We start from the raw sequence: 57,110 nt of genomic DNA, 5'->3' as shown, positions 1-57,110 counted from the left end.
GCCCGGGTAATGCGCTGTACGCCATCAACCCGAGCACCCTGGTGCAGTATCCGCTGAATGATGTCGCCGTGCAGGAAGTGAAGGCCGGTAAGACTACCGCACAGCCGATTTCCATCATTCAGGCTGACGATCCGCAGCATCCGGGGCAAAAAATGAGCCTGGCGCCATTTATCGAACGAGCGCAAAAGCTTTGTTGATAATGACCTATATCACTTTGTTTTAAAGGTAAAAAACCGCCGACGTTTGGTAAGAGAACGCGGCGGTTTTTTGTTATTTGTCAGCAATTTTTCAACCACTTTTGTCGCGGACTGGAAAACCTGTCACAGTCATCTATTCTTATAAGGCAAGGCGACTTAGCCTGCATTAATGCCAACTTTTAGCGCACGGCTCTCTCCCAAGAGCCATTTCCCTGGACCGAATACAGGAATCGTGTTCGGTCTCTTTTTATCTGTTATTCAGCGAGTTACACACATCCCGCTGAGAGTACTCAAACGGCCGAATGCTGAACTTTCTACCTTATATCACAACCAAAACCAGCTTAACATTATTTTTACATAAAAATTGCCGTCCTGCCGTTACGGCAACTCCGATACCCAAAATGCGGCTTTAGTGAAATGGCGCAACTTTGATGTGTGAAGGATCAAAGAGAGGGACAACTCCCTTTTTATACGGCCAACTTTGTCTCATGCGTTTTAACAGAATGTCTTTTTATATAGTATTTAAACACTTTCATCGCGGGTAATTCTATGAGTCGATATGATAAATAAGAGAAGACGAAAGTCAGGCTGAGTATAGCCGCGACTTTTATAACCCCTGGGATATCACTCCAAATCCAGTTGGTATGAATTCTGATGTACTGGTTAATTGCATAATGAATCAGATACATCGAATATGAAATATTGCCCAGAAAATGCAGGAACTTATTTTTGAACATTGCATTCCCGGCTTCAAAGTATAATGCTGTGAAGAATATTAAAAATGCCCCGTAAAAAATACCAGCCTTGAATAGTAAGCCATGACCACCATTGACATATAACATCGTCAAATATATTATTGATAATATAATTAAGGCTTGTTCAACGAGTTTGCTTCTATATTTTACAAGCCATCCTCTCAGTTCGAAAAGAGCCATCCCAGCAATGAATTCCCATGTGATTGTGGTACTAATAATTTTGAGTGGAACCTGATACCAATGTTGTACTAATATATTCGCAGACACATATCGGTTGAACTCAAAAGTGCCATTATATGTGATTTGAGATATGACTGTTAATGCTATTAAGAACAGGGAACATAGCACGGATCTGTATTTATGCGATACTTTCATAGCTACTGAAAATACAATATAAAAATAAATTTCATAGGTTAACGTCCATGGAGTCCCCATCAGGTTAAAGTCATACGCAGGAGCGGGGGCGGAGTAATTTTTATGAAACAGAAGTAATGATTTAATCATGGTCGATAGGTTAGCGTCGCGAAAAACGGTAACGCAATAGAATACCCAAACAATAAAAAGGCAAGGGTAAATTCGAACAAGTCTTTTCCCCAGGAATAAAGCCGTATTTTCATTACCATGTCTTGTAGCATAGGCAATAATAAACCCACTAATTATAAAAAATATATCCACACCAATCCTTCCGGCATCGAATAAATGCCCCCATTCATCACCCATATACCAGGAAATGTGAAGTAGTACGACTAATAATGCTGCTATGCCGCGAAGATAATGTATTGATAATATTTCTTGCTTGCTGTTCATTTAATCAACAACCTGAGGGGGGATTTCCGCAGATGTTACCACTTACAATGCGGGCTCTCAGCATAAATAAGAGGGGGTGGTGATCTACAAGTATTAGCAATTATTGCGCTCTGTTTTTATTTTTCATTATTATCAATTGGTTATGGATTTTTTGTTTTAGATGTTCATTTTTTTTGTTACTTTTTCAGAAAATATTTAATATAAATCGATGCGGTGTTTTAGCTCTTTATATATTGTTCCTGTATGGGTTGTTTGTTGGTATTTGAGGTGTGAATGATTTATTGACGGATTTAGAGATTAAATTAGCTATAACGCTCATATTTATATGCCAACCTAAACGTCAGGTTAACTTGCAGCCACCGATCATCAGATGTCAGTTATCCCGATATGGCGGCCAGATCATATCAGCTCCTCTACCCCGGTGGAGCATGGGGTAAAAGGTTGCTAAAAGTGTGTTACATCGTAGCTCTATCGCATGGAGACCGTTGAGAACGCAGCCAATCTACAGGTTGCAATTCACGGTATTGCTAGCGTGTTGCTGTAAAAAGGCTGAGGGTGTGTAAAAACACAACAGAAAGAAGACACCTGCACACAACCAGACCCATAGTGCAGGTGAAAGATGGGTCTACATCGGAAGTCAGTAGTATACCTATTTGTATGATAAATTAAATGAGGCAATGATGTAATGTTATGCAATTAATGCGGTTCTTAGAGGGGCGAAGAGGTTTTGCCGCTAATTGATAAAGATAGAAATAAATCCATGGACGGTCAGCATGTTGGCATTTATTCCGGGGCGATTAACGTAGGATAGAGTAAGGTTTCCAGATAGCTGACCAATACCCATATCTCGTCACTGAAAATAAACCACAGCGCGCTAACTAAAATAAGCAGGATAACCAGCAGCAGGAAAATCTCAGTTTTACTCATAGGTCAATGGCCAACTTAAACCAATTATCAACAGGCCACGATATTAACCAAAGAATGTACAAATGAAAACGCCGTTATTAAAAACGGCGAATCTTTTTCGTAATAAGACGTGAATATTTATTTTACACTTAGCAGATTAGCCACCTGTACGGCCATCTCATCCATGAACTGGAAACGGCGGCGATATTCGGAGCGCTTTTTACTGGCGATACTCTCCAGCGATTTTCTTTCCAGCTTCAGCGGTAGGCGCCAGCGATAACTATCGTGACGCACGCCTTCAATTGATTGCCAGAACTCATCGTAGCTGGCGTGGAAGTGCCGGCCTTTACTTAAACGATAGCGCAGCGCGCGAAACACATGACCATTATCGCTGACGCCGTAAATAGCCTGAATATTGCTTCGGGCGGCCAGCAGCCAGATGAACTCCAACAGCAGGCGTTTGGGAAACAGACCGTAGCAGGCGCGGGTTGCGTGTTTAATGACGTCATGGGAAACATGCCGACGCGGCCCCTGCAGGCCGCCGATGACCAGTTGCCACTGTCCTTGGTGGCGGACTACGCTAAACGTGGCGCTGGCCAACAACTGGTGATGGTTATCGCGAAGCCAAAGGGTGGTTTCACCTTCCCGCTCTGCTTTCCCGGCCGACGAGGCAAAGAGCGTAAAGGCCGCATCGTCTTTACCAGACAGCGTCAGTAGAGGTCGTTCTGATGGCGATATCATAGCCGCCGCCAGCCGGTTTTCACCCAGCGAGTCGACGTACTGATAATGGCTGATGATGGCCTGGGAACGCTGACGCGCGTTTAGATCGCGCACTAAATACTGACGATGTACTTTACCTGGAAGTGTAGCCTGCGCAGCCAGCAGTTGGCGGAAATCACTACGAGCCGAAAGGGTGTCCAGCATTTCGCGGGTTGGCTGGTAAAACAGCGCCGTACGCAGCAAGAATTTGAGCCGATAATTGCGTTTTTGCCAGATTGGCGCAGGCGTGATACGCCCCATTACGAGATCGGCAATCAAATTTGAGCGTTGCTGAAGTGTGCATGATGAATGCAGGCTATTGTCCGTCACGATGTCATACCTCGTCATTATTTTATTTTTATTTTACGGATCTCGCGGGACAAGCTTAATGCTTCGCCAGACTATATTTACGCCTTGTTTAACGTTGATTGACGTATGTATTTCTAACCACGCCTTCAGTCATATTTTGTATAATTAACTGAGGGGGTGGAAATATGTATCAGCGCGTAGAAGGTAGCGCCTGGCGTAATATCTGGCTGGTGGGCGATCTACATGGTTGTTTTGATTTATTAATATCCCAGCTGCGGCAGCGTAAATTTGATCCCTGGCAGGATCTTCTGATCTCTGTTGGCGATCTGATTGACCGTGGGCCGCAAAGCGTGGAATGTCTGGGCTTGCTGCATTGCCGGTGGTTCAGAGCGGTGCGCGGCAATCATGAGCAAATGGCGCTGGATGCGCTGGCGAGCGGGGAAATGGCGCTGTGGACGATGAACGGCGGCGGCTGGTATCCAACCGCCTCACAGGAACAGAAACGGTTAGCTGATTTGCTGTTTAACCGCTGCCGGGATGTGCCGTTAATCATTGAACTCCGCTGCCAGGATACCACCCACGTGATTGCCCATGCCGACTATCCCGCCAGCGTTTATCGTTGGCAGTTGCCCGTGGACGAGCATCAGGTGCTCTGGGGCCGCCAGCGTTTAACCGATCATCTGGCGGGGCGGCACGGAGAGATAGCCGGGGCGGATCACTTTTGGTTTGGCCATACGCCGCTTAAACGCCGTTACGATAGCGATAACCAACACTACATTGATACCGGCGCGGTGTTTGGCGGAGAGCTAACGCTGGTGCGGCTGCAGTCGGCTGTTTAAAAGTCGCTATATTCCGTCGCCGGACGCCAGAAGCCGTCGATAAAATCTTCTACCGGGAAACAGCCTCCCTGGCGAATTCGTTGGTCGTCCATAGCGACGAGGCATTGTCGTTCGCTATCATAGACATCCACTACGATGTCTTCGCACCCGCCGTCCAGATAGCAAATGAATAATACTAAGGCAAACATCCCGCCCTCATTAGCGAATGAACATAAGGTAAGTGTAGGGGAAGTTAGCGCAGCGGGGGAGGGATATAAATAACCCGTCTCAGGCGACGGGTTCATTTGAGTCAGGCAAGACGCATGACCCAGGCATCGGATTGGCGGTCGTAGTGTTTACGGTAAAGCACAGAATGTTCGCCATTAAGAATGGCGGGAACGCTGGTTTCGGCATCCCAGGCGTCTAATTGCATGCATAAGTCAGGATCGGATTTGCAAGGAATGCTTAACGTTCGCTCACCCTGTGACTCGCCATGCAGCTCGGCGTCGTCGATTTCAAACGCGCCGATTCGTACGTTAGTTTTACTCATCATTCACCCCGTTTGTCTGCTGAGTTGTGGTACGACCAGTTAGGCCGTCATTTTTCAGCGTAGACAACGGGGAGTATATCGCCAGTCAAAAAGTGCGCTTTTTGGCGCACGGTCACGACTTTCCGGCGAAAAGTTTGCCGTCGCGCACCAGTTCGCGAGGGTAACTGTTTTTCAACCGCGATCCCACGCGCTTGGCGAGTCCTAATGGCGCGCCCTGGAAAGTGACAATCACTTCATCCTGCCGCGGCGGCGCCTCGGGATAGACATCGCGCCCACGATACCACTCTTCCGCTTCCGCTAAGGTGAGCTCAAACGCCTCCTCTGGCGCAGCAAGCGCGATCGCTGCTTCATGCTGCCAGCGGTAGCCTTTGTTATGCGTTTCAGCGAGGCGAATTCCGATGCGCGAAAAACGAACCCTGCCGATTAACGCTTCCAGTTCTTGCGGGAACAGCCAGATTTCTTTATCGCGTTGCCATAAACGAAGATGCTCTGCCCATTGCAGGCCAACGGCGTTGGCGGCTGCGGTGACAGCCGCTGCCTCACGTCCTTTCATCGGTGTGAAAGGGAACTTGCCCACTTTATAACCTGGCGCAGGTAGGGGATCGATAGAGGTGGTTTTACGCAGGCGGGCAACGAAAAAACCCTCACAATCAAAAATCTGCGGGAACACGTGCAGGAAACCTTCGTCGGTGAGCGCTTCGTGAGCCTGCGGGAAGAGTGAATCCAGGGTCATGACTTCAACCGCCTGCGGGTAGGTTTGCAGCAGCCAGTTAACCACTTCCTCGTTTTCTTCACGGTTCAGCGTACAGGTGGAGTAGACGAGGGTACCGCCAGGACGCAGAGCGTGAAATGCGCTGTCAATGAGTTCTCTTTGCGTGCCGGCAATCTCCTGATTACTTTCTGGAGACCAGTTTTTTAGCGCGTCGGGATCTTTACGCACTACTCCTTCGCCCGAGCAGGGGGCATCGAGCAAAATCGCGTCGAAGCACTCAGGCAGAGCGGCGCCGAAGACGCGCCCATCGAAGTGGGTGAGGGCAACGTTATTAATGCCGCAGCGGCTGATATTGGCGTGCAGCACTTTCACCCGGCTGGCGGAGAATTCGTTTGCCAGGATCCCGCCGCGATTGCCCATCCGGGCGGCGATTTGCGTCGTTTTGGAACCTGGCGCGGCGGCGACATCCATCACTCGCTCCGGCATTTCGCCATCGGCGAACAGCGCCGCTACCGGCAGCATCGAGCTCGCTTCCTGAATATAAAATAGCCCGCTCAGATGCTCGGCGGTGCTGCCCAGCGGGAGTACATCGTCATCATCGCGCTCGATCCAGAAACCCTCTGCGCACCACGGGACCGGCGTTAACTGCCAGCCGTAAGGGGCGACCAGTTGCAGAAAATCAGCGACCGTAATCTTCAACGTATTGACGCGAATACTGCGGCGCAGCGGGCGCTGGCAGGCGGCGATGAAGTCATCGAACGAAAGATGCGTTGGCATTGCCGCACGCATTTGAGCGAGGAAGAGTTCCGGGAGAAAGACAGCGTTTTGAGCCACGAGCAGCGCACCACAAGCAAAAAGGGGGCGCAGTTTACCATAAACGCCCCGGAGCGGGACACCGGGGCGTTCAGGCATTGGAGAGAATTAATTAGGCAGCGCCGTTCCCCAATCGCGCCACTCTTTTGGCTCGCTTTCCAGCAGCAAGAAGTGTTTGCCATCCTGCGCTTTCGGCGCCAGCGGCGTTCCCGGCGGGGTGGCAAAGGCGATACCGCCGCGGATAAACTGGTTGAAGGTACCTGTTTTCACCACGCCACCAATCAGACCGAAGTCGAGGCTATAGCCGGAAGCCAGCCAGAACACCGAGTTATTGCGCACTAAGTACTGATAACGCTTACTGATACGCAGCTTAACCATAACGCGGTCGGACATCGAGCCCAGCGTCAGCCCGGTCACGGTACCCACTTCCAGGCCGCGGAACAGCACCGGCGTACCAATATCGAGCGAACCGGCTTCCGGCACTTCGACGATAATGCTCAGGCCGTCGATGTAGCGCGAATCGGTGATGGTGGTGTCCTGAATCTCGAAGTCGCGGCGCGGCGAACCACGGCCAGGTTCAACATTGATATACGACTGGAAGATCGTGTCCAGATGTTCAACGCCGGCGGCAGAGATCTGCGGCGTAATCACCGAGAAGCGGGTACCGGCACGGGCAAAGGTGCCGACATATTCCGGATAAAGCACCGCTTTCGCCTGAACTTCATTTTTTGCCGTAATCAACTCCAGCGACTGGATCTGGCCGATGTCGATACCGAGATAGCGAATCGGCATGCCCGCCGCCATTTTACCCGCATCGAAAGCGTGCAGCGTAATCTGGCCGCCCACCGCGCGGGCGGCGGTTTCGGAGGCGTACAAGATACGCTTATTGTTCAAGCGCGCGTTGGCGCTGCTGCCGTTGAGGTTATCAAAGCTGATGGCGCCTTTTAGGGCGCGAGCCAGCGGCGACGCCTGCACGGTTAGCCCATTACCGTCGAGTTTTACCTTCGCGCCGCCTTCCGCCCAGAAAACGCTGTTATTGGTCAACAAATGGCGATATTCCGGTTTGATATGCAGATCGATATCGAAAGCGTTGCTGCGCGGTTTCACCGAGATGATCTCGCCGACGGCGAATTTGCGATACAACACTACCGAGCCTGCCTGCACATCGGGCAGCGTTTCCGCGGAAAGACTCAGCGTGGTGGTCGGGATTTCACTGAGGCTATTTTCCTGCGCTTTTTCCAGGTTGGCATACAGCGGATAGCTGTTGTGCATTTCCCCTTTTTCACCGGGGATGATGCGGATCCCGCCATCAACCCATTCGCTGGCGCTGGCGCCGAGTACCTGCACGCCATCCAGCCCAACTTTCACATCAAGGCGGCTGTTGACGACAAATTTGCTATCGGCGCGTACCAGATTGCGATACTCCGGCGAAATGGCGACCTGGAAAGTGACCCCCTCTGCGGTGAGCTTGCGTTCCAGCACCTGGCCGACCTTAACGCCGTGTAGCATCAGCGGCTGGCCGGCAGAAATGCCATAGCTTTCCGGCGCCGATAGCGTTACGGTGGCGACGTTCGGCTCTTCCAGTAGCGCTTTATCGGCTGGCATAACCATAAAGTGATTTCGCGGTTTGCCGTCACCAGGGACCAGCTCGAAGGTGTTGCCGGTGAGTAGAGCGCTAACGCTTGGGTTATCCAGAGAGATTTTCGGCTTCTTCATTTGAATCAGCGTCTTATCCCGAAGCAGGGTGACCACGCTCGGGTCGACGGTCATCTCACCGGTAACTTTACCGCCGGGATTGAGATTGAGTTTGGTTAACTGACCTACTTCCAGCCCCTGGTACATCAGCGGCGTAGAGCCCGCCTTCAACCCATCGCCGTCGGGTAGCTCCAGCGTCACCAGCACCCCGCGCTGGCTGTGCGCCAGATCCTCATACAGGTTGTACTCGTCGTTTTGCGCCGCCGCTTTGGAGTCGTCAGGCGAGTCAAAGGCAATGGCGCCGTTAACTAACGCGGAGAGGTTTTCCAACTGGACTTTGGCGCCGCTCAGGCTGACGTCGGCTTTAATCCCGGAGACGTTCCAGAACCGACTGCCTTTTTTAACAAGATTGGTGAAGCGACGCTCGATTAATACATCAATCGTCACCCCCTGATTGTTGGCGTTGAGCGTGTAGTCATACACCCGGCCAACCGGAATTTTACGGAAATAGACCAGCGAGCCGCTGTTCAGCGAACCGAGATCCGGCGCCTGCAGATGAATCATCAGTTCGCCGTTGTTGATGCGATATTTTGGCTGAGTATCCAGGGCGACGAAGTGATCTTCCGGTTCGCCTTTACCTGGCATCATGCCGATATAGTTACCGCCGACCAGCGCATCCAGCCCGGAAACGCCGGCCAGTGAAGCCTTTGGCGTCACCAGCCAGAACTGTGTGTCTTTGCGCAGCGCGTCTTTCATATCACTCTTCACGCTGGCGGAAACTTCGATCTTGCTGAGGTCCTTACTCAAAGAGATATCCTGTACCGTACCAACCTCTACCCCTTGATAGCGGATAGGCGTACGCCCCGGAACAATCCCGTTTGCGGACTGGAAATCGATGGTAATCGTCGTTCCCCGGCCTTCAAAGCTGGTCCAGATAAGCCATCCGGCAATCATCAGCGCGATGACCGGCAACAACCAGAATGGCGAGATACGACGTTTGGTTTTTATTTTGGCTTCAGTCGGCGAAGCGGGCGTTTCCTGACTCATGAGCGTCCCAAAGTAAGCGGCTGTCCAGCCATTCAACTGCAAGGATAGTTAAAATCACCGCGCCGCCGAAGTACACCGCCGCCGGCCCCATGGTAAAAGCCAGGAGCTGATCGCGGTTTATCAACGACATGGTTAATGAGATAACAAACAGATCCAACATCGACCAGCGGCCGATCCAGGTAATCAGCCGCAGCAGCAGGATACGCGTACGTAGCCCCTGTTCGCACTTGAATTGTATGCTGACCAGCAGGGTAAATAACACTATAACTTTGGTGAATGGTACCAAAATACTGGCGATGAACACTACGCCGGCGATTGCGATGTTGCTGTTGGCGAGTGAAATGATCCCCGAAAGAATCGTATCTTCCTGGCGCGCGCCATTGACGTAGATTATCGAAATCGGTAGCAGGTTGGCCGGCAGCAGGAAAACCAGCGACGCAATCAGGGCCGCCCAGCTACGCTGTAGGCTTTGCGGCCGGCGATGATGCAGCGAGGTATGGCACCGGCGGCAGCGGCCGCGGGAGTCGCGATAACCGGTATAGTGACAGCCGGTGCAAACCTGAAGATTGGTGTCGTAGCGCATGGCCGGGCGTTCGGGATAAAAACGCTCCCACAACTCTTCCACGTTCATGTGGATGAGCGTCAGGATGCTGAGTAGGGTCAGTGCGATAAAGGCGATCAAGCCGATGCCGGGCTGCAGGAAGGCATAGTCCTGGACTTTTATGGAGGCGACGCCGATACCGACCAGATAAATGTCCAGCATCACCCACTCTTTCAGTTTGCCGAGCATCAGCAGCACCGGCCGCAGGTTCATCCCCAGCACGTTGCCAAGCCAAAGGTAGGCGATGGAAACTACCAGCAGGACGGGCGCAACCACCGCGCAGAAGAGCACCATCGCGGCGGTAATGGGATCGCCCTGGTTGGTCATCTGCCAGATCCCCTGCAAAACGTTGGCGTCAATACGCACGCCGAGCAGATGCAAACGCAGCAGCGGCTCGCTCCAGGCGAACGGCATCAGCAACATCATCGTAAACGCCATACTGGCGAGCCGGGAGAGGGACCAATCGCGGCCGTCACGGACCTTCGCGTTGCACCGCGGGCACCAGGCGCATTGATTTCTTTTCACAACCGGTATGCGGAACAGCATGTCGCACTGCGTACAGCGCTGATAGTGCGCATGCGGCGTTGGCGAACTGACCGAATGAACGGTAATCTTCTTCGTCGGCGTGATTGAGGGTGTTTTTATCAGCATTTATTACGTTCGGGAATGAATGTATCCCACTATATTAACCCAGGAATGAATTCATCTTGAGCCCGAAGGCATTTAATGCTTATTTTAGTAGGCATCTGCAGATGAGATAGTAAGACAACTAAGTGATTAAAAAATGAACAAAACAGAATTCTACGCGGATCTGAACCGCGATTTTCAGGCGCTTATGGCAGGCGAAACCAGTTTTTTGGCAATGATCTCAAATACCAGCGCGTTGTTGTTTGAACGGCTGGAAGAGGTCAACTGGGCCGGGTTTTATCTCCTGGAAGGCGACACGCTGGTGCTGGGGCCGTTCCAGGGTAAGCTGGCCTGTGTACGTATTCCGGTCGGTCGCGGCGTTTGTGGTTCCGCCGTGGCGCAGAACCGCGTCCAGCGCGTGGAAGATGTCCATGCGTTTGACGGCCATATTGCCTGTGACGCCGCCAGCAATTCGGAAATCGTCTTTCCGTTGCAGGTAAACAATCAGATTATTGGCGTACTGGATATCGATAGCACGGCGTATTCCCGCTTCACCGCAGAAGACGAACAGGGGCTTGCAGAGCTGGTCTCGCGCCTTGAAACGCTGATTGCGGCGACCGATTATCAAAAAATCTTTGCCCACGTCGCAGGATAATCAACGGATAACGTAGCATTTAGCGATGACGTCATTATAATGACGCCTGTTCATGCCTGCGGCTTGTTGGCTACGTCCGTTGTAATCAGGAAATTTCATGGAAAATCAACCTAAGTTGAATAGCAGTAAAGAAGTAATCGCGTTTCTGGCCGAACGTTTTCCTCAGTGTTTCAGTGCTGAAGGCGAAGCGCGCCCCCTGAAAATCGGTATTTTTCAGGATCTTGTAGAGCGAGTTGGCGGAGAGATGAATCTCAGCAAAACCCAACTGCGCGCTGCCTTACGTCTTTATACTTCGAGCTGGCGTTATCTGTACGGCGTGAAAGCGGGAGCGATTCGCGTCGATCTCGACGGCAACCCGTGCGGCGAACTGGAAGAGCAACACGTTGCTCACGCCCGTCAGCAGCTCGAAGAAGCCAAAGCTCGCGTTCAGGCGCAGCGCGCTAGCCAGCAGGCTAAGAAGCGCGAAGCCGCTGCCGCGGCAGGCCAGCAGGAAGAAGGGGCACGTCGCGAGCGTAAACCGCGTCCTCAGCCGCAGGCTCGCCGTAAAGAGGGTAGTGAACAGCGTAAGCCGCGTCCTGCAGCTGCCAAAGTACCGCGTGAAGAGCAACGCCTTACCCCGGTGTCTGACGTCTCTGTATTAAGCGTCGGTCAGGCTCTGAAGGTGAAAGCAGGTAACAACGCAATGGACGCCACCGTTGTGGAAATCACCAAAGATGGCGTTCGTGTACAGCTGACTTCTGGTATGTCAATGATTGTACGCGCAGAACACCTGGTGTTCTGAAACGGAGGCCGGGCCAGGCATGAACAAACTTTTTAAGCTCACCGCGCTTGCGGGCCTGCTAGCAATAGCAGGCCATGCCTTCGCCGTGGACGATATCACCCGAGTCGATCAAATTCCCGTGCTGAAAGAAGAGCCGCAGCACGCGACGGTGAGTGAGCGCGTTACCTCGCGCTTTACTCGCTCCCATTATCGGCAGTTTGATCTCGACAACGCCTTTTCGGCAAAAATTTTCGACCGCTATCTGAATCTGCTGGATTACAGCCATAACGTGCTGCTGGCCAGCGATGTTTCTCAGTTTGCGGCGCAAAAAAATAAAATCGGCGACGAACTGCGCAGCGGTAAACTGGACGTTTTCTACGACCTGTATAACCTCGCGCAGAAGCGTCGCTTTGAGCGTTACCAGTACGCTTTAAAGGTACTGGATCGTCCGATGAATTTTACCGGCAACGACAACTTCAACCTCGATCGCAGCAAAGCGCCGTGGCCGAAGGATGAAGCCGAGCTTAACGCGCTGTGGGACGCCAAGGTGAAGTTCGATGAACTGAGCCTGAAGCTGGCGGGTAAAGACGATAAAGAAATTCGTGAAACCCTGACCAGGCGTTACAAGTTTGCGATTCGTCGCCTGGCCCAAACCAACAGCGAAGACGTCTTCTCGCTGGCGATGACCGCTTTCGCGCGCGAAATCGACCCGCATACCAACTATCTCTCCCCGCGTAACACCGAACAGTTCAATACTGAAATGAGCCTGTCTCTGGAAGGTATTGGCGCGGTGCTGCAGATGGACGACGACTACACGGTGATCAATTCACTGGTTGCCGGCGGCCCGGCGGCGAAGAGCAAAGCGATTAGCGTTGGCGACCGTATCGTCGGCGTCGGTCAGCCGGGTAAGAGCATGGTTGATGTTATCGGCTGGCGGCTGGACGATGTTGTCGCGCTGATCAAAGGACCGAAGGGCAGCAAAGTTCGCCTGGAAGTTCTGCCGGCTGGCAAAGGGGCAAAAACCCGTATTGTTACTCTGACCCGCGAGCGTATTCGTCTTGAAGACCGCGCGGTTAAGATGTCGGTTAAAACCGTCGGTAAAGAAAAAGTCGGCGTGCTGGATATCCCGGGGTTCTACGTTGGTCTGACTGATGATGTCAAAGTGCAACTGCAGAAGCTGGAAAAACAGAATGTCAGCAGTATCGTCATCGATCTGCGCAGTAACGGCGGTGGGGCGCTGACGGAGGCGGTTTCGCTCTCCGGTCTGTTTATCCCATCCGGCCCGGTAGTGCAGGTGCGTGATAACAACGGTAAGGTCCGCGAAGATAGCGATACCGACGGTGTGGTTTACTATAAAGGCCCGCTGGTGGTCTTAGTCGATCGCTTCAGCGCCTCGGCATCGGAAATTTTTGCCGCCGCGATGCAGGACTATGGCCGTGCGCTGATCGTCGGCGAGCAGACCTTTGGTAAAGGTACCGTTCAGCAGTATCGTTCGCTAAACCGTATCTACGATCAAATGCTGCGCCCGGAATGGCCGGCGTTAGGTTCCGTGCAGTACACCATCCAGAAGTTCTACCGCATTAACGGCGGCAGCACTCAGCGTAAAGGTGTTACTCCGGACATCATGATGCCAACCGGTAAAGAAGATCGCGATACCGGCGAGCAGTATGAAGATAACGCGCTGCCGTGGGATAGTATCGATCCGGCGACCTACGTGAAGTCGGGCGATATGAAACCGTTCGAACCAGAACTGCTTAAGCGCCATGAAGACCGTATCGCGAAAGATCCGGAATTCCAGTACATCATTAAGGATATTGCACGCTTTAACGCCATGAAAGACAAGCGCAATATCGTTTCTCTGAACTACGCACAGCGTGAGAAAGAGAATGAAGAAGATGATGCAATTCGTCTGGCGCGGGTGAACGATCGCCTGAAACGCGAAGGCAAGCCGCTGCTCAAAAAGATTGACGATCTGCCGAAGGATTATCAGGAACCGGATCCATATCTTGATGAGACCGTGCATATTGCGATTGACCTGGCGCAACAGGAAAAAGCTCAGCCTCCGGTAGAGCCGCCGGTAAGCAAATAACTCCTCAACGGGCACAAGTGATTGTGCCCGTTTCTTTTTCTCTCTTCATCTGCCCTTCGACTTTATTCAACAAAAATGTCAACACTCTCATAGGGTGTCAGCGATATGCTACAAAATGTAAAGTTGTGTCTTTCTCGTGACTTAGCAGGGCATGATAGTTGAAAATTAGCATCTGACCCATACGATATGGGTATCGCATAGTGCGTTTTGTTAAATCGAGGTAAAAAGAATATTATGATGCGAATCGCGCTTTTCCTGCTGACTAACCTGGCAGTCATGGTGGTGTTTGGCCTGGTGCTTAGCCTGACGGGGATCCAGTCGAGCAGCATGACCGGCCTGCTGATCATGGCGCTGCTGTTTGGTTTCGGCGGCTCGATCGTTTCGCTGCTGATGTCGAAATGGATGGCGCTGAAGTCGGTTGGTGGGGAAGTTATCGAACAGCCGCGTAACGAAACTGAACGTTGGCTGATGAGTACCGTCGCGCAGCAGGCGCAGCAGGCGGGCATCGGCATGCCGCAGGTGGCGATTTATCACGCCCCGGACATTAACGCCTTCGCCACCGGCGCGCGCCGCGACGCTTCTCTGGTCGCCGTGAGCACCGGCTTGCTTCAGAATATGAGCCGTGACGAAGCGGAAGCCGTTATCGCGCACGAAATCAGCCATATTGCCAATGGCGACATGGTCACCATGACGCTGATTCAGGGGGTAGTGAACACCTTCGTTATCTTTATCTCCCGCGTTATCGCGCAGATTGCGGCTGGTTTCCTCGGCGGTAATCGTGAAGATGAAGGCGAAAGCAGCAATGGTAACCCGCTTATCTACTTTGCGGTCGCAACCGTACTGGAACTGGTGTTCGGTATTCTCGCCAGCATCATTACCATGTGGTTCTCGCGCTACCGTGAATTCCACGCCGATGCTGGTTCCGCCAAATTGGTCGGTCGTGAGAAAATGATTGCTGCCTTGCAGCGCTTGAAAACCAGCTATGAACCGCAGGAAGCCAGCAGCATGATGGCGTTCTGTATCAACGGTAAAGCGAAGTCGATGAGCGAACTGTTCATGACCCATCCGCCGTTGGACAAACGCATTGAAGCGCTGCGTAGCGGAGAATATCTGAAATAATCTGGCGTACAAACGCTGAAAATAAAAATCCGCAGCTTTCGGGCTGCGGATTTTTTTTGGCCGCGCGCTATCAGGCGGCGCGCGGTTGAGTTACGCGTAGCCCGCTGATGGCGGCGGCAATGACCGCCAGGGAGCCGGCCAGCAGAAGCGCGGTGTGGGTGCCGCTATCGCCTGCCAGGTTAAACAGCAGGGCGACCAGCGCGGCGCCGCTACTTTGTCCCAGTAACCGTGCGGTCCCCAACATGCCGCTGGCGCCGCCGCTGCGATGGCCTGGCGCGGAGGAGACAATGGTATGGTTGTTTGGTGACTGAAACAGCCCGAAGCCTGCGCCGCACAGCGCCATCCGCCAGATAATATCGAGGTCGGAAGGGGAAGAGGGTAATAGCGCAAGACCAAACAGGCCACAGGCCATGATCAGCAGCCCCATTGCCCCCAGTAGCCCGGCATGAACTTTCTCTATCAAGTAACCCGCCAGAGGGGCCATCACCATGGTCGCCAATGGCCACGGCGTTAACAGCAGCCCGGTCTCTACTTCACTGCGTCCGATAACGGTTTGCAGGAAAAAAGGCAGGGAGACCATCGCCAGCATCTGAGCGCAAAAAGAACAGATCGAGGTACAGATAGAGAGCGAAAAGATCGGAATTCGCAGTAAATCAACCGGTAACAGTGGTACCGGCATGCGCAACTGCCGGCGCACAAAGAAGAAGCCGATAATCAGCATGGCGATGACTTCCGCGAGCACCAGATAACCGGATTGCCCCTGGGCAAAGCCGCCGAGCGCCGTGATGAGCAGCCCGAAGGTGAGGGCGTTCATTATCGCGCTCGGCAGATCGAAACGGGTAATTTTGCTGGCAGTGCTGTTGGGTGGCAAAAAACGCATGGCGAGGAAGATAGAAATAATCCCCAGCGGTACGTTGATTAAAAACAGCCATTGCCAGGAAGCAAGCGAAAGAATAGCGGCGGCAATGGTTGGCCCCGCGGCGGAGGAGACGGCAACGACGAAAGAGTTGATGCCCATTCCGCGACCTAGTTGTCTCTTCGGATAGATAAGGCGAATCAGCGCCGTGTTGACGCTCATCAGCGCCGCGCCGCCTAAACCTTGAGCCACTCGCGCCAGCGTCAACATTTCAAGGCTTCGGGAGAGTGCGCAAATCAGCGAGGTGATAGTGAATACCACCAGACCGATTTTATAGATGCGCCGATAGCCAACCATATCGCCAAGAAACGATAGTGGTAGCAGGGCGATGACGATGGCTATTTGGTAAGCGTTGACTATCCAGATTGACGATGCCGGCGAGGCATTGAGGTCGGTGGCAATCGTCGGTAGGGCGACGTTGGCGATAGCGCCGTCGAGTACGGCCATTGTCAGGCCTAACACAATCGTCAGAATGGCGCCGTAGCGCTGCGGTACCGGCAGGCCATCCAAAATTTTTTTATCCATGTGAAGTTTAAGTCTTAGAGGAAACTATTTTCTGATTAATGATTTTAGCATTGATTATTCAACCATAAGTCGCAGATTTGTAACCAACTCGCAGAACAACGATTGCGACGGTCATAATGTGAATTTATAATAAAAAACAGTTCTGAATTTTATAAAACAGTTACGATGAGGTGAACAATGGCAGCTGCTGATATGGATAAACAGCCAGATTCTGTCTCTTCAGTATTAAAAGTTTTTGGCATCCTGCAGGCTTTGGGCGAAGAGCGTGAGATTGGTATCACCGAATTGTCACAGCGTGTGATGATGTCTAAAAGCACGGTGTATCGTTTTTTACAGACGATGAAGTCACTGGGCTATGTTGCACAGGAAGGCGAGTCTGAGAAATATTCTTTAACGTTGAAGTTATTCGAGCTTGGCGCGCGGGCGTTGCAGAACGTTGACCTGATCCGCAGCGCGGATATCCAGATGCGTGAAATTTCTCGCCTGACCAAAGAGACGATTCACCTCGGCGCGCTGGATGAAGACAGCATCGTTTATATCCACAAAATTGATTCCATGTATAACCTGCGGATGTATTCGCGTATCGGCCGACGTAATCCGCTGTATAGCACCGCCATTGGCAAAGTGCTGCTGGCGTGGCGCGATCGGGCGGAAGTCGAGCAAATCATGGAAGGAGTGGAGTACAAACGTAGCACCGAGCGCACCATTACTGATACCAGCGAGCTATTGAAAGTGCTGGACCAGGTGCGCGAACAGGGCTATGGCGAAGACAATGAGGAGCAGGAAGAAGGATTACGCTGTATTGCGGTGCCGGTCTTCGACCGCTTCGGCGTGGTAATTGCCGGCTTGAGTATTTCCTTCCCGACGCTACGCTTCTCTGAAGAACGTTTGCACGAGTATGTGGCGATGCTGCATGCCGCCGCGCGTAAGATTTCCGAGCAGATGGGTTTTAACAATTATCCGTTCTGATAGTCAGAAAGAGCTACAGCGCGATGCTGTAGCTCCAGTTGTTTTAACCCTGATCGATAACCTTGACGCTTTTACGCAGAATCGGGCAGTTGGTAATACCGATAATACCGCTATCAGAGTGAACATATTGTGCGGTGGTGATGCCTTGCGCCGTCAGGTATTTGCACTGTAGTCCCAACCCGCCAGCATTCTGATTGCTGCCAATTAACACGCCATAACCGCTTAATAATACGCCAATCCAGACGATTGCTAGTATGACAATAGAGCGAATGATCAATCGCATTGTTGCCTCGTTATTTGTATGATCCTGACGTTTATTCTGGCATGAACATTATTTGATACAAGTCTATGATTCCTAAACTCGCCTTTCGTATTACAGTTAGCCGCGGTTTAAGAAGGCCATGTTATCCTGGCCACATCTGATTATGGTACGGAGAGTGGAGTGAAAAAATTACGCTGGGTTTTGCTGATCGTTGTCATAGCGGGTTGTTTACTGCTGTGGACTCAGATGCTTAACGTAATGTGCGATCAGGATGTACAATTTTTCAGCGGTATTTGCGCTATTAACAAGTTCATCCCCTGGTAAGACATTTTTGTGCCGACGGATTTTCTTCTGCCGCGTGGGTGGTAGAATGAACGCCTTCTCTTTGAGGTGGTGAAATGAGTGAGTTACTGAATCCTGGGATTGTAAGTCTGGCGTCTCTGGCGCTTTCCGTTGTACTGCTGCTTGTAGGGCTGCTGCTGTGGTTCTTTGTGAATCGTGCCAGTTCACGTAGCAATGAGCAAATTGAACTGCTGCAGTCGCTGCTTGATCAACAAAAGCGGCAGAACGCGCTGCTGCGCCGTCTCTGTGAAGCCAATGAGCCGGAGAAAGAAGAGGTTGTTGAACCTTCAGCGGCTGAGAAGGAGAAAAACGACGACGATTTCATTCGTCTCGTTGCTGAACGTTAAGTTGATGAACAGGTGTGCACATCCTGTGCGCGCCTGTGAGTGTCATAAAATTTTGCTATAACTTATTCTTATGTAATCTCTTATTCCACGCCAAACCGTTTCCGTTTAATAGATTAAACACCTACGCTCTATTTCACATATTGAATAATCTTTTGAGCTAATCAAAAAAAGTAATAACGAAACGTTTCTATTGCCTGATGGCAATACTTTGTCATTAATGTTTCATTATTAACGTCTATTTTAGCGAATATTTGTGTCGTCATGAGTTAGCGCTTTAATTAACACTATGACAGAGACAGTTAAGGCGATTTCCTCTTGTTCTTCAGACTCATTTACGCATCATTATGCACATTACGCCGCAACGCCCCCTTAAATATGGCAGTTCGTATACGTACGTACCTGGACGAACAGAAGTTGTTGAGCTATGGTAAAAAAGTTGCATTTATCAGGCATACGTTATTGTTTGTTTTGTGACAATGCAAAGATAAGCCAGGCGCGGCAAAGACGCATAAATGTGCAGGCGATCAAATGATTTCCTGATAATTTGTGCGAACGATCGTGACACGTTTAAAAATGGCTTGCCATTATTTACGTTGTGTGTGATAACACGTTTCGGGTTAAACGAGGTACAGTTCTGTTTATGTGTGGCATTTTCAGTAAAGAAGTCCTGAGTAAACACGTTGTCGTTGAATACCGCTTCTCTGCCGAACCTTATATTAGTGCCTCATGCAGTTATGTGTCAGTTTTATCTATGTAAGCACCTGCGGGTGAAGAAAACAGTTTAAGGAATTTTGCAAATGGCAAAGATTAAAGGTCAAGTTAAGTGGTTCAACGAGTCTAAAGGTTTTGGCTTCATTACTCCGGCTGATGGCAGCAAAGACGTGTTCGTACACTTCTCTGCAATCCAGGGTAACGGCTTCAAAACTCTGGCTGAAGGCCAGAACGTTGAGTTCGAAATTCAGGACGGCCAGAAAGGTCCGGCTGCAGTTAACGTAACTGCTATCTGATTCAAGACCACTCATCTTGTAAGAAAGCCTCGCTATAGCGGGGCTTTTTAGCATCTGTTGCAAAGTATTTCCAATTTTTCCCCTCCGACGCGCTTTGTTGCAAAACATCACCCTTATTAGCACTGTTTAGCAGTCTGTTTTGCCAATTTTCTGTTAAATCAGGTGGTTGCAAAATAATGCTGGAGCTACGGTGCAAAAGAATAAAAGTAAGTCGGTCACAAATTTTCTCCCTATCCGTTTTGGGTTGCTGTGTGTGGCGATTTTGGGATGTCTTGGATTTCTGCTGGCGAGGGTAGGTTGGCTGCAAATCGTCTCTCCGGATAATCTGGTTAAACAAGAGGATATGCGTTCGCTGCGTGAAGAACCCATCGCCGTGATGCGCGGAACTATTAGCGATCGTGAAGGACGCCCGCTGGCGGTGAGCGTGCCGGTAAGCGCTATCTGGATAGATCCGCAGACCATGCTGGAAAAGGGCGGCGTCGGCTATGGTCCGCGCTGGCAGGCAATGGCGGAAGCGTTGCATATCGATCTTATTGAACTCTCTCATCGGGTGCAGTCGCATCCGCACGCTCGCTTTCTTTATCTGGCGCGCCAGGTGAATCCGGAACAGGCCGACTGGATCGATAAATTGCACCTGCCGGGCGTTTATTTGCGCGATGAGTCCCGCCGTTTCTATCCCGCCGGGCACGTCGCGGCGAACCTGCTGGGCTTTACCAATGTAGATAATCAGGGCATCGAAGGGGTTGAGAAAAGCTTTAACAAACAGCTAATGGGAACGCCCGGGCGCCGGCTGGTGCGTAAAGACCGTCACGGCCATGTGATCGAGAATATCACCGAGCAGGCCGCCGTTCCGGCGCATAATCTGCAGCTTAGTATTGACGAGCGCCTGCAAACGGTCACGGAGGATGCGCTGGATAATGCCGTGCGTTGGAACAAGGCGGAATCAGGCGCGGCGGTGTTGATCAAGATTGATACTGGCGAAATCCTGTCGATGGCCAGCTACCCGGATTTTAACCCTAATAACCGCGACAGCGCCCAGCTCGATGATTTTCGAAATCGCGCTATCAGCGATACCTTTGAGCCGGGTTCAACGGTTAAACCGCTGGTGATTATGACCGCGTTACAGCAGGGGATTGTGCAGCCGGATAGCGTGGTTGATACCCATCCCTTTACGCTTGATGGCCATCGCATTCGCGACGTGGGTTATTATCCCGAGCTGACGCTCACCGGTATTCTGCAAAAGTCGAGCGATACCGGGGTTTCGCACCTCTCGCTGGCGATGCCGGTGCAGCATCTTATTGATACTTACAAGGCCTTTGGCTTTGGCGACCCGACCGGGCTTGGCTTGACCGGTGAAAGCTCCGGGCTGATGCCGCATCGCCGCTATTGGGGCGAGCTGGATCGCGCCACCTTCGCCTTTGGCTATGGACTGATGGTTACGCCGCTACAGCTGGCGCATGTCTATGCGACGATCGGCGGTTACGGTATTGAGCGCCCGCTGTCGATAACCCGTATCGATCCGCCGGTTATCGGGACGCGAGTTATGCCGCAAGAGATCGTCCATGAGGTTGAACATATGATGGAGAGCGTGGCGTTACCGGGGGGCGGCGGGACAAAAGCGGCGGTACGTGATTATCGTATCGCGGTAAAAACGGGTACGGCGAAGAAAATTGGCCCTGACGGTAAATACATCGATAAATACGTCGCCTATACCGCCGGCGTGGCGCCGGCCAGTCAGCCGAAGTATGCCTTGGTGGTGGTGATAAACGATCCCAGTAACGGCAAATACTACGGCGGGGCGGTATCTGCCCCGGTATTCAGTCAGATTATGGGCGACGTACTGCGTCTGGAAAACGTGATGCCCGACGGTATGCCGCAAGGCTCTGAGAATCTTATCGTCATGCATAACCGCGAGGATCTGCCTCCCGCGTTGTAACAGTGGTCTGCGAGGGCGAATAGCGCTACACTTTCGCCCTTTCAGCGCCACCGGAGTTATCATGTCTTACACCTGCCCACTATGCCACGCGCCGCTTAGCCGCAGCGCAAATAGCTATATTTGCCCGCAGCGGCACCAGTTCGATCTGGCAAAGGAAGGGTATGTCAATTTACTGCCGGTGCAGTTCAAACGTTCACGCGATCCGGGCGATAGCGCTGAGATGATGCAGGCGCGCCGCGCCTTCCTCGATGGCGGATATTATCAACCGCTGCGCGAGGCGATTTGTGGCTATCTGCGGACTTTCGCCCCGGGCGAGCTGCTGGATATCGGCTGCGGAGAGGGATACTACACGCATGCTTTCGCCGCCATTGCCGCACGCAGTTTCGGCCTCGATGTCTCAAAATCGGCGATCCGCGCCGCCGCTAAACGTTACCCACAGGTCGAATTCTGCGTGGCTTCCAGCCAACGGTTGCCTTTTGCCGATCAATCTCTGGATGCCGTCGTGCGTATTTATGCGCCCTGTAACGCCGATGAACTGGCGCGTGTAGTAAAGGCAGGCGGTTGGGTGATTACCGCCACCCCTGGGCCGCGTCATCTGATGGAACTGAAAGGGCTAATCTACGATGAAGTTCGTCTGCATGAACAGAACCGGGAAGCGATGCCGGGCTTTACGCTGCGTCATGAGCAGCAGTTAGCTTATCCGATGCAGTTGAGCGGCGCGCAGGCGGAAGCATTACTACAGATGACGCCGTTTGCATGGCGAGCGAAACCGGAAGTCAGGGAGTCGTTACGCCAGCAGGAAATCTTTGGCTGCCAGACCGATTTCATGATTCATTGCTGGCAGCGCGAGGGGTAAGGGCTACGGCGCGAAATGGCCCCACAGAATCTGCGCGCCGATACCGATTAGCACGATACCGCCAAGAATTTCGGCCCGTTTGCCGAGCAGCGGGCCGATAAAGCGGCCAACCATAATTCCCAGCGTTGACATGGTAAAGGTGGCGCAGCCGATAGCCAGCGCGGTGGCGATAATATTGACCTGCAGGAAAGCAAGCCCCACGCCAACGGCCATCGCGTCAAGACTGGTAGCGAATGCGGTGGTCACCAGCAGCCAGAAGCCGTGGCGACGCGGCGCTTCACATTCATCGTCATCGCCGCCGCGAAAACCTTCAATGACCATACGCCCGCCGAGAAACACCAGCAGCACGAACGCGATCCAGTGGTTCCACTCCAGCACAAACTGGCTGGCCAACATGCCCAGGCCCCAGCCGACCAGCGGCGTCAGGGTTTCGATCGCGCCGAATATAAGACCGGTGCGTAGCGCTTCGGAGAACTTAGGTTTATGCAGGGTGGCGCCTTTACCGATAGAAGCGGCAAACGCGTCCATCGACATACCAAAGGCAAGAAGGATAGTGGCAGAAATATTCATGAGCGTGTCCTGACCGGGGAATATCCATATGACACATCGCTGCCCCCAGTAAATATACGCGGAGCTTGAGCATAACGTACAGCAGTGATGTATCTATGGTCTCGCCTGATTGAACGACCGCTCAACCCGTACGTGCCACGTTTTGCAACGAGTATGTTGACACGTACATTTTCCACTTGCGGAAAATCGGCTACTCCCCAACGACGGGCGCAACCTTAACATATTTTTAGAAGATAAAACAATCACAGAAAAATAATATTAGCAACAATAAATGATAACGATTTTCATTTAAAATATTAAGTGAAGGATTGGTTAAATAATATAACGGAGTGAGGGGAGTAAATATAGCCATGGCTATATATTCCGACAGCGATGAATGGCGGAAATATAGCGCAGGCTATATCTATAACTCATTGACTAGTAACGAGTAGTTTGTATATTTTTTCCAAATCGTCGATATTTCGTACGCGGATAAGCAGGCGCCGCTGCTCTAATTGCATCACCAGTACGCCGTCTTCCGACAAATTCATTGCTTTAATGCGCGGATATTCAATCCACACGTTGGCAAAGAAAAAACCGCTCTTTTTGAACAGAATTCGCGGCGTACGGATCCAGAACAGATATAACCCCATTAATGCCAGCGCAGATAATAACCAGGTGGTGATTATTTCGCCGTGGTTGGCAATATTGTTGTAGATGAGAATCGCCGTCAGGCCGACGAAAATCATCCCGTCGACGCGTCCACGACGCAGCAGGGGGATTGACAGCAGGGTGGGGCCATTGCGGCGCGGCATGATGAATTGGTCGTAGATAGCGAAAGCCACCAGGGCGACGATAAACAGAATGAGCACCAGCTCCGTGATTGCCATTGATCCTCCAGGCAGCGTGGACCTGCGTACAGGTACACGTTTTTACGCTAAAAAAAAGCCGGGGACAAAGCTGCCCCCGGCCTACTACGTGACGATTATTGACCCAGCAGGCCGACCGCATAGCCGGCGATACCGATGACGAAGAAGCCAACGATGATCCACAGCGGATTGACTTTCTTACGCAGCAGCCACATACAGGCGAAGGTCAGCAGCAGCGGCACCAGTCCCGGCATCAGCTGGTCAAGGATGGTCTGCACGGTGGTCACACGAGTCTGACCATCCTGACCGGTGATCGTGGAAACCACCAGGGGAATATTGACATGCGTCCATTTGTTAACCAGAGCCCCCATGACAAACAGGCCGAGGATTGATGCCCCCTCGGTCAGTTTCTGCAGGAAGCCGCCGCCCATATCCTTAACGATGTCCACGCCTTTCCGATAGCCGTATGCTACGCCGTAGTAGCGGGTCAGCAGACGCACGGCATTGAACAGGATGAAGAACAGTAGCGGACCAAGCAGGCTACCGCTCATCGCGATACCGGCGCCGAGCGCGGCGAATACCGGACGCACGGTACCCCAGAAGATCGGGTCGCCAACGCCTGCCAGCGGCCCCATCAAACCGACTTTGATACCGTTGATTGCGCCATCGTCGATTTCCGCGCCGTTAGCACGCTGTTCTTCCATCGCCAGCGTTACGCCGAGTACCGGCGCCGCGACGTATGGATGGGTGTTGAAGAACTCAAGGTGACGCTTAATAGCCTGCTTACGCGCATCGTTGTTCTCCGGGTACAGGCGACGGATTGCCGGAACCATAGAGAAGCAGAAGCCCAGCGCCTGCATACGTTCGAAGTTCCATGAACCCTGGAACAGGTTAGAACGAATGAACACGCCACGAATATCACTCTGAGTGAGTTTTTTCTCGGTGGTATTTTTAGTCATATCAACCATTTCGCTCACCTGTTAGTCCAGTTCGTTATCGAGATCGTTGTTACCAGCCGCCTGAGCCGGGGCACCCGCTACGCGGTTATATTTCGGGCTCAGCTGAATGTAGAGAATGGCCATGACGGCACCAATCACACCCAGCGCAACCAGGTTGAAATTGGTGAAGGCCGCGGTGACGAAACCGAGATAGAAGAACGGCATCAGGTAGCCCGCGCGCATCATGTTGATGACCATCGCGTAACCGACGACGACGATCATGCCGCCTGCGATATTCAGACCGCCAGTCACCACTTCCGGAATGGCGTTCAGCAGACCCTGAACTTCGCTGGTGCCGACAGAGATGGCTACGATAACCGCCGGGATGGCGATACGCATCGCCTGCAGGAACAGCGAGGAAACGTGCAGCCAGGAGATGGCCGTCAGGTTACCGTTTTCAGCGGCTTTATCCGCCGCGTGCTGGAAGGCAACGGTAATGGTACGAACGATAATGGTCAGAACCTGGCCTGCCGCCGCCAGCGGGATAGCCAGCGCGATACCGGCGCCAATGCTTTGGTGGCCAGCGATAACCAGTACGGTAGAAATAATGGATGCCAGCGCGGCATCAGGCGCAACCGCCGCACCGATGTTCATCCAGCCGAGGGCGATCATTTCCAGCGTACCGCCGATGATGATACCGGTTTTCATGTCACCGAGAACGGCGCCGATTAACGTACAGGCGACCAGAGGACGGTGGAACTGAAATTCATCAAGTACCGACTCCATACCCGCAATACACGCGACGATGAACACCAGCACAATCTGAAGAAGGGTAATCTCCATTGTACTTCTCCTGTTGATAAAGTCTTAAAGTGAAAATTGGCTCACGAGCGCCGGGTTATTTATCCACCTTGGCGATCAAATCCATCATTTTCAGTTTCTGGTCGGTGGAAACTTTGCGCGCTTCCAGTTCAATACCGCGGGCATTCAGTTTTTTGAATGCTTCGATATCGGTTTCATCGACCGAAATCGCGTTATTCACCTGCGTTTTACCCTGACGGAAAGCCATACCGCCAATGTTGACGCTGGTAATTTTCACGCCGCCTTCAACAATACGTTCAACGTCCGTTGGGTTAGTGAACAGCAGCATGACGCGCTCGCCGGCGTATTTCGGGTTGTTGTAGACGCGAATCATTTTCGCGACATCAACAACGTGAGCGGTCACGCCCGGAGGAGCCACCTGGGTCAGCAGCGTTTTACGCACCGTATCGGCGGCAACTTCATCACTGACCACGATAATGCGGGTGACGTTGGTCTCTTTGGTCCAGCGGGTCGCAACCTGGCCGTGGATAAGACGGTCATCGATACGCGCCAGGCCAATCACCATGTAATCATTTGGCCCCATCGGTTTAGCGGGTGCCGCCGCTTTCGGCGCTGCGGCCTGTACCGGCGCCGCTTTTTCAACCGGTTTGGCTTTCAGCGCTTTCACGCCTTCGCTACCGGTTTCCACCGCCAGCGCCACCAGCTCATCAAACGACGGATCGTCATCGCGGGCCATGAAGGTTTCAACCAGCATCGGGACGTTGACGCCAGCGATCACTTCATAGTTTTCTTTATCAACAACAATGCGGCTTGCCGCGTTGAATGGACTACCGCCCCACGTATCGACGAGGAACAGCACGCCTTTTGTGGTATCCAGTTTTGCCAGCTGTGCATTGTACTTTTCGATTAGCGTTTCGGCATTTTCGCCGGGAACGAAATCGATCCAGCCAACGTTTTCCTGCTCGCCCAACAGCATTTCTGCGGTTTTCAGCAGTTGTTCTGCAGCCCAACCATGTGTGCCTATTACAATAGCAATCGTCACTTGCTACCTCCGTTATTATGGTGAATGCATCATCTGGTCTGATACATCCTGAATCACTCTTGTGGAAAAATCGATTCAGTAAGGGTGTAAGATCTAAATTAATTACTACCGCGAATTATTTTAGATAGTGAAAAAATAATTAATGTGATGGAGCTCCGTAAATTACGCTTCAATAATCAATAATTTCGCAGCGCAAAAAATAGCCTTAGCTATTGCAAAGACAGGTAAATTTTTGCCAATTCTGCGCTATATTTTGCTATGTTTAGTTTCCGTTTAATTACTCAGGAGTATAGGGCATAGCCCGCCGTATGGACCGTCATCGACGTCTTTTCACCCTCAGGCACTCGTCTGCCGCCTCAACCACACACGCTTTTTTACCAGCAACTATTGTTTCGCCGGTGCATGACATCGCGATGACTACCGCTGTCGTTAACGGGAGCCGCTCATGGAATTCTTAATGGATCCCACCATCTGGGCTGGCCTGCTGACGTTGGTAGTCCTCGAAATTGTTCTGGGTATCGATAACCTGGTCTTTATCGCCATCCTTGCCGATAAACTGCCGCCAAAACAGCGTGATAAGGCTCGTATCATCGGCCTGTCGCTGGCGCTGATTATGCGCCTGGGACTGCTCTCGGTTATCTCGTGGATGGTCACGTTGACCAAGCCTTTGATAAGCATAGGCGATTTTTCGTTCTCCGGGCGCGATCTGATCATGCTGGTCGGCGGTATCTTTCTGCTATTCAAGGCGACGACAGAACTTCATGAACGACTGGAAAACCGCCAGCATGATGCCGGTCACGGCAAAGGCTATGCCAGCTTCTGGGTGGTAGTGCTACAAATTGTGGTGCTGGATGCCGTCTTCTCGCTTGATGCGGTGATTACCGCCGTCGGCATGGTGAACCATTTGCCGGTGATGATGGCTGCGGTCGTTATTGCGATGATCCTGATGCTGCTGGCCTCGAAGCCGTTAACCCGCTTCGTGAACCAACATCCGACGGTTGTGGTGCTGTGTCTGAGCTTCCTGCTGATGATTGGTCTGAGTCTGGTGGCTGAAGGCTTTGGCTTCCATATTCCGAAGGGCTACCTGTACGCGGCGATCGGCTTCTCGATTACCATTGAATTCTTTAACCAGGTGGCGCGGCGTAACTTTATCCGCCACCAGTCGACGTTGCCGCTGCGTGCGCGTACCGCTGATGCGATTCTGCGCCTGATGGGCGGTCGCAAACAGGCGGCTGTCGCGCACGATAGCGATAGCCCGGCGGCAGTGCCGGTGCCGGAAGGCGCGTTTGCTGAAGAAGAACGCTATATGATTAACGGCGTGCTGACCCTGGCGCAGCGCTCATTGCGCAGCATCATGACCCCGCGAGGCGAAATTAGCTGGGTGGATGCTGAGCAGAGCGAAGAAGAAATTCGTCGCCAGCTGCTTTCGTCTCCGCACAGCATGTTCCCAGTTTGCCGCGGCGAGCTTGATGAAATCATCGGTATCGTACGCGCCAAAGAGATGCTGGTGGCGCTGGAAGCGGGCGAGAACGTTGCCGCAATGGCTTCCGCTTCTCCGGCGATTGTGGTGCCGGAAACGCTGGACCCGATCAACCTGCTGGGCGTGCTGCGCCGGGCGCGCGGTAGCTTTGTCATCGTCACCAACGAATTTGGCGTGGTGCAGGGGCTGGTGACGCCGCTGGACGTCCTGGAAGCGATCGCCGGTGAGTTCCCGGATGCCGACGAAACGCCGGAAATTGTGCTGGATGGCGAGGGTTGGCTCATCAAAGGTTCAACCGACCTCCATGCGCTACAGCAGGCGCTGGGGCTGGACGACCTGGTCAACGAAGACGATGATATCGCGACCGTTGCCGGGTTGGTTATCTCCGCGAACGGTCATATCCCGCGGGTAGGCGATGTTGTCGAACTGCCGCCGCTGCAGTTCACCATCGTTGAAGCGAATGATTACCGCGTCGATCTGGTACGGGTTATTAAAACCGTCCACGATAACGACGAAGAAGAGTAATGCCGAACCCGCCGGGCTAAACCTGGCCGGCGGGTTGTTTTTTACTCCCAGTCGCCGCCAGACGGTGCTTCTCTTCCGCCAGCCAGCGCGGAAAATCCTCTACCGGTAACGGGCGGGCATAATAATATCCCTGTAGTAAATCCACGCCGTGGCTGCGCATGTAAATCTTCTGCTCCTGAGTTTCCACCCCTTCGGCAATGGTGACGATTTTGAGCCGGTGCGCCAGGGCGATAATCATATCGGTCACCGTCGCGTTGACGCCGTCAATACCAATGGCGCCGGTATAAGATTTATCAATTTTCAGTACATCCGGGCGGAGTTTTTCCAGCCAGGACAAAGAACTGTTGCCGGTGCCGAAGTCATCAATGGCCAGCTGGACGCCTTTAAAATGCAGGTGCTCCGCCATGTGATGATCGCCCTCACGCAGGACATCGCGTTCAGTCAGCTCGACCACCAACTGCTGTACCGGATTAGCGCTGAACCAATAGGTGTGCAGATCGCGCAGCAGCTCGCCGTTGCTGAAATGACGCGCCGCCACGTTAATACCAATATGAAAATTGGCATCCTGCGGGAAATAATGCAGCCGACGGGCGGTTTCAGCGATGACGTAGCGGGTGAGGGGGACTATCAGGTTGTAGCCTTCAGCAATAGGGATAAAAACATCCGGCGAGATATTTCCGCGGCGCGGATTGTTCCAGCGCAGCAAAATTTCCACGCCGCAACATTCCTGAGTACGTAAATCCTGCAGCGGCTGGCACCATACCTCGAACTCGTGGGCGGCGATACCCAGGGTAATTTCGCGCGAGAAAGTCATTCGTCCTGCGGTCGTCAGCCAGGCGATACCGGTCATCAACAGGCTGAACATCAGCGCCAGCGGTAATTCAGCGGGCAGCTCTTCTAAGGCCACCGCGGAGGCTCCTGGGCCGCTGATGTTGATGGTAAAGGGGAACTGGCTGGAACTTTGCCGGTAAATTATCGGCAGACCCGGCAACTGATGACTTTCGACGACGCCGACATCGCTGAGAAAACTCTTGTTGCCGACCGTGAGGCTGATGTCGCTTATGAGCGATGATTTTTCTTTGAGAATCAATTCGCCAAGCAGCTCGATATTGATAATTAACAACGCGCCGTCGGCGCCGCTCACGGTGGAGGGATACCACTGGATCAGTACCGGCGTGCCTTTGAGCAGCGAGTTATCGGTTGAAAAGGCCAGCAGCGGCTTTACCGTCGGCAGCGTGGGCTGTAGCTGATGAATGGCCACATGGCGCGGGCCAAAAATGCTGGAGCAGTAGGCCATCCCGGACTGAACAAGGATGATTGAGCGTACGGTCTGCAGAGTGGCCGCGGTTTTACGCAGCTCAAGATGCACATCCTGACAGGGTTTGCCGACCATACTCAGCAGGGTAGCGTGTTTTGCCGCCAGCGGCTGCAGGATATTGTCCATCGCGATCACCATATTGCGGGTCACCGTCTGGATGCGCTGTTGATTTTGGCTACGCTGTGAAATAAATCGGATTGTCAGGGTGACGGCAAGCGTCAGAAATGCAACGGCCAGGCACACCAGAATGCGCTTGCGGCGGTACGTCGAAATGACCTTCTGTGCATTTTGCATGCGAGGCGCCCTGTCGGCTAAATAGAGGAATAAGAGTAACAGCCGGCTTAAAGCAAGTGTAGTGGGTAAGATAAGTTGGTGGGAGAAAAAGAAAAATGCGCCCGGAAAGGGCGCATTTCACAGACGTGTTTTAGTCACACTGGACTTTGATCGCCAGGCCGCCGCGAGAGGTTTCGCGATATTTGGCGTTCATGTCTTTACCCGTTTCGTACATGGTCTCGATAACTTTATCGAGAGAGACGCGCGGTTCGCTGGTGCGGCGCATCGCCATACGCGCGGCATTAATCGCCTTCACGGAGGCGATAGCGTTTCGCTCGATGCACGGCACCTGAACCTGGCCGGCGACCGGGTCGCAGGTCAGGCCGAGGTTATGTTCCATGCCGATCTCCGCCGCCACGCAAACCTGCTCCGGGCTGGCGCCGAGCAGTTCAGCCAGCCCCGCCGCCGCCATTGAACAGGCCACGCCGACTTCGCCCTGACAGCCGACTTCGGCGCCGGAAATGGACGCGTTCATCTTGTACAGCGCGCCAATCGCGCCGGAGGCCATAAAGTAGCGAATATAGATATCCGGGCTGACGGATTCGATAAAGTGATCGTAGTAGGCGAGCACTGCCGGAACGATACCACAGGCGCCGTTGGTCGGCGCGGTAACGACGCGGCCGCCTGCGGCGTTCTCTTCATTGACCGCCAGCGCGAACATGTTCACCCAGTCGACAACATTCATCGGGTCGTTAGACAGTTTATCGCTGGCGACCAGCAGACGACGCAGCGCCGAAGCGCGTCGCGGCACGCGCAGCGGCCCCGGCAGCACGCCTTCGGTGTTCATGCCGCGATCGATACAGGCGCGCATGGTTTGCCAGACGTTTTCGAAATAGGCTTCGATCTCTTGCTTGCTGTGCAGCGCCAGTTCGTTTTGCATCACCATGCCGGAGAGCGACAGACCGGTTTCTTTGCAGTAGCCCAGCATTTCCTGCGCCGATTTAAACGGATACGGAACCTGCAGTTCGCTCGCGTCTTCTTTGCCGAAATGCTCTTCGTCGACGATAAAACCGCCGCCGATTGAATAGTAAGTCTTGCTGTAAATTTCTTTCTCGCCGGCCCACGCATGGATAGTCATGCCGTTTTCGTGCAGCGGCAGGTTGTCGCTACGAAAACGCATGCCGTCATCCGCCGGGAAGTCGACTTCGTGTTGCCCGTTTGCCAGCAGCAGACGGCCGCGGGTTTCAACGTCGCGGATAAATGCCGGGATCGCGTCAATATCGACCGTCGCAGGCAGATTGCCCGCCAGTCCCATGATAATGGCGATGTCCGTATGGTGGCCTTTGCCGGTTAATGAAAGCGACCCATAGACGTCAACGGCGACGCGCGTCACTTCATTAAGCAATCCCTTTTCGACCAGGTCATCGACGAACTGTTTACCGGCCTTCATCGGCCCTACAGTATGGGAAGATGAGGGACCAATCCCCACCTTGAACATGTCGAATATACTAATCACGATAACACTCCTGACAGGGTTACCGCGGTTGCGGTAACGATGTAATAACTGCGCATAGTGTAAGAGGGAACCGGGTTGTCAGCTTAACTATTCACATGAATTAAACTAATGGATAACCTTGGTTTTACTAATAGTGCGCGCGGCTTCTCATTACTTATTATAGCTAAGGACGGGTGCCGATTTGCAGCGCAAGCTCGCGAATAATGCCGGCGGTCATTCCCCAGACAAAATAATGTTGGTACCACGATAGCCAGACGCGATGTGAATTACCGCGCCGATGGATGTCCAACGGGTGGTAGCGACCCAGGCGCAGCGCTTCTTCAAGCGGCATTTCAAACACCGCAGACACCTCGTCCTGACTGGCATGATAGTGCAGGTTCGGGGGGATTATGCCGACAACCGGCGTCACCTGAAAGCCGGTGACGCTGTCGACCGGCGGCAGCACGCCGATCACTTCAACGGCTTCCGGCGGGATCGCCACTTCTTCCTGCGCCTCGCGCAGCGCGGCGGCGATTAACGTTGTGTCGGTGTTATCAACTGCGCCGCCGGGGAAGGCGACCTGGCCCGCGTGCTTGCGCAGCAGCGGCGAACGCTGGGTCAGCAACAGTCCCGGCTGCGGGCGACGGACAATCGGCACCAGTACCGCCGCCTGGCGCTGGTTCAGCGACTGCGGCGAGGGCTGCGGGCGCAGCAGCTGAAAACGGGAAAGAAAGTCGTCCAGGTCGAGGGCGTTAGCCGCCATGTTCTAGCTCTCCAGTTGATGCAGAATACGGTTAACTTTATCAAAAGTTTCCTGATATTCCGCTGCCTCTTCGCTGTCCGCCACGATACCGCCGCCCGCGGAACAGTACAGCTGACCCTGCCAGGCGGTGATCGTACGGATAGTAATACTGGTATCCATATTGCCGCACAGGCTGAGATAACCAATGCTGCCGCACCATGCGTTGCGTCGCTGCGGTTCAAGTTCATCGATAATCTCCATAGCGCGAACTTTTGGCGCGCCGGTAATAGAGCCGCCAGGGAAGGCCGCGCGCAGCAGATCGCTGGCATCAAGCGTAGCAGGCAATCGTGCGGTGATGGTGCTCACCAGGTGATGCACCGCCGGGAAAGGTTCAACCACAAACAGTTCCGGTACGCGAACGCTGCCCGGCACGGCGACGCGGCCGATATCATTGCGCATCAGATCGACAATCATCAGGTTTTCTGCGCGATCTTTCGGTGAGTGGGCAAGCGTTACCGCCTGGCGCGCATCTTCTTGCGGAGAGTCGAGTCGCGGCAGCGTGCCTTTAATGGGGCGCGTCTGGATGTCGCCCTGATGCAATTGAATAAATCGCTCCGGAGACAGGCTTAAAATCGCCCCTTCCGCCAGGCGAATGAAGGCGCTGAACGGCGCGCGGTTAACGGCATTAAGCTTACAAAATGCCTGCCATTCGTCGCCGCGATAGCGGGCCTGGAAACGCTGCGCCAGGTTGACCTGATAACAGTCGCCGCTGCGCAGATACGCCTGCACCTGGCGGAATTTTTCGCCGTACTGCTGGCGGCTCATATTTGATTGCCAACTGGAGGTCAGGGAGAAAGATTCAGCCGGCTGGCGCGTTTGCGATTCCAGCCACTGCAGGCGCTGTTGCGGATCGTCGTAGCTCAGTAGCGATACCTGCTGGCGTTGATGATCGACGATCAGCGCCCAGTCATAAATGCCGACCGCCATCTCCGGCAGGGCTATATCAGCCTGCGCTTGCGCGGGAAGACGTTCAAAGCGGCGGCCAAGATCGTAGCCGAATAACCCCAACGCGCCGCCGAGAAACGGCAGGTTTTCATCGGCCTGCGGCGTTAACTGACAGCGATCCAACTGCTGTTGCAGCAGCTGCAGCGGATCGTCCTGCGAGACAAATTCGCCTTCACCGTCGTTGACCCAGGTTTGCTCGCCGCGGGTAACCAGCGTCGCGCGCGGTTCGGCGACGATAATATCGAAACGGCTATACGGATGATCGGCAAAGCCGGAGTGCAGCAGCATCGCCCACGGCATCGCGCTTAACGGCGCGAAATAGCGTTCGGCGGCATCCGCACGCCAGGGCAGGGTAATAATAGCGGGGGACAACATTAACCTCGATCCTAATGTGCCGCCCACTGGCGAAATGGCGGACGGCGTGAAATAATTACGCCCCACAATGTAGCAGGAGTGAGTGATGTTTGCAGGTTTACCTTCGCTGAGCCATGAGCAACAGCAAAAAGCGGTCGAACGTATTCAGGAATTGATGGCGCAGGGGATGAGCAGCGGCCAGGCAATCGCCCTGGTGGCCGATGAACTGCGCGCCACGCATACCGGCGACCGGATAGTAGCGCGCTTCGAAGATGACGAAGAAGACGAGTAACTACGCCGCGGCGATGATTTTAATCTCAACTTTATACTGCGGCTTCATCAGGGTCGCCTGTACGGTACAGCGCACCGGCGCGTGACCGGCAACCACCCAGGCGTCCCAGGCTTTATTCATCGCCGCAAAATCATCTTTATTGGCCAGGAAAATGGTGGCATCAAGAATACGTGACTTATTGCTGCCCTGTTTTTCCAGCACCGCGTCAATTTGCGCCAGGGTGTTGGCGGTCTGTTCAAACGCGTCGGCGTCGAGGTTTTCCGGCACCCCGGTGTAGTAAATGGTTTGGTTGTGAATGACCACATCAGACCAGCGGGCTTCGGCATCAATACGCGTAATTGTCATTTATCTTTCCTCGTTGTTCTATCCATTTGGCTGCGGCAAGACTGCCATAATGTTCCGTCCGCGTCACTACCCGGGCTGGCGAAACGCCGTCCTCCCTGACATAATCACTGTCCAAATAACCAGGGGGCAACGTGATCGACGATTTTGCAGCAGACGGCCAGCTGGCCATGGCGATACCGGGATTTAAGCCGCGCGAGCCGCAGCGCCAGATGGCGGTAGCGGTGAGTGAGGCCATTGAAGCCTCCCGGCCGCTGGTGGTGGAAGCAGGGACCGGCACCGGTAAAACCTACGCGTATCTGGCGCCCGCGCTGCGTGCGAAGAAAAAGGTGATCATCTCCACGGGTTCGAAAGCGCTGCAGGATCAGCTCTACAGCCGCGACCTGCCGACCGTCGCTAAAGCGCTTAAATTCACTGGCAAACTGGCGTTGTTAAAAGGGCGCTCAAACTACCTGTGCCTTGAACGCCTTGAGCAGCAGGCGCTGGCGGGCGGCGATCTGCCGGTACAAACGTTAAGTGACGTTATTCTTCTGCGCTCCTGGTCTAATCAGACGCAGGATGGCGATATCAGCACATGCGCCAGCGTCGCCGAAGATTCTCAGGCCTGGCCGCTGGTCACCAGCACCAACGATAACTGTCTCGGCAGCGACTGCCCGTTATACAAAGATTGTTTTGTGGTTAAAGCGCGTAAGAAGGCGATGGATGCTGACGTGGTGGTGGTCAACCATCACCTGTTTCTTGCCGATATGGTGGTAAAAGAGAGCGGCTTTGCCGAACTGATCCCCGAAGCGGAAGTGATGATCTTCGATGAAGCCCATCAGTTGCCGGATATCGCCAGCCAGTATTTTGGCCAGTCGCTCTCCAGCCGCCAGCTGCTGGATTTGGCCAAAGACATTACCATTGCCTACCGTACCGAACTGAAAGATACCCAACAGCTGCAAAAATGCGCCGATCGTCTGGCGCAAAGCGCGCAGGATTTTCGGCTGCAGTTGGGCGATCCGGGCTATCGCGGCAACTTGCGCGAACTGCTGGCGGATAGCCACATTCAGCGCGCGCTGCTGCTGCTCGATGACGCGCTTGAACTGTGTTACGACGTCGCCAAACTCTCCCTTGGCCGTTCGGCGCTGCTCGACGCCGCCTTTGAGCGCGCGACGCTCTACCGTGGCCGCCTGAAGCGGCTCAAGGAGATCAATCAGCCTGGCTATAGCTACTGGTATGAATGCACGTCGCGTCATTTTACCCTCGCCTTGACGCCGTTAACGGTGGCAGAGAAGTTTAAAGAGGTAATGGCGCAAAAATCGGGGAGCTGGATCTTTACCTCGGCGACGCTGTCGGTGAATGACGATCTCCACCACTTTACCGCTCGTCTCGGCATTGATGACGCGCAGACGCTGCTGTTGCCCAGCCCATTTGATTATCAGCATCAGGCGCTGCTCTGCGTACCGCGTAACCTACCGCTACCGAATCAGCCTGGCGCTGCCCGTCATCTGGCGGCAATGTTGAAACCCTTGATTGAGGCCAACGATGGACGCTGCTTCATGCTCTGCACCTCGCATGCCATGATGCGCGATCTGGCTGAGCAGTTCCGCGCCACCATGACGCTGCCGGTACTGCTGCAGGGAGAGACCAGCAAAGGCCAACTGCTGCAGCAGTTTGTTAGCGCCGGCAATGCGCTATTAGTGGCGACCAGTAGCTTCTGGGAAGGAGTTGACGTGCGCGGCGACGCGCTGTCGCTGGTGATTATCGATAAGCTGCCGTTTACCTCGCCGGACGATCCGCTGCTCAAAGCGCGAATGGAAGATTGCCGCCTGCGCGGCGGCGACCCGTTCGATGAAGTTCAGTTGCCGGATGCCGTCATTACCCTCAAACAAGGCGTGGGGCGCCTGATCCGCGATATCGACGATCGCGGCGTTCTGGTTATCTGTGACAACCGGCTGGTGATGCGCCCCTATGGCGCCGTGTTCCTGGCCAGCCTGCCACCCGCGCCGCGGACCCGTGATATCCGCCGGGCGGTACGCTTTCTCGCCGTGCCGCCGGCAAGGTAATCCGTCGCAAAATGTGGTAAGCTGCGCGCCATTTTGTTAATCAGCTATCCCCAATGGATTTCGGGCGGTGCGGCGGCGGTGAGTCCGTCAGCCGATGAATTTACCGCCCTAAAACCTGGATTATGTAACGAGAGCGTGACCACCCATGCGAATTTTGGCTATCGATACCGCCACGGAGGCGTGCTCCGCGGCGCTGTGGAATGATGGCGCCCTGAGCGCCCATTTTGAAATTTGTCCCCGCGAACACACCCAACGTATCCTGCCTCTGGTGCAGGAGGTCCTCACTGAAAGCGGCACTACGCTGAATGAACTTGACGCGCTGGCCTTTGGCCGCGGTCCGGGCAGCTTTACCGGCGTACGTATTGGTATCGGCATTGCGCAAGGACTGGCGCTGGGCGCTGAGCTGCCGATGATCGGCGTTTCTACGCTGGCGACGATGGCGCAGGGCGCGTGGCGCAAAACCGGCGCTACTCGCGTGCTGGCGGCCATCGATGCGCGTATGGGAGAAGTGTACTGGGCTGAGTATCAGCGCGACGAAAATGGCGTCTGGCACGGTGAAGAAACTGAAGCGGTTCTCAAACCGGCTGCGGTTGCCGAACGCCTGGCGCTGCTTTCTGGCGAATGGGCTACCGTCGGCACCGGCTGGCAGGCGTGGCCGGATCTGGCGAAAGAGAGCGGGCTGATTTTAAGCAGCGGCGAGATTGAACTGCCGGCGGCTGAAGATATGCTGCCGCTGGCCATTCATCTGCTGGCGGCAGGAAAAACCGTGGCCGTTGAGCATGCGGAACCAGTTTATTTGCGAAACGAAGTGGCGTGGAAGAAACTTCCTGGCCGCGAGTGAATCTCAGTAGAGAGAAGACTGAGAGAAGGAGTCGCATCATGGCGGGTCAAAAACAGGGCGTCCGTTGGCTGTTAGCCGCGGCGGTTGCCGTTGCGCTAAGCGGTTGCGTGTCGGTGCCGGATGTTATTAAAGGCACCAGCCCTACGCCGCAGCAGGATTTAGTGCGGGTGATGAACGCGCCGCAGCTGTATATCGGCCAGGAAGCACGTTTTGGCGGTAAGGTCGTCAACGTGCAGAATCAGCAGGGGAAAACCCGCTTAGAAATTGCCACCGTACCGCTGGATAGCGGCGCACGGCCGGAACTGGGCGAACCTTCACGCGGCCGTATCCTCGCCGACGTGAGCGGTTTCCTTGACCCGGTCGATTTCCGCGGCCAGCTGGTAACCGTGGTTGGGCCGATTAGCGGCGTTGTCGACGGTAAAGTTGGCGCAACGCCGTATAAATTCATGTTGATGAATGCTACCGGCTATAAACGCTGGAACGTGGTGCAGCAGGTGGTGATGCCGCCGCAGCCCATTGACCCGTGGATGCTCGGCCCGCGCCCATGGGGCTACGGATACGGCGGCTGGGGTTGGTATAACCCGGGCCCGGCAGAGGTCAGAAACGTCGTAACGGAATGATTTTGTTGTTTTTATAATGGAATAGAAACAGCGGCTAGCCCGCTGTTTCGTGTTTTTTAGTCTCATAAGAAAAATAAATAGTGACGCGCTTCGCAACCTGAAAAACGCCTAATTAATAAACTGGTACGCTGAGTTAATATAATGTTAACAAAATGTTTGTTGATCAGGGGCTGTGATGACGACGAATAACTATTTCAGAGGTGAAGCAGTGAAAAAGGTTTGGCTAAACCGTTATCCCGCCGATGTTCCGGCGGAGATAAATCCTGACCGCTATCAATCCCTGGTTGAATTGTTTGAGCACGCCACTACCCGTTATGCCGATCAGCCGGCATTTATCAACATGGGCGAGGTGATGACCTACCGTAAGCTGGAAGAGCGCAGCCGCGCTTTCGCCGCTTATCTCCAGCAAGGATTAGGGCTACAGAAGGGCGATCGCGTCGCGCTGATGATGCCTAACCTGCTGCAATATCCGGTGGCGCTGTTTGGGATCCTGCGTGCCGGAATGATTGCCGTCAACGTTAACCCGCTGTATACCCCGCGCGAACTGGAGCACCAGCTCAATGACAGCGGCGCGGCGGCGATTGTGATCGTTTCCAACTTCGCACATACCCTGGAGAAAGTAGTCGATAAAACCCAGGTAAAACACGTCATCCTGACGCGAATGGGCGACCAGCTCTCTACCGCCAAAGGGACGTTAGTCAACTTTGTGGTGAAGTACATTAAGCGGCTGGTGCCGAAATATCATCTACCGGACGCCATCTCATTTCGTAGCGCCCTGCAGCATGGCTACCGTATGCAGTACGTGAAGCCGGAAATCGTCGCGGACGATCTTGCCTTCCTGCAGTACACCGGCGGTACCACCGGCGTGGCGAAAGGGGCGATGCTGACCCACCGCAATATGCTGGCTAACCTTGAACAGGTGAATGCGACCTACGGTCCGCTACTGCACCGTGGTAAAGAGCTGGTAGTGACCGCGCTGCCGCTGTACCACATCTTCGCCTTGACCATGAACTGCCTGCTGTTTATCGAACTCGGCGGGCAGAACCTGCTGATTACCAATCCGCGCGATATTCCGGGTCTGGTAAAAGAGCTGGCAAAATATCCTTTCACCGCGATGACCGGGGTGAATACCTTGTTTAACGCGCTATTGAACAATAAAGAATTCCAGCAGCTTGATTTCTCTTCACTGCATCTTTCCGCCGGCGGCGGCATGCCGGTGCAGCAGGTGGTAGCGGAGCGCTGGGTGAAACTGACGGGTCAGTATCTGCTGGAGGGCTACGGCCTGACGGAGTGCTCGCCGCTGGTGAGCGTCAACCCGCATGATATCGACTACCACAGCGGCAGCATCGGCTTGCCGGTGCCATCGACCGAAGCCAAGCTGGTCGATGATGACGATAATGAAGTCGCGCCGGGTGAGCCGGGCGAGCTTTGCATCAAAGGGCCGCAGGTGATGCTGGGCTACTGGCAGCGTCCGGATGCCACCGATGAAATCATTAAAGATGGCTGGCTCCATACCGGCGATATCGCGGTGATGGATGATGAAGGCTTCCTGCGGATCGTCGATCGTAAAAAAGATATGATTCTGGTTTCCGGTTTTAACGTCTATCCGAATGAAATCGAAGATGTTGTGATGCAGCACGCCGGCGTACAGGAAGTGGCCGCCGTCGGCGTACCGTCCGGCAGTAGCGGCGAAGCGGTAAAAATTTTCGTGGTGAAGAAAGATGCCGCGTTAACCGAAGAAGCGCTGATTACTTTCTGCCGTCGCCATTTGACCGGCTACAAAGTACCGAAGCTGGTGGAGTTCCGTGACGAGCTACCGAAATCCAACGTCGGAAAAATTTTACGACGAGAACTGCGTGACGAAGCCCGTGCTAAAGTAGACAATAAAGGCTAAGTAACGAGTGAGTCGCCAGGCGCCGGCGAAGCCGGCGTCAAGATTACTGACAAAGAAGGAAAAAGCGTGGTTTTTCCTTCTTTGTGGTTATCAGCCGAAAATCAATACATTGATTTTCCTTGTTATTTGTCTGGTGCAATCTGCAAGCCCAACGATTGCATGAGGTTTGTCATTAATCTCGCGCCGGCTAAGCCGGCGTTTTTTATGGGCGCAAGTTAAGAGAGTATGATTTGAACTATCAGATGATCACCACCGACGATGGCCTGCGCGCTATCTGTGAAGCGGCAAGCTCGGCACCCGCGGTTGCGCTGGATACCGAGTTTGTTCGCACCCGCACCTACTACCCGCAGCTTGGTTTGCTGCAGCTGTTCGACGGCAAACAGGTTTCTCTGATCGATCCGTTGACCATCAACGACTGGGCGCCGATGCGCGAGCTGCTGCTCAACCAGGATGTCACCAAATACCTGCATGCGGGCAGCGAAGATTTAGAAGTCTTCCTCAACGCGTTCAACCTGATGCCGCAGCCGCTTATCGACACCCAGATTCTGGCCGCCTTCTGCGGGCGCCCGATGTCGTGGGGCTTCGCTTCAATGGTTGAAGAGTATTCCGGCGTTGCGCTGGACAAAAGCGAATCACGCACCGATTGGCTGGCCCGTCCGTTGACCGAGCGTCAGTGCGAATATGCAGCCGCCGATGTCTGGTATCTGTTGCCGATAGCCAGCAAATTAATGGCGGAAACCGACCACGCGGGCTGGCTGCCGGCAGCGTTAAACGAGTGCCACCTGATGCAGCAGCGCCGTCAGGAAGTCCTTGACCCGGCGGATGCGTGGCGGGAAATCGGTAACGCCTGGCAACTGCGTACGCGTCAGCTGGGCTGCCTGCAGTTGCTGGCGGAGTGGCGTCTGCGCAAAGCGCGCGAGCGTAACCTGGCGGTGAACTTTGTGGTACGCGAAGAGCATCTATGGAGCGTGGCGCGCTATATGCCGACCAGCCTCGGCGAACTTGATAGCCTCGGTTTATCCGGGAGCGAAATTCGCTTCCATGGTAAGACGCTGATTAGCCTGGTTGAGAAAGCGCAGGCCTTGCCGGAATCGGCGCTGCCTGAGCCGCTGCAAAACCTGATCGATATGCCGGGGTACCGCAAAGCCTTTAAAGATATTAAAGCGCTGGTACAGGAAGTGAGCGCCGAGAAGGGGGTGAGCGCCGAACTGCTGGCGTCGCGCCGCCAGATCAACCAACTGCTGAACTGGCACTGGCAGCTGAAAACGAAAAACGGCGAGCCAGAGCTGGTTTCCGGCTGGCGTGGTGAATTGATGGCCGATCGTCTGAAAGCGCTGCTCAACGACTATCCTCGCTAGCGCCGGGCGCTATTCAGGCCATAAAAAACCGGCCGCGCGTGGCGTGGCCGGTTTTTTTAATCCTACGGCGAGATGCCGTTAATAAGACAACAGGGTCAGGGTTTCGACTCTTCAGCTTCTGGCAGGGTCACGTTCAGCTCGAGAATCGAAATATCACCATCGCGCTGTTCCAGCTGTACGCTGACCATCTCAGGATCTATCTGTACGTATTTACAGATGACCTCCAGGATATCTTTGCGCAGCTGCGGCAGGTAATGTGGCTCCGCGTCGCCGCGGCGGCGCTCCGCGACGATGATTTGCAGGCGTTCTTTCGCAATGTTAGCCGTGTTCTTTTTTCGCGAGAGAAAAAAGTCGAGTAATGCCATAATTTATCCTCCGAACAGGCGTTTGAGGAAACCTTTCTTCTCTTCTTCTATGAAGCGGAAAGGACGTTCTTCTCCGAGCAGACGATCCACAGTATCCGCATAGGCTTTACCCGCATCTGAAACGGTATCCAGAATGACCGGCTCGCCCTGGTTCGATGCGCGCAGCACGGACTGATCTTCCGGAATCACGCCCACCAGATTGATGCGCAGAATTTCCAGCACGTCTTCCATGCTCAGCATGTCGCCTTTGTTCACGCGGCCTGGGTTGTAGCGCGTCAGCAGCAGGTGCTCTTTGATCGGCTCGTCGCCATTTTCCGCGCGGCGGGATTTGGAGGCCAGAATACCAAGGATACGGTCGGAGTCGCGCACGGAGGAGACTTCCGGGTTAGTGGTGATGATGGCTTCGTCAGCGAAGTACAGCGCCATCAGCGCGCCGGTTTCGATGCCCGCAGGGGAGTCGCAGACAATAAAATCGAAATCCATCTTTTTCAGTTCTTCAAGAACTTTATCTACGCCTTCGCGGGTCAGCGCGTCTTTATCACGGGTCTGAGAAGCCGGAAGGATATAGAGATTTTCAGTACGCTTATCTTTGATTAGCGCCTGATTGAGAGTGGCATCGCCCTGGATAACGTTGACGAAGTCATAAACCACCCGACGCTCGCATCCCATAATCAGGTCGAGGTTACGCAGGCCGATATCGAAGTCGATAACGACAGTTTTCTTTCCCTTCTGGGCCAAACCAGTAGCGATGGCCGCGCTGGAGGTGGTCTTACCAACGCCCCCTTTACCCGAAGTCACAACAATAATGCGTGCCATAGAAATTCCTTGTTAAAAAGGGATTAATTGAACGGTTGAATTGTCAAAGCGCCGTCGCCTAAGCGCAGGCGCGCCGCTTTGCCATAAAATTCAGCTGGGATGTTATCGCTCAGCCAATATTCCCCTGCGATGGACACCAGTTCCGCCGCGAGGTTAGTACAAAATATTTGGGCATCTCTGTCGCCGCTTGCGCCAGCCAGCGCACGTCCCCGCATCATGCCATACACATGGATGTTACCATCAGCGATAAGTTCCGCGCCGGCACTCACATGGTTTGTAACAATTAGATCACAGTGTGGCGCATAAATGCGCTGACCGGAACGTACCGGCAGATCAATCAAACGCGTTTTTGTGATCGGCGTAGCAACTGGTGGCGGTGCGACGGGTTCCGGCGGCGGCGCCTGACGAACGATTTTCTCTTTTCCTTCCGTCAGTAGCGGGATCCCGGCGCGGTCGATTTCCGTTTTCAGGCGGGAAATTTTACACCCGCTCACGCCCATGATGCGTAAACCGGTGGCGACGATAGCTTCATGCATCGGGCGCCAGTCGACGCTCTCTTCAATACTGCTGATGTTGACCACCACCGGCGCATGACGTAAAAAAGCGGGAGCCTGGGCGATTTTGTCTTCTAACGCCTGACGAATAACCTCGGGATTTGCATCGTGCAAATGAACGACAGATAAGGTGAAGCTACTGCCCTTAAGTTCGATTGGCGTATTTGACATCCTGGCCTTACTCAATTTGCTGTTTATCATCCGCCGAAGTGCGGTGATATTCCGAAGACTAAAAGGCATGTTATAGTCACTCATATATTGAGGCAAGTGACCACGGGTCTAATTCCGAGTAAATCTATGTTTTGTGTGATCTATCGAAGTACTAAACGTGAACAAACCTATTTATATGTCGAAAAAAAGGACGATTTCTCGCGCGTCCCGCCGGAACTAATGGCAAGCTTCGGCACCCCGCAGATGACCATGCTGTTGCCGCTCGACGGGCGCAAGATGCTGGCTAACGCTGATCTCGAGAAAGTAAAACAAGCGCTCGTCGATCAGGGCTATTACCTTCAACTTCCTCCCCCTCCTGAGAATTTACTTAAGAAACACCTCGCGGAACAGGGGAATAAATCCGATTAACCCATTGAGGGAAAATAATGTACCAACATCATAACTGGCAGGGTGAGTTACTGGATTATCCAGTGAGCAAAGTGGTTTGCGTTGGCAGTAATTACGCAAAACATATTAAGGAAATGGGCAGCGCGATGCCGGAGGAACCGGTGCTGTTTATTAAACCTGAAACGGCGCTATGTGATATCCGCCAGCCGTTGGTACTGCCTGAAGGATTGGGATCGGTGCACCATGAGGTTGAACTGGCGGTGCTGATCGGCAGTACGCTGCGCCAGGCCAGCGAAGATCACGTGCGTAAGGCGATTGCCGGTTATGGCGTGGCGTTGGATCTCACCCTGCGTGATATTCAGGGCAAGATGAAAAAGGCCGGGCAACCGTGGGAGAAAGCCAAGGGGTTCGATAACGCTTGTCCGATCTCTGGTTTTATCCCTGCTGCCGAGTTCAGCGGCGATCCGCAAAATACGCCGCTAAGCCTGAAGATTAATGGTGAAGTTCGCCAGCAGGGGACGACCGCCGATATGATTCATAAGATCGTACCGCTGATTGCCTATATGTCGCGCTTCTTTACGCTGAAAGCGGGCGATATCATTCTGACCGGGACTCCGGACGGGGTCGGGCCGCTCGCCAGCGGAGATGAGTTGGAAGTCGGCTTCAATGGTTTGACGTTATCCACCCGCGTGCTGTAACGTCCGCTTGCCGCCTTTTGGGGCGGCAAAACTTGCATCGTCGTGCCAGACTGGTTATAAGGTGCACCCTGAATTGTAATGACGGACATCCCAATGAGCGAACAACCTTTCTGGCAACAAAAAACACTGGATGAAATGACCGACGCGGAGTGGGAATCACTGTGCGACGGCTGCGGACAGTGCTGCCTGCATAAGCTAATGGATGAAGATACCGACGAGATTTACTTCACCAACGTCGCCTGCCGTCAGCTCAACATTAAAACCTGCCAGTGCCGTAACTACGAGCGTCGCTTCGAGTACGAACCGGACTGCATCAAACTCACGCGTGATAATCTGCCGACCTTCGAATGGCTGCCTCACACCTGCGCCTATCGCCTGCTGGCGGAAGGTAAAGCGCTGCCGCACTGGCATCCGCTGCTGACCGGCTCAAAAGTGGCGATGCACGGCGAACGTATTTCCGTGCGCCATATTGCGGTTAAAGAGTCTACCGTCGTCGACTGGCAGGACCATATTTTAAACAAACCAGACTGGGCGCAGTAAACGCGTCAAAACACTGAACCGGGCATTCCCTGCCTGCGCGGCCCGGTTCTTTATTCGCATTAATATCCCATCATTCTCAATGCCAGCCAGATAATTCCTGCCCACAATAAAGCGCATGGAAAAATAACAACACTAAGAGAACGCCAGCCGTTTCTACTCATCGGAAACCCCACATTTAAGTCATCATCACCAGGTGCGTTTGGCATTTCATCATCGGCGCGGGGGCGGGGAACTTTAGGAATATTTGTAAAGCAGATGTAGATAAAAATAGACCCGGCGCGATGGCCGGGCTGAGGGGGCGTTGACGAGCTGCCAGGTCTCCCCGGCGCGATGGCTGCTTGCGGCGATCAGATGGGCAGGAAACTCATCATTAAATACGCCACGACAATGCAGATTAGCGTCATATACCAGACTATGCTCATGGTGACTTATCCCTTTTCAGACTCAAGAAAGACGAGCCTTTCGGGTAACGACTTTAAACATCCGGATGTCGATGATCAACCGCTTGCGCATCAGGGGATTAGCTTTTCTTTGCGTGGAACAGGCCGTCTTCGCCGTGGGCTTCATCTTCAACCCAGAAGTTAATGTTGAACTGGGCATCATCGCTGAGCTCGATACGATGCCAATATTGCGGCGGGCTGGTGGCGAACTGCCCGGCGTTAATGACGACTTTCACCTCCGGCTCGGTAGCCTGCTCGTCATGAAAACCGTAGTAGGTTACCGTTCCTTCCATAACGCACAGCTGGCCGAAAACGTTAGCGGCAGTATTGTGATGGGTGAGCAGAGCCGCCGGAACATTTTCTTTAGTGAAGAACGGAGTGGAGCGTTTAACTTTCCAGTTAGCTGGGATTCGCAGATGAGACATGGTGAGCTCCTTAGTGGATGCAAATAAGATGTATTTAATATGCAACTTTAAGGGGGCGTCGTCAACTTACAGGCATAAAAAAACGCCCCCGGAGGAGCGTTTACCATTTGGCCGGGTCACTTAACGGCCGAAAAGATCGCGTTTTTTAGCTTTAAATGGCTGAGCGATCAACACCAGCAGTCCGATAACCAGATAAGCGGCAAAGATGCCTACCAGCCACTGCGGCATTTCCAGCGTCAGGAATTCCCACTGGCGCACGGAACAGTCGCCGGTGGCGACGAATACCTGCGGCAACCATTTATCCAGCGGCAGCCACGTCGGGAAACGCGCAGCGAAATCGCAGGTCTGGAACGGGGAAGGATGCAGCTGAATCATGGTGTGCTCCCATGCTAGCTGCAGACCGCGCAGGGCGCTGTACAGCCAGATCAGCAGCGCGACGTAGCGCAGCGGGGTTTTCGGCGCGATAGCGCCCACCAGACCGGCGCCCATGATGCCAAACAGGGCGCAGCGTTCATAAATACACAACACGCAGGGCTGCAGCAGCATCACGTGCTGGAACCACAGCGCCACTAATTCAAGTATAAAAGCGGTTAACGCCATCAAGAGCCAGGCGCCGCGTCCCCTTGAGCACTGGTTTAAGTATTGCAACATAATCATTTCCCTGGAACATGCTAAATCATGGCAGTGTAAACGAAAACTACCGCGACGCCATCCGCTAGTCGGAAAATATTACGTAAATGAATATTCGTTACCCGGGCGAACCCGGGTAACGGGCCGGGCAATTACGGCAGTATCGGCGTGGTCAACCAGCCGTGGCTGAGCATCCACTGGGTGGCCGGCATTAACAGGGTTTCGACGCACAGCAGGCCGACCAGCGTTAGCACGATGGTATAAGGCAGCGCCATCCACACCATTCTGCCATAAGAGAGGCGGATCAGCGGCGCCAGCGCCGAGGTCAACAGGAACAGAAACGCGGCCTGGCCGTTGGGAGTGGCGACGGAAGGCAGGTTGGTACCAGTGTTAATGGCGACCGCCAGCATTTCAAACTGCTGCAGGCTGATAACGCCATGTTCCAGCGCCGCTTTTGCTTCGTTGATATACACCGTACCGACAAAGACGTTATCGGAGATTGACGACAGCAGGCCGTTAAACAGATAGAACAGCGATAGCTGAGCGTGCGGTGAAGCCTGCAGGACGAACTCAATCACCGGGGCAAACAGATGCTGATCGATAATCACCGCCACAATGGCAAAAAAGACCGTCAGCAGAGCGGTAAATGGCAGCGCTTCGGTAAAGGCTTTACCGATGGCGTGTTCGTCGGTCACACCGGAGAAGGTGGTTGCCAGCACAATGACAGAGAGGCCAATCAGGCCAACTTCCGCCAGATGCAGGGCGAGGGCGGTAATCAGCCACACGCCGATGATCCCTTGAGCGATAAGGCGCATCCGATCCTGGCGGCTGCGGCTTTGGCGACTACGGTCGTCGAAATCCTGCAGGACTTTGCGTACCGGGACTGGCAGCGGCTCGCCGTAGCCAAACAGGCGGAATTTTTCCAGCAGCAGGCAGGTCAACAGGCCGCATGCCAGTACTGGCAGCGTGACCGGCGACATGCGAATGAAAAATTCGCCGAAGTGCCAGCCGGCGGCTTTGGCGATAATCAGGTTCTGCGGCTCGCCGACCATGGTCATCACGCCGCCGAGCGCGGTACCGACGCCGGCGTGCATCATCAGGCTGCGTAAAAAGCTGCGGAACTGTTCGAGCACGTCGCGGTAATGCTGATCGATATGGCTGTCATCAAGCATGTCGTTATCATCAGGGCGCGCGGAGGCGACGCGATGATAGATACCATAGAAACCGACCGCCACGCTAATGACTACCGCCACGACGGTGAGCGCGTCGAGGAAGGCGGAGAGAAAAGCGGCGGCAACGCAGAAGGCCAGCGACAGCAGCATCTTGCTGCGGATCCCCAGCAAAAGGCGGGTAAAAATAAACAGCAAGAGCTGCTTCATGAAATAGATCCCGGCCACCATAAACATCAGCAGCAGCAGGACTTCGAGATTATTGGCTATTTCTTCGCGAATATGTTCGGGGCTGGTCATACCGATCACCACCGCTTCTATCGCCAGCAGGCCGCCTGGTAGAAGAGGGTAGCATTTGAGCGCCATCGCCAGGGTAAAGATAAACTCCACCACTAACAGCCAACCGGCAACAAACGGTTGAAGATAAAACGCCAGCGGGTTAACCACCAGGAAGATAATCAGGAGAAGCTTGTACCAGTCTGGCGACTGGCCAAGAAAATTGCGCCACAGGGCGCGGCCATAAGACATTTCCACGACAGAGGTCCTTCCGTCAAACAATATGATTTTATGCGTAACTATTGCAAGATTACCAGTTGAGCAAAAAGGGAAGCAACTTTCTTCGCGGCGCATTACAGGTAATGGAAGGCGTTAAGCAAAAGCTGAAAATGAAACGGCGATCCCCTTTTAATTACTTTCAGATGCTATCTGGCGTATGGCTGCTCTGGTATGATGAGTGCAAATTGCAACGCTGTGTAATGGAAATCTTACTATGGTCATTAAGGCGCAAAGCCCTGCGGGTTTCGCGGAAGAGTACATCATTGAAAGTATCTGGAATAACCGTTTCCCGCCTGGATCCATTCTCCCTGCTGAACGTGAACTTTCTGAACTGATTGGTGTGACCCGAACCACTCTGCGCGAAGTGTTGCAACGTCTGGCCCGTGATGGCTGGTTGACTATCCAGCACGGTAAACCGACGAAAGTGAACAACTTCTGGGAAACCTCCGGACTGAATATCCTTGAGACGCTGGCGCGCCTCGACCACGATAGCGTGCCGCAGCTGATTGATAACTTGCTGTCGGTGCGTACCAATATCTCAACGATTTTTATTCGTACCGCCTTCCGCCAGCACCCGGACAAAGCGCTGGAGGTACTGGCTACCGCGCGTGAAGTTGAAGATCATGCCGATGCTTTCGCCGAACTGGACTACAACATCTTCCGTGGTCTGGCGTTTGCCTCCGGCAACCCGATCTACGGTCTGATCCTCAACGGCATGAAGGGGCTATATACCCGCATCGGCCGTCACTATTTTGCTAACCCGGAAGCGCGGAGCCTGGCGCTGGGCTTCTATCACCAGTTGGCGAAAGTGTGTGAAGAGAGTCAGCACGATAAAGTGTACGAAATCGTCCGTGCCTATGGCCACAACAGCGGCGAGATCTGGCACCGGATGCAAAAAACGCTGCCCGGCGATTTAGCCATCAATATGCGCTAAGCACGGCCCATAATATAAAAATGCCCGGATAATCCGGGCATTTTTTTCAGCCTTACAGCGCGTTCTGCCGCGGCGGCGTGCGATCTAAAAGCTCAACGCTGCCATCGGCATTCTGTTGTTCAAGGATCACGTCAAAGCCCCACAGGCGGTGAACGTGTTTGAGCACTTCGCGGCGGCTCTTATCCAGCGGCACGCGGTTATGCGGCACATAGCGCAGCGTCAGCGAACGATCGCCGCGCAGGTCAACGTTCCAGACCTGAATATTCGGCTCGAGGTTGCTGAGGTTGTACTGCGCCGACAGCTTAGAACGAATTTCCCGATAACCTTCCTCATTATGAATGGCGGAAATTTCCAGGTAATTGTTGTGGTCGTCATCGAGTACCGTGAATAAGCGGAAATCGCGCATCACCTTCGGCGACAAGAACTGGCTGATAAAGCTCTCATCTTTAAAATCGCGCATGGCGAAATGCAGCGTCTCCAGCCAATCGGAGCCGGCGATATCCGGGAACCAGTAGCGATCCTCTTCCGTAGGCGACTGGCAGATACGCTTAATATCCTGGAACATGGCGAAACCCAGCGCGTAGGGGTTGATCCCGCTGTACCACGGGCTGTTGTAGGGCGGCTGGAACACCACGTTGGTGTGGCTGTGCAGAAACTCCAGCATAAAGCGCTCAGTCACTTTTCCTTCGTCATACAGATGATTGAGGATAGTGTAGTGCCAGAATGTCGCCCAACCCTCGTTCATAACCTGAGTCTGTTTCTGCGGATAAAAATACTGGCTGACCTTACGAACGATACGCAGGATCTCGCGCTGCCACGACTCAAGCAGCGGCGCGTTCTTCTCCATAAAGTACAGCAGGTTCTCCTGCGGTTCGGAAGGATAGCGGCGGCTTGCCTCGATGGCTTTTTCCTCTTCCCGTTTTGGCAGGGTGCGCCACAGCATGTTCACCTGGCTTTGCAGATACTCTTCTCGGCTTTTCTGCCGTGCCTTCTCCTCCTGCAGCGAAATTTTCTGCGGACGTTTGTAGCGGTCGACGCCGTAGTTCATCAGCGCATGGCAGGAGTCGAGCAATTTTTCGACTTCATCGACGCCGTAGCGCTCTTCACATTCGGTAATGTATTTACGCGCGAATATAAGGTAGTCGATGATTGAGCTGGCATCGGTCCAACTGCGGAACAGATAGTTGTTTTTAAAGAAGGAGTTATGCCCATAACAGGCGTGCGCCATCACCAGCGCCTGCATGGTAATCGTGTTCTCCTCCATTAAATAAGCGATACAAGGGTTGGAGTTAATGACTATCTCATAGGCCAGACCTTGCTGGCCGTGTTTATACGCCTGCTCGGTTTCGATAAATTTTTTGCCGAACGACCAGTGCGGATAATTGATCGGCATCCCGACGCTGGAATAGGCGTCCATCATCTGTTCGGAGGTGATCACCTCGATTTGATGCGGATAGGTATCGAGACGATACAGTTTCGCCACCCGATCGACCTCGGCGAGATAGGTTTCCAGCAATTCAAAAGTCCAGTCGGGTCCATCGCTTAACCGGGTGGTGTCCCTGTTCATGGAATCAATCGTAGCCATTAGCGCGCCCTCGTTGTTGGTGGTTCTCTCTTTGTGGAGAACCTCTTATCAAGCATAGAACACGCCATAACAAACTGCGTCTGCGGGTAATTTCTTTTCTTCGCGATTTCGCAATCCTAAAGGCCTAGATTTAACATTTACTTAGCATTTTATGCTGAGGAAAAATAAAGCGCAGCACGAGATCGTAAATCTCTGGTGTCAGTGCTGGTGCGGTTTGGTGTGAGATAAGTCACCATAAATAAAGCGTATGTTGAATAATATTTTCATCTGGGTTATCAATTTGTAATTAGATGATTGTTCTTTAACTATTACGGAGTGGCTATGCGAGTCGTCATACTGGGAAGTGGGGTGGTTGGGGTAGCGAGCGCCTGGTATTTAAGCCAGGCGGGACATGAGGTGACGGTTATCGACCGTCAGCCAGGGCCCGCTGAAGAAACCAGCGCCGCCAACGCCGGGCAGATCTCTCCCGGCTACGCGGCGCCGTGGGCGGCGCCGGGCGTGCCGCTGAAGGCGATTAAATGGATGTTCCAGCGCCATGCGCCATTGGCGATTGGCCTTGACGGCACGCAGTTCCAGCTCAAGTGGATGTGGCAGATGCTGCGTAACTGCGATACCCGCCACTATATGGAAAACAAAGGGCGTATGGTGCGCCTGGCGGAATATAGCCGCGATTGCCTGAAAGCGCTGCGTGAAACCACCGGTATCCAGTATGAAGGCCGCCAGGGGGGCACCCTGCAGCTTTTCCGCACCGAAAAACAGTATGAGAACGCCACTCGCGATATCGCCGTGCTGGAAGAGGCCGGCGTGCCGTATCAACTGCTGGAAGCCAACCGCCTGCTGGAAGTTGAACCGGCGCTGGCGGAAGTCAGTCATAAACTGACCGGCGGCCTGCGCCTGCCAAACGATGAAACCGGCGATTGCCAACTCTTCACCACCCGTCTGGCGGCGATGGCCGAGGCGGCAGGGGTGATTTTCCGCTTTAATACCTCCGTCGATGCGCTGCTTTACGAAGGCGATCAAATCGCCGGTGTGAAATGCGGCGAGGAAATTATTAAGGGCGACGCCTACGTGATGGCGTTTGGTTCTTACTCCACCGCGATGCTCAAAGGGCTGGTGGATATCCCGGTCTATCCGCTGAAAGGCTACTCGTTGACTATTTCGATTGCCGAAGAGAGCGGCGCGCCGGTATCGACTATCCTTGATGAGACTTACAAAATCGCGATTACCCGTTTCGATAAGCGTATTCGCGTTGGCGGGATGGCGGAAATTGTCGGCTTTAATAAAGAGCTGCTGAAGCCGCGCCGCGAGACGCTGGAGATGGTGGTTCGCGATCTGTTCCCGCGCGGCGGCTACGTTGAGCAGGCGACCTTCTGGACCGGCCTGCGGCCGATGACGCCGGATGGTACGCCGGTGGTTGGCCGTACGCCGTACAAAAACCTGTGGCTGAACACCGGGCACGGTACGCTGGGCTGGACCATGGCCTGCGGGTCCGGGCAGCTTCTGAGCGACCTGATCTCCGGGCGTACGCCGGCGATCCCTTATGATGATCTGGCCGTGGCGCGTTACAGCCCGGGCTTTACGCCGGCTCGCGCTCAGCATCTGCACGGCGTGCATAACTAAGGAGCCTCCATGTCTCGTCCGGTAAAAGCCAGCATTGATCTGTCGGCTTTACGTCAGAATTTACAGATTGTTCGCCGCGCCGCCCCTGGGGCGCGAGTTTGGGCGGTGGTGAAGGCGAATGCCTATGGCCACGGCCTGGCGCGGATGTGGCAGGCGCTGAACGCCGCAGATGGATACGCATTGCTCAATCTCGAAGAGGCAATCTTGCTGCGGGAAAAGGGCTGGAAAGGACCGATTCTACTGCTGGAAGGGTTCTTTCACGCCGATGAACTGGCGCTGCTTGATAAGTATCGTCTGACCACCAGCGTACACAGCAACTGGCAAATTAAAGCCCTGCAGCAGGCTAAACTGCATGCGCCGCTGGATATCTATCTTAAAGTGAATAGCGGTATGAATAGGCTGGGCTTTATGCCCGAGCGAGTGCATACCGTCTGGCAACAGCTGCGTTCGCTCGCCAACGTCGGTGAAATGACGCTGATGTCGCATTTCGCTGATGCGGAAAACCCGGAGGGCATCGTGGAGCCCATGCGCCGTATCGAGCAGGCGGCGGAGGGGCTGGACTGCCCGCGTTCGTTGTCGAACTCAGCGGCAACGCTGTGGCATCCGGAAGCGCACTTTGATTGGGTGCGTCCGGGAATTGTGCTGTATGGCGCATCGCCGTCGGGTCAGTGGCGGGATATTGCCAATAGCGGCCTGAAAGCGGCGATGACCCTCAGCAGTGAAGTGATTGCCGTACAGACGCTGAAAAGCGGCGAACGGGTGGGCTATGGTGGGCTGTATCAGGCATCCGGCGAGCAGCGCATCGGCATTGTCGCCTGCGGTTATGCCGACGGCTATCCGCGCGTCGCCCCGAGCGGCACGCCGGTGCTGGTCGACGGCGTACGCACCACCACCGTCGGGCGTGTTTCGATGGATATGTTGGCGGTAGATCTGACACCTTGCCCGCATGCGGGTATTGGCGCGCCGGTCGAGTTATGGGGACAGGAGATTAAGATTGACGATGTCGCTGCGGCCAGCGGCACCGTCGGTTATGAATTAATGTGCGCCCTGGCGCCGCGTGTGCCGGTAGTGACAGTGTAACTTTGTGTGAGGCGGATCACTCCGCCTCATCTTCCGCGACCCGCACACCCACCTTCAGTACGTGGTCGTCCTCTTTTTCGGCGACCGTCCACACCATACCGGCAAACTCCACCTGATCGCCGACGACCGGCGCGGCGCCCAACAGCTGCTGAATCACATCGCCCAGCGACTGCTGATGCTCGCGAAACTCTTCACCGCCGTCGAGGCCATAAATCTGCGCCACATCGGCGAATTTAGCTTCCGCATCAAGGATGAAGTCGCCAAAGAACCGCTGATCGAGCGAGACCGGCGGCGACTGGCTGAACATTTTACCCAGCGCCGGCAGATCGCGCTCGCGGCCGATAACACAAAGAATATCGCCATCCATCAGCCGCGTGCTGCCGGTAGGATGCAGCAGTACGTTGTCGCGGAAGAGTGCGGCGATACGCGTCTCCGGCGGCATGTGGAGATCGCGCAACGCTGCGCCAACGCACCATTTATCATCACCCAGCTGGTACACAAATTGCTCCCACGGATTTTCCGGATGGATATCCAAACCGACGCGAGAGATAGGCCAGCCGACCGGCGGTACCACGACCTTCGCTTTTTTCGCCGCCCAGGACAGTGAGGTTCCCTGTAATAGCAGTGAAATCAGCACCACGAAGAAGGCGACGTTAAAGAACAGCCGCGCGTTCTCAAGCCCGGCCATCATCGGGAAAACGGCGAGGATAATCGGCACCGCGCCGCGCAATCCGACCCAGCTGATAAACACCCGCTCGCGCAGATTAAAACCGCGGAACGGCAGCAGGCCGGCGAATACCGACAGCGGACGCGCGATGAAGATCATCCACATAGACAGCAGTAGCGCCGGAATCGCGATCGGCCACAGGTCGGACGGCGTCACCAGCAGGCCGAGGACGAGGAACATGGCGATTTGCGCCAGCCACGCCAGGCCGTCAAAGTTTTGCAGAATGCCGTGGCGGTTGCGAATAGGTTTATTACCGAGCAGGAAACCGCAGAGATAGACCGCGAGGATACCGCTCCCATTCAGGGAGGTGGTGACGGCGAAAATCATGATCCCGCCGCTTAGCGCCAGCAGGGGATAGAGCCCGGTAGGCAGGACGATGCGATTAATCATCTGCAGCAGCAGATAACCGCCGCCGAGACCAATAGCGATGCCCAGGCCAAACTGTTGAATGATATGCACCACAAACATCCAGCTCAGTCCGGCTTCATGCTGCTGGATCATTTCAATCAGGGTAATGGTGAGGAACACCGCCATCGGGTCGTTGCTGCCGGATTCAATTTCGAGGGTCGAGCCGACGCGCTCGTTAAGCCCTTTACCGCCGAGCAGCGAGAACACCGCCGCCGCATCGGTGGAGCCGACGATGGCGCCAATTAGTAGCCCTTCGATTAAATCGAGCTTGAACAGCCATGCCGCCATCATCCCGGTGAGGGCGGAGGTTATCAGCACGCCGACCGTCGCCAGCGACAGCGCGGGCCAGAGCGCGACGCGAAACGAACTGGCCTGGGTGCGCATCCCGCCGTCCAGCAGGATCACCGCCAGCGCGAGGTTACTCACCATATAGGCGAAAGGATAGTTATCGAAAGGAATGCCGCCGATACCGTCAACGCCTGCCAGCATACCGATGGCGAGGAAGATAACCAGAATCGGGATGCCGAGGCGCGAGGAGAAAGAACTCAATAAAATACTGCAGGTTACTAAAACAGAACCCAGGATAAACAGACTAATGACCGCAGCGGCGTCCAATGTTCACGTACTCCTTGTCAGCGTGAAGGGGTGAAAATTACACCATTTTAACAATCCGCGCGTTTTCAGGATACTCGCGGAGAGGAATTTTTATTCCGTCAGCACCGGATGGCCGCTTATCGTTAACGTTGCGACAGAGGCGTTGTTGACCAGCCGTGCCTGTGCGCCGAGAGGCAAAGTCACGGTGCGCTGTTCATGACCGAATTCGAGTCCGGTCAGCAGCGGGATGGCGAGTTGCTGACGTAGCCACGCGTAGACGGTGGGTAGATCGTAACCGTCGTCATAGTCGTTGGGCTGCGCCCCGGTAAAGCTGCCGAGCACAATGGCCCGTTGGCGGGCAAGGATCCCGCTGTTGAGCAATTGTAGCAGCATACGCTCCACGCGGAACGGGTGTTCGTTGATATCCTCAAGCACCAGAATACCGCCATCAATCTGCGGTAGCCACGGCGTGCCGATGAGCGACGTGACCATCGCCAGATTGCCGCCCCACAGGGTGCCTTCGGCGCGGCAGGCCGGGCCATCGCTTTGCCATTCGAGGGTAAACTCCGGTTCGCGCAGCGCCTGCCAGAAGTGATGTTCAGTAAACGCATTCAGGGTTTCTGCGCCGAAATTGCCCGCTAACATCGGCCCGCTGAAGCTGATAGCGTTGGCTTTAGCCAACAGTCCCATCTGGATGGCGGTGAAATCACTGTGGCCGCAGATAAGCAGCGGATCCTGACGCTGGCGCGCGGACAAGGCCTGCCAGTCGATATGCGATAGTAACCGGGTGGCGCCATAGCCGCCGCGCACCGCCAGCACGATGCGGTTTTTTCCCTTAAGGGCCGCAAGTTGGTTAATATCGGCCAGGCGTTCGCTGTCGCTGCCGGCGAAACGCTGCTGTCGACGGGAGATCGCCTGTTGGTTCAGTACCTGATGGCCGGCCTCCTGCAGACGGGCCACGCCAAGGGCCGCAGCCTGTTGATTGATACAGTAACCGGAAGGGGCGACCAGATAAAACTGAGACATGGCAATTCCTTGCAAAGAATGAAAGGGTTATCATGCCGCCTGGAACGTTTATTGTCATCTCCGTGCGGCAAACTTCAGCCAATAAGGATAGATGTGTGAAATTGAGATGGTTTGTTTTTTTATTTGTATTGTTGGCCGGTTGTAGCTCAAAGCACGATTACACCAATCCGCCGTGGAACCCGGAAGTCCCGGTGAAGCGGTCGATGCAGTGGATGCCGATTAGCGAAAAAGCCGGCGCCGCGTGGGGAGTAGACCCGCAGCTGATAACGGCGATCATCGCGATTGAGTCCGGCGGTAATCCCTCGGTGGTCAGTAAATCCGGCGCGGTAGGGCTGATGCAGTTGAAGCCGTCGACCTCCGGGCGCGATGTCTATCAACGGATGGGCTGGCGTGGCCAGCCTTCGGTAAGCGAGCTGAAGAATCCGGAACGCAATATCTCGATGGGCGCCGCTTACCTGAGCATTCTGGAAAACGGCCCGCTGGCGGGAATTAAGGACCCGCAGGTGATGCGCTATGCGGTCGTGGTCTCTTATGCCAACGGCGCGGGCGCGCTGCTGCGCACCTTCTCGTCGAATCGCCAGGACGCCATCGACGAGATTAACGATCTCGATGCCGATGAGTTCTTTGAACACGTGGCGAAAAAGCATCCAGCCCCACAGGCGCCGCGCTATATCTGGAAACTGCAGAAAGCGCTGGACGCGATGTAATTCCTCACCTTGCGTTGCCTCCGGGATGTTCCCGGAGGCAACGTTGTCAGAAATCGTAACCTAAGGTAGCCGTGACGCTGCGTTCAGCCCCCCAGTAACAGTTGCCGGTGCCGTAGCAGCCGGAAAGATATTCACGATCGCCGATATTATTCGCGTTAACCTGAATGTAGGCGCCTTTCATCGCTGTCGACCACGCTCCGAGGTCGGCGCGCGCCATCGCATCTATCAGGGTGACCGAAGGTAAACGTTCGGTATTGGCGTCATCGGCCCACTGCTTACCGATATAGCGCACGCCCGCGCCAAGGGTAATGCCCGCCGGCAATTGATAGCGCGCCCAGAACGAGGCCATCTGATCTGGCGACAGCTGCGGCGTATTACTATCGGTGCCGTCTTTCGTGTCCTGGAAGCGCAGGCGATTCCAGGTATAAGAGGCAATAGTGCTCAATTGCGGTGTAATTTGATTATGCGCTTCCAGCTCTACGCCCTGCGAATGCAC

Annotated in this window: 55 protein-coding genes, 2 pseudogenes and 1 riboswitch (2 of these 58 cut by a window edge); of the genes and pseudogenes, 27 read left to right on the top strand and 30 right to left on the bottom strand. The window is 54.1% G+C overall.

Translation table 11 applies throughout. The features are described from left to right. Positions 1–197 carry the 3' portion of a YebY family protein gene (locus ACSEMK_RS13660; protein ID WP_430914547.1) on the top strand. 145 nt of this gene lie to the left of the window's left edge, so 197 of the gene's 342 nt are visible here — the last part of the coding sequence; its start codon lies off the left edge, out of view; it ends in the stop codon at positions 195–197. Positions 198–664: 467 nt separating this feature from the next. Here ACSEMK_RS13660 and ACSEMK_RS13655 read toward each other — a convergent pair whose 3' ends face one another. From ACSEMK_RS13655 to ACSEMK_RS13645, 3 genes are all read right to left on the bottom strand, one after another. Further along, positions 665–1,759: an acyltransferase family protein gene (locus ACSEMK_RS13655; RefSeq protein ID WP_430914546.1), complete on the bottom strand. Its 1,095-nt coding sequence runs from the start codon at positions 1,757–1,759 to the stop codon at positions 665–667. Between the two features lie 783 nt (positions 1,760–2,542). Beyond that, positions 2,543–2,686 (bottom strand): Ecr family regulatory small membrane protein, encoded by a 144-nt coding sequence (locus ACSEMK_RS13650; RefSeq protein ID WP_113373576.1) that lies wholly within the window; start codon positions 2,684–2,686, stop codon positions 2,543–2,545. A gap of 117 nt (positions 2,687–2,803) precedes the next feature. Next, positions 2,804–3,772: a VirK/YbjX family protein gene (locus tag ACSEMK_RS13645; protein ID WP_213794542.1), complete on the bottom strand. Its 969-nt coding sequence runs from the start codon at positions 3,770–3,772 to the stop codon at positions 2,804–2,806. 146 nt (positions 3,773–3,918) lie between these two features. Here ACSEMK_RS13645 and pphA point away from each other — a divergent pair, with 146 nt between their 5' ends. Continuing rightward, complete coding sequence (gene pphA / locus ACSEMK_RS13640; RefSeq protein ID WP_411325104.1) at positions 3,919–4,572, top strand: protein-serine/threonine phosphatase; 654 nt, start codon at positions 3,919–3,921, stop codon at positions 4,570–4,572. Here pphA and ACSEMK_RS13635 read toward each other — a convergent pair. The 5 genes from ACSEMK_RS13635 to yebS all read right to left on the bottom strand — a co-directional run bounded on the left by ACSEMK_RS13635 (position 4,569) and on the right by yebS (position 10,620). Next, a complete protein-coding gene (locus ACSEMK_RS13635; protein ID WP_045376105.1) occupies positions 4,569–4,760 on the bottom strand; it encodes a YebW family protein in 192 nt (63 codons plus the stop codon). The genes pphA and ACSEMK_RS13635 overlap by 4 nt on opposite strands. A gap of 101 nt (positions 4,761–4,861) precedes the next feature. Further along, positions 4,862–5,101, bottom strand: a complete 240-nt coding sequence (locus tag ACSEMK_RS13630; RefSeq protein WP_015705939.1) for a YebV family protein — start codon at positions 5,099–5,101, stop codon at positions 4,862–4,864. A gap of 112 nt (positions 5,102–5,213) precedes the next feature. Then, the gene (gene rsmF, locus ACSEMK_RS13625) at positions 5,214–6,647 is read right to left on the bottom strand and encodes a 16S rRNA (cytosine(1407)-C(5))-methyltransferase RsmF (protein WP_430914545.1); all 1,434 of its coding nucleotides are present in this window, start codon (positions 6,645–6,647) and stop codon (positions 5,214–5,216) included. 87 nt (positions 6,648–6,734) lie between these two features. Beyond that, positions 6,735–9,368 (bottom strand): MlaD family protein, encoded by a 2,634-nt coding sequence (locus ACSEMK_RS13620; RefSeq protein WP_430914544.1) that lies wholly within the window; start codon positions 9,366–9,368, stop codon positions 6,735–6,737. Further along, on the bottom strand, positions 9,337–10,620 hold the full coding sequence (gene yebS / locus ACSEMK_RS13615; RefSeq protein WP_015705937.1) for a membrane integrity lipid transport subunit YebS: 1,284 nt from the start codon (positions 10,618–10,620) through the stop codon (positions 9,337–9,339). Before yebS ends, ACSEMK_RS13620 begins: the two co-directional genes overlap by 32 nt. 133 nt (positions 10,621–10,753) lie before the next feature. Between yebS and ACSEMK_RS13610 the strand changes: the two are divergent. From ACSEMK_RS13610 to htpX, 4 genes and pseudogenes are all read left to right on the top strand, one after another. Next, positions 10,754–11,267 (top strand): annotated as a pseudogene (locus ACSEMK_RS13610) (GAF domain-containing protein). Between the two features lie 81 nt (positions 11,268–11,348). Next, on the top strand, positions 11,349–12,032 hold the full coding sequence (gene proQ, locus ACSEMK_RS13605) for an RNA chaperone ProQ (protein ID WP_430914543.1): 684 nt from the start codon (positions 11,349–11,351) through the stop codon (positions 12,030–12,032). 19 nt (positions 12,033–12,051) lie between these two features. Continuing rightward, positions 12,052–14,100, top strand: a complete 2,049-nt coding sequence (gene prc / locus ACSEMK_RS13600; RefSeq protein WP_267984983.1) for a carboxy terminal-processing peptidase — start codon at positions 12,052–12,054, stop codon at positions 14,098–14,100. Positions 14,101–14,334: 234 nt separating this feature from the next. After that, on the top strand, positions 14,335–15,219 hold the full coding sequence (gene htpX / locus ACSEMK_RS13595) for a protease HtpX (protein ID WP_087860560.1): 885 nt from the start codon (positions 14,335–14,337) through the stop codon (positions 15,217–15,219). Positions 15,220–15,289: 70 nt separating this feature from the next. On the opposite strand, the gene ACSEMK_RS13590 is transcribed toward htpX, so the two are convergent. Then, positions 15,290–16,660, bottom strand: coding sequence for an MFS transporter (locus tag ACSEMK_RS13590; protein ID WP_087860561.1), 1,371 nt, complete (start codon positions 16,658–16,660; stop codon positions 15,290–15,292). Positions 16,661–16,837: 177 nt separating this feature from the next. Here ACSEMK_RS13590 and kdgR point away from each other — a divergent pair, with 177 nt between their 5' ends. After that, positions 16,838–17,629 (top strand): DNA-binding transcriptional regulator KdgR, encoded by a 792-nt coding sequence (kdgR, locus tag ACSEMK_RS13585; RefSeq protein ID WP_113373580.1) that lies wholly within the window; start codon positions 16,838–16,840, stop codon positions 17,627–17,629. A gap of 43 nt (positions 17,630–17,672) precedes the next feature. Here kdgR and ACSEMK_RS13580 read toward each other — a convergent pair whose 3' ends face one another. Beyond that, positions 17,673–17,912 carry a YobH family protein gene (locus ACSEMK_RS13580; protein ID WP_015705933.1) on the bottom strand — a complete coding sequence of 80 codons (240 nt, stop codon included), beginning with the start codon at positions 17,910–17,912 and terminating at the stop codon, positions 17,673–17,675. A 159-nt stretch (positions 17,913–18,071) separates the two neighbouring features. Between ACSEMK_RS13580 and mgrB the strand changes: the two genes are divergently transcribed. The 6 genes and pseudogenes from mgrB (at position 18,072) to rlmA (ending at position 22,379) form a co-directional block, all read left to right on the top strand. Continuing rightward, a complete protein-coding gene (mgrB, locus tag ACSEMK_RS13575) occupies positions 18,072–18,215 on the top strand; it encodes a PhoP/PhoQ regulator MgrB (protein ID WP_015366032.1) in 144 nt (47 codons plus the stop codon). 74 nt (positions 18,216–18,289) lie between these two features. Continuing rightward, entirely contained in the window at positions 18,290–18,580 is a 291-nt protein-coding gene (locus ACSEMK_RS13570) for a YebO family protein (RefSeq protein WP_087860564.1), read from the top strand. 640 nt (positions 18,581–19,220) lie between these two features. Continuing rightward, a pseudogene (locus ACSEMK_RS13565) lies at positions 19,221–19,365 on the top strand (DUF2627 domain-containing protein). A gap of 12 nt (positions 19,366–19,377) precedes the next feature. Then, the gene (cspE, locus tag ACSEMK_RS13560) at positions 19,378–19,587 is read left to right on the top strand and encodes a transcription antiterminator/RNA stability regulator CspE (RefSeq protein ID WP_001062678.1); all 210 of its coding nucleotides are present in this window, start codon (positions 19,378–19,380) and stop codon (positions 19,585–19,587) included. Between the two features lie 190 nt (positions 19,588–19,777). Beyond that, positions 19,778–21,523: a peptidoglycan glycosyltransferase FtsI gene (gene ftsI / locus ACSEMK_RS13555; protein ID WP_213316883.1), complete on the top strand. Its 1,746-nt coding sequence runs from the start codon at positions 19,778–19,780 to the stop codon at positions 21,521–21,523. 61 nt (positions 21,524–21,584) lie between these two features. Then, positions 21,585–22,379, top strand: a complete 795-nt coding sequence (rlmA, locus tag ACSEMK_RS13550) for a 23S rRNA (guanine(745)-N(1))-methyltransferase (RefSeq protein WP_087860566.1) — start codon at positions 21,585–21,587, stop codon at positions 22,377–22,379. A 3-nt stretch (positions 22,380–22,382) separates the two neighbouring features. Here the strand turns inward: rlmA and mntP are convergent, their stop codons facing one another. From mntP to manX, 5 genes are all read right to left on the bottom strand, one after another. After that, a complete protein-coding gene (gene mntP / locus ACSEMK_RS13545) occupies positions 22,383–22,949 on the bottom strand; it encodes a manganese efflux pump MntP (RefSeq protein ID WP_015366036.1) in 567 nt (188 codons plus the stop codon). A 61-nt stretch (positions 22,950–23,010) separates the two neighbouring features. After that, a riboswitch (yybP-ykoY riboswitch) is annotated at positions 23,011–23,160 on the bottom strand. Positions 23,161–23,359: 199 nt separating this feature from the next. Next, entirely contained in the window at positions 23,360–23,818 is a 459-nt protein-coding gene (locus tag ACSEMK_RS13540; RefSeq protein WP_045365667.1) for a DUF986 family protein, read from the bottom strand. 95 nt (positions 23,819–23,913) lie between these two features. Beyond that, on the bottom strand, positions 23,914–24,765 hold the full coding sequence (locus ACSEMK_RS13535; protein ID WP_015366038.1) for a PTS mannose transporter subunit IID: 852 nt from the start codon (positions 24,763–24,765) through the stop codon (positions 23,914–23,916). A 12-nt stretch (positions 24,766–24,777) separates the two neighbouring features. Then, positions 24,778–25,578 carry a PTS mannose/fructose/sorbose transporter subunit IIC gene (locus ACSEMK_RS13530; protein WP_015366039.1) on the bottom strand — a complete coding sequence of 267 codons (801 nt, stop codon included), beginning with the start codon at positions 25,576–25,578 and terminating at the stop codon, positions 24,778–24,780. Between the two features lie 55 nt (positions 25,579–25,633). Continuing rightward, positions 25,634–26,599, bottom strand: coding sequence for a PTS mannose transporter subunit IIAB (gene manX / locus ACSEMK_RS13525; RefSeq protein ID WP_087860567.1), 966 nt, complete (start codon positions 26,597–26,599; stop codon positions 25,634–25,636). Positions 26,600–27,044: 445 nt separating this feature from the next. Here manX and yoaE point away from each other — a divergent pair, with 445 nt between their 5' ends. After that, positions 27,045–28,604 (top strand): CNNM family cation transport protein YoaE, encoded by a 1,560-nt coding sequence (gene yoaE / locus ACSEMK_RS13520; RefSeq protein WP_045390395.1) that lies wholly within the window; start codon positions 27,045–27,047, stop codon positions 28,602–28,604. A 16-nt stretch (positions 28,605–28,620) separates the two neighbouring features. On the opposite strand, the gene ACSEMK_RS13515 is transcribed toward yoaE, so the two are convergent. From ACSEMK_RS13515 to pabB, 4 genes are all read right to left on the bottom strand, one after another. Next, positions 28,621–30,216: an EAL domain-containing protein gene (locus ACSEMK_RS13515; RefSeq protein ID WP_308958432.1), complete on the bottom strand. Its 1,596-nt coding sequence runs from the start codon at positions 30,214–30,216 to the stop codon at positions 28,621–28,623. Between the two features lie 130 nt (positions 30,217–30,346). After that, positions 30,347–31,711 (bottom strand): L-serine ammonia-lyase, encoded by a 1,365-nt coding sequence (gene sdaA / locus ACSEMK_RS13510; RefSeq protein ID WP_015705929.1) that lies wholly within the window; start codon positions 31,709–31,711, stop codon positions 30,347–30,349. Positions 31,712–31,874: 163 nt separating this feature from the next. Beyond that, a complete protein-coding gene (locus tag ACSEMK_RS13505) occupies positions 31,875–32,453 on the bottom strand; it encodes a CoA pyrophosphatase (protein WP_430914542.1) in 579 nt (192 codons plus the stop codon). 3 nt (positions 32,454–32,456) lie between these two features. After that, a complete protein-coding gene (pabB, locus tag ACSEMK_RS13500; protein ID WP_308958434.1) occupies positions 32,457–33,812 on the bottom strand; it encodes an aminodeoxychorismate synthase component 1 in 1,356 nt (451 codons plus the stop codon). Positions 33,813–33,897: 85 nt separating this feature from the next. On the opposite strand from pabB, the gene ACSEMK_RS13495 reads away from it, so the two are divergent. Next, entirely contained in the window at positions 33,898–34,083 is a 186-nt protein-coding gene (locus ACSEMK_RS13495) for a YoaH family protein (protein ID WP_045376054.1), read from the top strand. Here the strand turns inward: ACSEMK_RS13495 and ACSEMK_RS13490 are convergent, their stop codons facing one another. After that, positions 34,084–34,428, bottom strand: coding sequence for a RidA family protein (locus ACSEMK_RS13490; RefSeq protein ID WP_015366047.1), 345 nt, complete (start codon positions 34,426–34,428; stop codon positions 34,084–34,086). It lies immediately after the preceding gene. A 131-nt stretch (positions 34,429–34,559) separates the two neighbouring features. Here ACSEMK_RS13490 and ACSEMK_RS13485 point away from each other — a divergent pair, with 131 nt between their 5' ends. The 5 genes from ACSEMK_RS13485 to rnd all read left to right on the top strand — a co-directional run bounded on the left by ACSEMK_RS13485 (position 34,560) and on the right by rnd (position 41,183). Further along, positions 34,560–36,470, top strand: a complete 1,911-nt coding sequence (locus tag ACSEMK_RS13485; protein WP_087860571.1) for an ATP-dependent DNA helicase — start codon at positions 34,560–34,562, stop codon at positions 36,468–36,470. Between the two features lie 145 nt (positions 36,471–36,615). Further along, on the top strand, positions 36,616–37,311 hold the full coding sequence (gene tsaB / locus ACSEMK_RS13480; protein WP_087860572.1) for a tRNA (adenosine(37)-N6)-threonylcarbamoyltransferase complex dimerization subunit type 1 TsaB: 696 nt from the start codon (positions 36,616–36,618) through the stop codon (positions 37,309–37,311). Between the two features lie 38 nt (positions 37,312–37,349). Beyond that, a complete protein-coding gene (locus ACSEMK_RS13475; protein WP_045390409.1) occupies positions 37,350–37,931 on the top strand; it encodes a Slp family lipoprotein in 582 nt (193 codons plus the stop codon). 208 nt (positions 37,932–38,139) lie between these two features. Continuing rightward, positions 38,140–39,825, top strand: a complete 1,686-nt coding sequence (gene fadD, locus ACSEMK_RS13470; RefSeq protein ID WP_087860573.1) for a long-chain-fatty-acid--CoA ligase FadD — start codon at positions 38,140–38,142, stop codon at positions 39,823–39,825. A 242-nt stretch (positions 39,826–40,067) separates the two neighbouring features. Further along, on the top strand, positions 40,068–41,183 hold the full coding sequence (gene rnd, locus ACSEMK_RS13465) for a ribonuclease D (RefSeq protein ID WP_213794575.1): 1,116 nt from the start codon (positions 40,068–40,070) through the stop codon (positions 41,181–41,183). Positions 41,184–41,278: 95 nt separating this feature from the next. Here the strand turns inward: rnd and minE are convergent, their stop codons facing one another. Genes minE through minC form a run of 3 tightly spaced genes read right to left on the bottom strand, consistent with a single transcriptional unit; the run spans position 41,279 to position 43,089 of the window. Continuing rightward, entirely contained in the window at positions 41,279–41,548 is a 270-nt protein-coding gene (gene minE, locus ACSEMK_RS13460) for a cell division topological specificity factor MinE (protein ID WP_015366053.1), read from the bottom strand. Between the two features lie 3 nt (positions 41,549–41,551). Beyond that, complete coding sequence (gene minD, locus ACSEMK_RS13455) at positions 41,552–42,364, bottom strand: septum site-determining protein MinD (protein ID WP_015366054.1); 813 nt, start codon at positions 42,362–42,364, stop codon at positions 41,552–41,554. A 23-nt stretch (positions 42,365–42,387) separates the two neighbouring features. Next, entirely contained in the window at positions 42,388–43,089 is a 702-nt protein-coding gene (minC, locus tag ACSEMK_RS13450) for a septum site-determining protein MinC (RefSeq protein WP_087860575.1), read from the bottom strand. A gap of 126 nt (positions 43,090–43,215) precedes the next feature. Between minC and ACSEMK_RS13445 the strand changes: the two genes are divergently transcribed. From ACSEMK_RS13445 to ACSEMK_RS13435, 3 genes are all read left to right on the top strand, one after another. Beyond that, entirely contained in the window at positions 43,216–43,497 is a 282-nt protein-coding gene (locus ACSEMK_RS13445; RefSeq protein ID WP_430914586.1) for a YcgL domain-containing protein, read from the top strand. 17 nt (positions 43,498–43,514) lie between these two features. After that, complete coding sequence (locus tag ACSEMK_RS13440; RefSeq protein WP_087860576.1) at positions 43,515–44,174, top strand: fumarylacetoacetate hydrolase family protein; 660 nt, start codon at positions 43,515–43,517, stop codon at positions 44,172–44,174. Between the two features lie 93 nt (positions 44,175–44,267). Further along, positions 44,268–44,714 (top strand): YcgN family cysteine cluster protein, encoded by a 447-nt coding sequence (locus ACSEMK_RS13435; protein WP_015366058.1) that lies wholly within the window; start codon positions 44,268–44,270, stop codon positions 44,712–44,714. A gap of 520 nt (positions 44,715–45,234) precedes the next feature. Here the strand turns inward: ACSEMK_RS13435 and ACSEMK_RS13430 are convergent. The 3 genes from ACSEMK_RS13430 to nhaB form a co-directional block, all read right to left on the bottom strand. Beyond that, a complete protein-coding gene (locus tag ACSEMK_RS13430) occupies positions 45,235–45,579 on the bottom strand; it encodes a DUF1971 domain-containing protein (RefSeq protein ID WP_087860627.1) in 345 nt (114 codons plus the stop codon). 120 nt (positions 45,580–45,699) lie between these two features. After that, a complete protein-coding gene (gene dsbB, locus ACSEMK_RS13425) occupies positions 45,700–46,230 on the bottom strand; it encodes a disulfide bond formation protein DsbB (protein WP_015705844.1) in 531 nt (176 codons plus the stop codon). 131 nt (positions 46,231–46,361) lie between these two features. Next, on the bottom strand, positions 46,362–47,912 hold the full coding sequence (gene nhaB / locus ACSEMK_RS13420) for a sodium/proton antiporter NhaB (protein ID WP_087860628.1): 1,551 nt from the start codon (positions 47,910–47,912) through the stop codon (positions 46,362–46,364). A 235-nt stretch (positions 47,913–48,147) separates the two neighbouring features. On the opposite strand from nhaB, the gene fadR reads away from it, so the two are divergent. Next, positions 48,148–48,867 (top strand): fatty acid metabolism transcriptional regulator FadR, encoded by a 720-nt coding sequence (fadR, locus tag ACSEMK_RS13415; protein ID WP_045390428.1) that lies wholly within the window; start codon positions 48,148–48,150, stop codon positions 48,865–48,867. A 52-nt stretch (positions 48,868–48,919) separates the two neighbouring features. On the opposite strand, the gene ACSEMK_RS13410 is transcribed toward fadR, so the two are convergent. Then, positions 48,920–50,452 carry a SpoVR family protein gene (locus ACSEMK_RS13410; RefSeq protein WP_015705842.1) on the bottom strand — a complete coding sequence of 511 codons (1,533 nt, stop codon included), beginning with the start codon at positions 50,450–50,452 and terminating at the stop codon, positions 48,920–48,922. Between the two features lie 321 nt (positions 50,453–50,773). Here ACSEMK_RS13410 and ACSEMK_RS13405 point away from each other — a divergent pair, with 321 nt between their 5' ends. Together ACSEMK_RS13405 and dadX are read left to right on the top strand one after the other, a co-directional pair. After that, entirely contained in the window at positions 50,774–52,072 is a 1,299-nt protein-coding gene (locus ACSEMK_RS13405) for a D-amino acid dehydrogenase (RefSeq protein WP_430914541.1), read from the top strand. 9 nt (positions 52,073–52,081) lie between these two features. Then, complete coding sequence (dadX, locus tag ACSEMK_RS13400; protein ID WP_213316888.1) at positions 52,082–53,152, top strand: catabolic alanine racemase DadX; 1,071 nt, start codon at positions 52,082–52,084, stop codon at positions 53,150–53,152. 16 nt (positions 53,153–53,168) lie between these two features. Here dadX and ACSEMK_RS13395 read toward each other — a convergent pair whose 3' ends face one another. Together ACSEMK_RS13395 and ldcA are read right to left on the bottom strand one after the other, a co-directional pair. Next, entirely contained in the window at positions 53,169–54,902 is a 1,734-nt protein-coding gene (locus ACSEMK_RS13395; RefSeq protein ID WP_015366069.1) for a potassium/proton antiporter, read from the bottom strand. 90 nt (positions 54,903–54,992) lie between these two features. Continuing rightward, the gene (ldcA, locus tag ACSEMK_RS13390; protein ID WP_213316889.1) at positions 54,993–55,907 is read right to left on the bottom strand and encodes a muramoyltetrapeptide carboxypeptidase; all 915 of its coding nucleotides are present in this window, start codon (positions 55,905–55,907) and stop codon (positions 54,993–54,995) included. A 95-nt stretch (positions 55,908–56,002) separates the two neighbouring features. Here ldcA and emtA point away from each other — a divergent pair, with 95 nt between their 5' ends. Continuing rightward, positions 56,003–56,614, top strand: a complete 612-nt coding sequence (gene emtA / locus ACSEMK_RS13385) for a membrane-bound lytic murein transglycosylase EmtA (RefSeq protein WP_015366071.1) — start codon at positions 56,003–56,005, stop codon at positions 56,612–56,614. Between the two features lie 46 nt (positions 56,615–56,660). Here emtA and ACSEMK_RS13380 read toward each other — a convergent pair whose 3' ends face one another. Next, positions 56,661–57,110, bottom strand: the 3' portion of a protein-coding gene (locus ACSEMK_RS13380) for a TonB-dependent siderophore receptor (RefSeq protein ID WP_316424136.1). Its footprint extends 1,671 nt past the window's final position; 450 of the gene's 2,121 nt are visible here — the last part of the coding sequence; its start codon lies off the right edge, out of view; it ends in the stop codon at positions 56,661–56,663.

Origin of the sequence: Klebsiella sp. K-3, from assembly GCF_051207495.1 — a bacterium.
GTDB lineage: Bacteria > Pseudomonadota > Gammaproteobacteria > Enterobacterales > Enterobacteriaceae > Klebsiella > Klebsiella aerogenes.
Note: the sequence above shows the minus strand (reverse complement) of the source record. Positions and strands in the feature narration are given on the sequence as shown.

Bases quoted from the DNA above. Each gene is read 5' to 3' on its own strand.
- ACSEMK_RS13505 (WP_430914542.1), bottom strand. From the start codon at position 32,453: ATGGCGGCTAACGCCCTCGACCTGGACGACTTTCTTTCCCGTTTTCAG.
- proQ (WP_430914543.1), top strand. From the start codon at position 11,349: ATGGAAAATCAACCTAAGTTGAATAGCAGTAAAGAAGTAATCGCGTTT.
- ACSEMK_RS13530 (WP_015366039.1), bottom strand. From the start codon at position 25,578: ATGGAGATTACCCTTCTTCAGATTGTGCTGGTGTTCATCGTCGCGTGT.
- dadX (WP_213316888.1), top strand. From the start codon at position 52,082: ATGTCTCGTCCGGTAAAAGCCAGCATTGATCTGTCGGCTTTACGTCAG.
- ACSEMK_RS13630 (WP_015705939.1), bottom strand. From the start codon at position 5,101: ATGAGTAAAACTAACGTACGAATCGGCGCGTTTGAAATCGACGACGCC.
- ACSEMK_RS13430 (WP_087860627.1), bottom strand. From the start codon at position 45,579: ATGTCTCATCTGCGAATCCCAGCTAACTGGAAAGTTAAACGCTCCACT.
- rlmA (WP_087860566.1), top strand. From the start codon at position 21,585: ATGTCTTACACCTGCCCACTATGCCACGCGCCGCTTAGCCGCAGCGCA.
- fadR (WP_045390428.1), top strand. From the start codon at position 48,148: ATGGTCATTAAGGCGCAAAGCCCTGCGGGTTTCGCGGAAGAGTACATC.
- ACSEMK_RS13540 (WP_045365667.1), bottom strand. From the start codon at position 23,818: ATGGCAATCACGGAGCTGGTGCTCATTCTGTTTATCGTCGCCCTGGTG.
- ACSEMK_RS13445 (WP_430914586.1), top strand. From the start codon at position 43,216: ATGTTTTGTGTGATCTATCGAAGTACTAAACGTGAACAAACCTATTTA.
- ACSEMK_RS13645 (WP_213794542.1), bottom strand. From the start codon at position 3,772: ATGACGAGGTATGACATCGTGACGGACAATAGCCTGCATTCATCATGC.
- ACSEMK_RS13435 (WP_015366058.1), top strand. From the start codon at position 44,268: ATGAGCGAACAACCTTTCTGGCAACAAAAAACACTGGATGAAATGACC.
- htpX (WP_087860560.1), top strand. From the start codon at position 14,335: ATGATGCGAATCGCGCTTTTCCTGCTGACTAACCTGGCAGTCATGGTG.
- rnd (WP_213794575.1), top strand. From the start codon at position 40,068: ATGATCACCACCGACGATGGCCTGCGCGCTATCTGTGAAGCGGCAAGC.
- ACSEMK_RS13495 (WP_045376054.1), top strand. From the start codon at position 33,898: ATGTTTGCAGGTTTACCTTCGCTGAGCCATGAGCAACAGCAAAAAGCG.
- ACSEMK_RS13620 (WP_430914544.1), bottom strand. From the start codon at position 9,368: ATGAGTCAGGAAACGCCCGCTTCGCCGACTGAAGCCAAAATAAAAACC.
- ACSEMK_RS13410 (WP_015705842.1), bottom strand. From the start codon at position 50,452: ATGGCTACGATTGATTCCATGAACAGGGACACCACCCGGTTAAGCGAT.
- ACSEMK_RS13635 (WP_045376105.1), bottom strand. From the start codon at position 4,760: ATGTTTGCCTTAGTATTATTCATTTGCTATCTGGACGGCGGGTGCGAA.
- ACSEMK_RS13580 (WP_015705933.1), bottom strand. From the start codon at position 17,912: ATGCGATTGATCATTCGCTCTATTGTCATACTAGCAATCGTCTGGATT.
- ACSEMK_RS13515 (WP_308958432.1), bottom strand. From the start codon at position 30,216: ATGCAAAATGCACAGAAGGTCATTTCGACGTACCGCCGCAAGCGCATT.
- ldcA (WP_213316889.1), bottom strand. From the start codon at position 55,907: ATGTCTCAGTTTTATCTGGTCGCCCCTTCCGGTTACTGTATCAATCAA.
- kdgR (WP_113373580.1), top strand. From the start codon at position 16,838: ATGGCAGCTGCTGATATGGATAAACAGCCAGATTCTGTCTCTTCAGTA.
- pabB (WP_308958434.1), bottom strand. From the start codon at position 33,812: ATGTTGTCCCCCGCTATTATTACCCTGCCCTGGCGTGCGGATGCCGCC.
- ACSEMK_RS13650 (WP_113373576.1), bottom strand. From the start codon at position 2,686: ATGAGTAAAACTGAGATTTTCCTGCTGCTGGTTATCCTGCTTATTTTA.
- minE (WP_015366053.1), bottom strand. From the start codon at position 41,548: ATGGCATTACTCGACTTTTTTCTCTCGCGAAAAAAGAACACGGCTAAC.
- pphA (WP_411325104.1), top strand. From the start codon at position 3,919: ATGTATCAGCGCGTAGAAGGTAGCGCCTGGCGTAATATCTGGCTGGTG.
- ACSEMK_RS13490 (WP_015366047.1), bottom strand. From the start codon at position 34,428: ATGACAATTACGCGTATTGATGCCGAAGCCCGCTGGTCTGATGTGGTC.
- prc (WP_267984983.1), top strand. From the start codon at position 12,052: ATGAACAAACTTTTTAAGCTCACCGCGCTTGCGGGCCTGCTAGCAATA.
- cspE (WP_001062678.1), top strand. From the start codon at position 19,378: ATGGCAAAGATTAAAGGTCAAGTTAAGTGGTTCAACGAGTCTAAAGGT.
- minD (WP_015366054.1), bottom strand. From the start codon at position 42,364: ATGGCACGCATTATTGTTGTGACTTCGGGTAAAGGGGGCGTTGGTAAG.
- minC (WP_087860575.1), bottom strand. From the start codon at position 43,089: ATGTCAAATACGCCAATCGAACTTAAGGGCAGTAGCTTCACCTTATCT.
- ACSEMK_RS13590 (WP_087860561.1), bottom strand. From the start codon at position 16,660: ATGGATAAAAAAATTTTGGATGGCCTGCCGGTACCGCAGCGCTACGGC.
- dsbB (WP_015705844.1), bottom strand. From the start codon at position 46,230: ATGTTGCAATACTTAAACCAGTGCTCAAGGGGACGCGGCGCCTGGCTC.
- yebS (WP_015705937.1), bottom strand. From the start codon at position 10,620: ATGCTGATAAAAACACCCTCAATCACGCCGACGAAGAAGATTACCGTT.
- ACSEMK_RS13535 (WP_015366038.1), bottom strand. From the start codon at position 24,765: ATGGTTGATATGACTAAAAATACCACCGAGAAAAAACTCACTCAGAGT.
- ACSEMK_RS13570 (WP_087860564.1), top strand. From the start codon at position 18,290: ATGAGTGAGTTACTGAATCCTGGGATTGTAAGTCTGGCGTCTCTGGCG.
- mntP (WP_015366036.1), bottom strand. From the start codon at position 22,949: ATGAATATTTCTGCCACTATCCTTCTTGCCTTTGGTATGTCGATGGAC.
- ACSEMK_RS13655 (WP_430914546.1), bottom strand. From the start codon at position 1,759: ATGAACAGCAAGCAAGAAATATTATCAATACATTATCTTCGCGGCATA.
- yoaE (WP_045390395.1), top strand. From the start codon at position 27,045: ATGGAATTCTTAATGGATCCCACCATCTGGGCTGGCCTGCTGACGTTG.
- ACSEMK_RS13475 (WP_045390409.1), top strand. From the start codon at position 37,350: ATGGCGGGTCAAAAACAGGGCGTCCGTTGGCTGTTAGCCGCGGCGGTT.
- tsaB (WP_087860572.1), top strand. From the start codon at position 36,616: ATGCGAATTTTGGCTATCGATACCGCCACGGAGGCGTGCTCCGCGGCG.
- ACSEMK_RS13405 (WP_430914541.1), top strand. From the start codon at position 50,774: ATGCGAGTCGTCATACTGGGAAGTGGGGTGGTTGGGGTAGCGAGCGCC.
- ACSEMK_RS13440 (WP_087860576.1), top strand. From the start codon at position 43,515: ATGTACCAACATCATAACTGGCAGGGTGAGTTACTGGATTATCCAGTG.